At 60.2% G+C, this 41,870-nt stretch carries 38 protein-coding genes (1 of these 38 only partly in view); 17 read left to right on the plus strand and 21 right to left on the minus strand.

The annotated features are described in order from the left end of the window. Positions 1-895: the 5' portion of a type IV-A pilus assembly ATPase PilB gene (gene pilB / locus EIY71_RS06920; protein WP_085747736.1), read on the minus strand. It extends 806 nt beyond the left edge of the window; the window shows 895 of its 1,701 coding nt (coding positions 1-895); the start codon lies at positions 893-895; the stop codon falls past the left edge of the window. A 226-nt stretch (positions 896-1,121) separates the two neighbouring features. Here pilB and EIY71_RS06925 point away from each other — a divergent pair, with 226 nt between their 5' ends. Both EIY71_RS06925 and EIY71_RS06930 read left to right on the plus strand, forming a co-directional pair. Further along, positions 1,122-1,544, plus strand: coding sequence for a pilin (locus EIY71_RS06925; protein WP_085747737.1), 423 nt, complete (start codon positions 1,122-1,124; stop codon positions 1,542-1,544). Between the two features lie 297 nt (positions 1,545-1,841). After that, the gene (locus EIY71_RS06930) at positions 1,842-2,198 is read left to right on the plus strand and encodes a BON domain-containing protein (RefSeq protein ID WP_011335977.1); all 357 of its coding nucleotides are present in this window, start codon (positions 1,842-1,844) and stop codon (positions 2,196-2,198) included. 167 nt (positions 2,199-2,365) lie between these two features. Here EIY71_RS06930 and EIY71_RS06935 read toward each other — a convergent pair whose 3' ends face one another. The 14 genes from EIY71_RS06935 to dksA form a co-directional block, all read right to left on the minus strand. After that, complete coding sequence (locus EIY71_RS06935; protein WP_085747738.1) at positions 2,366-2,662, minus strand: DUF2845 domain-containing protein; 297 nt, start codon at positions 2,660-2,662, stop codon at positions 2,366-2,368. Further along, a complete protein-coding gene (locus EIY71_RS06940) occupies positions 2,662-5,613 on the minus strand; it encodes a DUF748 domain-containing protein (protein WP_134021072.1) in 2,952 nt (983 codons plus the stop codon). The genes EIY71_RS06935 and EIY71_RS06940 overlap by 1 nt, the downstream gene beginning before the upstream one ends. 133 nt (positions 5,614-5,746) lie before the next feature. After that, positions 5,747-6,763, minus strand: coding sequence for a class I SAM-dependent rRNA methyltransferase (locus tag EIY71_RS06945; RefSeq protein WP_134021074.1), 1,017 nt, complete (start codon positions 6,761-6,763; stop codon positions 5,747-5,749). A gap of 145 nt (positions 6,764-6,908) precedes the next feature. Beyond that, entirely contained in the window at positions 6,909-8,846 is a 1,938-nt protein-coding gene (gene acs / locus EIY71_RS06950; RefSeq protein WP_134021077.1) for an acetate--CoA ligase, read from the minus strand. Positions 8,847-8,960: 114 nt separating this feature from the next. After that, the gene (pgi, locus tag EIY71_RS06955; protein ID WP_007959603.1) at positions 8,961-10,625 is read right to left on the minus strand and encodes a glucose-6-phosphate isomerase; all 1,665 of its coding nucleotides are present in this window, start codon (positions 10,623-10,625) and stop codon (positions 8,961-8,963) included. Between the two features lie 349 nt (positions 10,626-10,974). Continuing rightward, a complete protein-coding gene (panC, locus tag EIY71_RS06960; protein ID WP_085747743.1) occupies positions 10,975-11,835 on the minus strand; it encodes a pantoate--beta-alanine ligase in 861 nt (286 codons plus the stop codon). Beyond that, positions 11,832-12,632 carry a 3-methyl-2-oxobutanoate hydroxymethyltransferase gene (gene panB, locus EIY71_RS06965; RefSeq protein WP_102718631.1) on the minus strand — a complete coding sequence of 267 codons (801 nt, stop codon included), beginning with the start codon at positions 12,630-12,632 and terminating at the stop codon, positions 11,832-11,834. The genes panC and panB overlap by 4 nt, the downstream gene beginning before the upstream one ends. Before the next feature lie 320 nt (positions 12,633-12,952). Beyond that, positions 12,953-13,438: a 2-amino-4-hydroxy-6-hydroxymethyldihydropteridine diphosphokinase gene (folK, locus tag EIY71_RS06970; protein WP_102686300.1), complete on the minus strand. Its 486-nt coding sequence runs from the start codon at positions 13,436-13,438 to the stop codon at positions 12,953-12,955. Positions 13,439-13,441: 3 nt separating this feature from the next. Next, positions 13,442-14,842 carry a polynucleotide adenylyltransferase PcnB gene (locus EIY71_RS06975; protein WP_007959609.1) on the minus strand — a complete coding sequence of 467 codons (1,401 nt, stop codon included), beginning with the start codon at positions 14,840-14,842 and terminating at the stop codon, positions 13,442-13,444. Between the two features lie 734 nt (positions 14,843-15,576). Next, on the minus strand, positions 15,577-17,013 hold the full coding sequence (locus EIY71_RS06980) for a sigma-54 dependent transcriptional regulator (protein WP_085747746.1): 1,437 nt from the start codon (positions 17,011-17,013) through the stop codon (positions 15,577-15,579). Positions 17,014-17,035: 22 nt separating this feature from the next. Next, positions 17,036-19,990: a sensor histidine kinase gene (locus EIY71_RS06985; protein WP_007959612.1), complete on the minus strand. Its 2,955-nt coding sequence runs from the start codon at positions 19,988-19,990 to the stop codon at positions 17,036-17,038. Beyond that, the gene (locus EIY71_RS06990; RefSeq protein WP_003176118.1) at positions 19,974-20,150 is read right to left on the minus strand and encodes a hypothetical protein; all 177 of its coding nucleotides are present in this window, start codon (positions 20,148-20,150) and stop codon (positions 19,974-19,976) included. The genes EIY71_RS06985 and EIY71_RS06990 overlap by 17 nt, the downstream gene beginning before the upstream one ends. Positions 20,151-20,227: 77 nt before the next feature. Beyond that, on the minus strand, positions 20,228-21,124 hold the full coding sequence (gene gluQRS / locus EIY71_RS06995) for a tRNA glutamyl-Q(34) synthetase GluQRS (protein WP_085747747.1): 897 nt from the start codon (positions 21,122-21,124) through the stop codon (positions 20,228-20,230). 83 nt (positions 21,125-21,207) lie between these two features. Continuing rightward, on the minus strand, positions 21,208-21,651 hold the full coding sequence (gene dksA, locus EIY71_RS07000) for an RNA polymerase-binding protein DksA (protein WP_039771633.1): 444 nt from the start codon (positions 21,649-21,651) through the stop codon (positions 21,208-21,210). 334 nt (positions 21,652-21,985) lie between these two features. Here dksA and EIY71_RS07005 point away from each other — a divergent pair, with 334 nt between their 5' ends. After that, positions 21,986-23,158, plus strand: a complete 1,173-nt coding sequence (locus tag EIY71_RS07005; protein ID WP_085747748.1) for a pyridoxal phosphate-dependent aminotransferase — start codon at positions 21,986-21,988, stop codon at positions 23,156-23,158. Next, a complete protein-coding gene (gene sfsA / locus EIY71_RS07010; protein WP_102686298.1) occupies positions 23,158-23,871 on the plus strand; it encodes a DNA/RNA nuclease SfsA in 714 nt (237 codons plus the stop codon). The genes EIY71_RS07005 and sfsA overlap by 1 nt, the downstream gene beginning before the upstream one ends. On the opposite strand, the gene EIY71_RS07015 is transcribed toward sfsA, so the two are convergent. Continuing rightward, on the minus strand, positions 23,868-24,185 hold the full coding sequence (locus EIY71_RS07015) for a Rieske (2Fe-2S) protein (protein WP_085747750.1): 318 nt from the start codon (positions 24,183-24,185) through the stop codon (positions 23,868-23,870). The genes sfsA and EIY71_RS07015 overlap by 4 nt on opposite strands. A 162-nt stretch (positions 24,186-24,347) precedes the next feature. On the opposite strand from EIY71_RS07015, the gene EIY71_RS07020 reads away from it, so the two are divergent. Genes EIY71_RS07020 through EIY71_RS07035 form a run of 4 tightly spaced genes read left to right on the plus strand, consistent with a single transcriptional unit; the run spans position 24,348 to position 27,894 of the window. After that, a complete protein-coding gene (locus EIY71_RS07020) occupies positions 24,348-25,220 on the plus strand; it encodes a hemin ABC transporter substrate-binding protein (protein WP_134021080.1) in 873 nt (290 codons plus the stop codon). A gap of 50 nt (positions 25,221-25,270) precedes the next feature. Continuing rightward, a complete protein-coding gene (locus tag EIY71_RS07025) occupies positions 25,271-26,254 on the plus strand; it encodes an iron ABC transporter permease (protein ID WP_178083780.1) in 984 nt (327 codons plus the stop codon). Further along, complete coding sequence (locus tag EIY71_RS07030; RefSeq protein WP_134021086.1) at positions 26,254-27,021, plus strand: heme ABC transporter ATP-binding protein; 768 nt, start codon at positions 26,254-26,256, stop codon at positions 27,019-27,021. The genes EIY71_RS07025 and EIY71_RS07030 overlap by 1 nt, the downstream gene beginning before the upstream one ends. Before the next feature lie 21 nt (positions 27,022-27,042). Further along, positions 27,043-27,894, plus strand: a complete 852-nt coding sequence (locus EIY71_RS07035; protein ID WP_134021089.1) for a ChaN family lipoprotein — start codon at positions 27,043-27,045, stop codon at positions 27,892-27,894. A gap of 226 nt (positions 27,895-28,120) precedes the next feature. Here EIY71_RS07035 and EIY71_RS07040 read toward each other — a convergent pair whose 3' ends face one another. The 4 genes from EIY71_RS07040 to EIY71_RS07055 all read right to left on the minus strand — a co-directional run bounded on the left by EIY71_RS07040 (position 28,121) and on the right by EIY71_RS07055 (position 31,404). After that, positions 28,121-28,903: a Crp/Fnr family transcriptional regulator gene (locus EIY71_RS07040; RefSeq protein WP_134021092.1), complete on the minus strand. Its 783-nt coding sequence runs from the start codon at positions 28,901-28,903 to the stop codon at positions 28,121-28,123. A 15-nt stretch (positions 28,904-28,918) separates the two neighbouring features. Continuing rightward, positions 28,919-29,191 carry a TfoX/Sxy family protein gene (locus EIY71_RS07045; protein ID WP_003228231.1) on the minus strand — a complete coding sequence of 91 codons (273 nt, stop codon included), beginning with the start codon at positions 29,189-29,191 and terminating at the stop codon, positions 28,919-28,921. Positions 29,192-29,411: 220 nt separating this feature from the next. Beyond that, positions 29,412-29,756 carry a pentapeptide repeat-containing protein gene (locus tag EIY71_RS07050; RefSeq protein WP_007959639.1) on the minus strand — a complete coding sequence of 115 codons (345 nt, stop codon included), beginning with the start codon at positions 29,754-29,756 and terminating at the stop codon, positions 29,412-29,414. Between the two features lie 91 nt (positions 29,757-29,847). Continuing rightward, positions 29,848-31,404, minus strand: a complete 1,557-nt coding sequence (locus EIY71_RS07055) for a bifunctional aminoglycoside phosphotransferase/ATP-binding protein (protein WP_134021095.1) — start codon at positions 31,402-31,404, stop codon at positions 29,848-29,850. Positions 31,405-31,522: 118 nt separating this feature from the next. On the opposite strand from EIY71_RS07055, the gene mrcB reads away from it, so the two are divergent. Genes mrcB through EIY71_RS07070 form a run of 3 tightly spaced genes read left to right on the plus strand, consistent with a single transcriptional unit; the run spans position 31,523 to position 34,945 of the window. Further along, positions 31,523-33,847, plus strand: coding sequence for a penicillin-binding protein 1B (mrcB, locus tag EIY71_RS07060; protein WP_134021098.1), 2,325 nt, complete (start codon positions 31,523-31,525; stop codon positions 33,845-33,847). 16 nt (positions 33,848-33,863) lie between these two features. After that, on the plus strand, positions 33,864-34,610 hold the full coding sequence (locus EIY71_RS07065; RefSeq protein ID WP_134021101.1) for a hypothetical protein: 747 nt from the start codon (positions 33,864-33,866) through the stop codon (positions 34,608-34,610). Then, a complete protein-coding gene (locus EIY71_RS07070; RefSeq protein WP_064599443.1) occupies positions 34,610-34,945 on the plus strand; it encodes a YqcC family protein in 336 nt (111 codons plus the stop codon). Before EIY71_RS07065 ends, EIY71_RS07070 begins: the two co-directional genes overlap by 1 nt. Before the next feature lie 18 nt (positions 34,946-34,963). Here the strand turns inward: EIY71_RS07070 and EIY71_RS07075 are convergent, their stop codons facing one another. Beyond that, a complete protein-coding gene (locus tag EIY71_RS07075; protein WP_085747757.1) occupies positions 34,964-35,380 on the minus strand; it encodes a DUF4124 domain-containing protein in 417 nt (138 codons plus the stop codon). Between the two features lie 400 nt (positions 35,381-35,780). Here EIY71_RS07075 and EIY71_RS07080 point away from each other — a divergent pair, with 400 nt between their 5' ends. The 6 genes from EIY71_RS07080 to msrQ all read left to right on the plus strand — a co-directional run bounded on the left by EIY71_RS07080 (position 35,781) and on the right by msrQ (position 41,769). Further along, on the plus strand, positions 35,781-37,505 hold the full coding sequence (locus EIY71_RS07080) for an acetolactate synthase 3 large subunit (RefSeq protein ID WP_129972828.1): 1,725 nt from the start codon (positions 35,781-35,783) through the stop codon (positions 37,503-37,505). A 2-nt stretch (positions 37,506-37,507) separates the two neighbouring features. Continuing rightward, positions 37,508-37,999: an acetolactate synthase small subunit gene (gene ilvN / locus EIY71_RS07085; RefSeq protein ID WP_003176102.1), complete on the plus strand. Its 492-nt coding sequence runs from the start codon at positions 37,508-37,510 to the stop codon at positions 37,997-37,999. 48 nt (positions 38,000-38,047) lie between these two features. After that, positions 38,048-39,064 carry a ketol-acid reductoisomerase gene (gene ilvC / locus EIY71_RS07090; RefSeq protein WP_007959661.1) on the plus strand — a complete coding sequence of 339 codons (1,017 nt, stop codon included), beginning with the start codon at positions 38,048-38,050 and terminating at the stop codon, positions 39,062-39,064. 148 nt (positions 39,065-39,212) lie between these two features. Continuing rightward, positions 39,213-40,070, plus strand: a complete 858-nt coding sequence (gene pssA, locus EIY71_RS07095) for a CDP-diacylglycerol--serine O-phosphatidyltransferase (protein WP_039771608.1) — start codon at positions 39,213-39,215, stop codon at positions 40,068-40,070. Between the two features lie 62 nt (positions 40,071-40,132). Further along, positions 40,133-41,146, plus strand: a complete 1,014-nt coding sequence (gene msrP / locus EIY71_RS07100; RefSeq protein ID WP_134021104.1) for a protein-methionine-sulfoxide reductase catalytic subunit MsrP — start codon at positions 40,133-40,135, stop codon at positions 41,144-41,146. Further along, positions 41,146-41,769: a protein-methionine-sulfoxide reductase heme-binding subunit MsrQ gene (gene msrQ, locus EIY71_RS07105; RefSeq protein WP_007959665.1), complete on the plus strand. Its 624-nt coding sequence runs from the start codon at positions 41,146-41,148 to the stop codon at positions 41,767-41,769. Before msrP ends, msrQ begins: the two co-directional genes overlap by 1 nt. Positions 41,770-41,870: the final 101 nt, after the last annotated feature.

Below are 41,870 nucleotides of genomic sequence, written 5' to 3' on the forward strand. Positions count from 1 at the left end.
CGATGCCGATCTGGGCGCTGGAGGGGTCGAGGATCCGCATCACCACTTTCTCGCCCCAGAGCGTGGGCAGGGTGTTGACCCGAAAATCGATCGACTTGCTCTTCGACAGACGCATCTTGATCCGCCCGTCCTGGGGTTTGCGCCGTTCTGAAATGTCGAGGCTGGCCATGACCTTCAGGCGCGCGGCAATGCGCCCGGCGAGCTGAATCGGCGGCTTGGCCACCTCCCGCAGAATGCCGTCGGTGCGCACCCGCACCCGGTAGTTCTTTTCGTAAGGCTCGAAGTGCAGGTCGGACGAGCCGCTCTTGATCGCGTCCAGCAGCATCTTGTGCACGAAGCGCACCACCGGAGCGTCGTCGGCGTCGATTCCGCCGAGGGTGTCCTGTCTGCTGTCGTCGGCCGACTCGATGTCCAGCCCGTCGAGGTCGACATCGGCCATCTCCTCCAGGCCGGTGGCGTGGGTGTCGAAGAATTTTTCAATGGCGTCGGTGAGTTTGTCGTCTTCGACCAGAATGGCTTCGGTGCTCAGCCCGGTGCTGAACTGAATGTCATTGATCGCCTGGTGATTGCTCGGGTCGGAAATCCCCACGAACAGTTTGTTGCCGCGCCGCCAGAGGGGCAGGGCGTGGTGCTGGCGCACCAGTTTTTCACTGACCAGGCCCTTGGGCTGGGTTTCCTTGTCGAGACAGTTGAGGTCGAGAAATGCCATGCCGAAATGCTCCGAGGCTATTTCGGCGACCTGCCAGCTCTTCACCAGTTTGTTCTGCACCAGGTAACTGACCAGCGACAGGCGATTGCGCTGCGCCTGCTGCCAGGCCTGCTGGGCACTCTTTTCCGTGAGCAATTCGGCCTGGACCAGTTGTTTGGCCAGACCGCTCAGAGCGATGTCATTCATGGGGTTTCCACGTGCTTGCCGTTCATGACTTATAGCCTAGTCAAGTGACAGCGCCAAACACCCGGGGTGCAGGTGACAAAAAGTGTCAGATAGTGCGGTTACGGGCTGTAGGAATCGGCACGATGTCCGGTTCACGCCCAGCAGGCCGGGGCTGCGAGCGCTTGGCACGGGCTGTGCTGATTCCTGTTCAGATCATGAGATTCCGACTCATGCATGGAGCGTGTCTATGAAGAAACAACAAGGTTTCACTCTGATCGAGCTGCTGATCGTTGTGGCGATCATCGGTATTCTCGCGACTGTGGCGCTGCCGCAGTACTCCAAATATCAGGCGCGGTCGAAGGTGACGGCGGGGCTGGCCGAAATCTCGGCGATGAAAGTGCCGTTCGAAGACATCATCAATCAAGGGACGAACCCCACGCTGGCTGCCGTTAAAGGCGATGCGGGCACTACCACCTCCAACTGTGCACTGACCGCCTCGGGGACAGCTGCAGATGGAGCGGGCACCATCGTTTGTACGCTGGCCAATGCGCCGGCACCGGTGGTGGGCAAAACCATCACGCTCACACGAACCGCTGCCAACGGCTGGTCGTGTGCAACGACCGTTGCGCCGGACTACTCCCCTAAAGGCTGTACAGCAAGCGGTACCTGATCCATTTGGAAGTCCGAACGATGCCCCGCTCTGCGGGGCATTTTCGTTATGTCGACTACCTGGCAAAAGCTTCAATAATTTCAGTGCTTTAGGAACTTTTCGAAAAGCCGCAACTTGCATGTAAATATTTCACCGGTCATGCAATTTGCATGATTCCGAAAATATTCATAGTTTTTAAGTTGTTGATTTATAAGGGATTATTAAGATTTTAAAAGTTGGCACAACGTTCGCAATATCTACGGTAACCCTGCTGACAAGACACGCAGCAGACTTTCCAGAAAAACAGGAGTTACTCGTATGAAGAAGTTCGCTATCACTGCCGCTGCTGCTACCGCGCTGACCCTGACCATGGCTTCCGGTGCATTTGCTCAATCGACCCAGACCACTCAGGCTCCAATGACTTTGGCTGCCGGTGAAGTCACCAAGGCTAAAGAAGCTACTTCCGATACCTGGATCACTACCAAAGTCAAAAGCGACCTGGTAACCGAAAAAGGCATTCCTGGTACCGACATCAAAGTCGAAACCAACAAAGGTGTGGTTTCCCTGTCTTCTGACGTCGCTATCACCGAGGCTCAGAAAACCACCGCAGTGAACATCACCAAGAAAATCAAAGGCGTGAAAGCGGTCTCCGCTGACGGCCTGAAAGCCGAGTAAGGCAAGACTTCTCGCCTGAACCGGGAGAAGACGCGACAGGCGGGCCGAGCAATACGTCTGCCGCACTTTAGAGTTCATGCGACCGGCCACACGGAATGTGGCCATTACAGGCCCCGGCACATGTGTCGGGGCCTGTTCTATTCAGGGGCCGGAAAAGGCGGGGAAGGTCAATTCCCGCGTTTGCTGTTGATCTGCTTCAGGCGATTGCCTTCAAAGCGCAGGTATTGATACATGCCGTTGCTCGGGCCGTAGGTCCATTCCTCGACCTGAAACTCTTCACGACGGTTGGCGCTGCGTTTGTAACCGAGCAGATCGCGACCAACCGGCTCACCACATTTTTGCAGCACCTCGCTGGCGCGGTCGCCAAGGCTGACGAGTTGGCTGCCGCAGCGCAGGGTATCGGACGCCGCAGCCTGGCTGGCGATCAATGCCAGCCCCATTGCAGTCAGCCAGTTTCGGTTCATCACTCGGCATCCAGATGCATTTGCGTCACCACTCGCCCGTCGCTCTCCGCTTCGCCGAGATTGGCGTCGATGAAGTACACGCGATCGTCGGCCAGTTGGCCTTTATCCACCAGGTAGTCCTTGATGCTGCTTGCACGGTCCTGACCGAGCTGGCGCAACAGCACGTCGCTGGAGCTCCAGAACTTGATCACGTCGGCACGCATTTTCGCCGTGCGTTCTTCCTTGCCCAGATCCTTCCATTCGGCCGGTGGCTGGGTTTTCAGACGGGTGCGATAGATGCCCTCAAGCAGCGGGCCTTTTTCGTTATCCGGTACCTGAATCAGCGAAGCCTGAGCCGGCACCTTGTCGCCCCGGCGCTGGAGCATCTTGTAGTAGTTGTACTGGTATTCACGTTCCAGGCGCTGTTCTGCGAGCAACGGACCGTCGCTGCTTTTTGCCGCGGTGCCTTCGATTTCCAGGCGCAGGGCCGGACGCTCCTTCAGCGCTTGCGACAGCTTCACCAGCGCCGCTTCGGCGTCCTTGCTCAGGTCGCTGGATCCCGGTGCGAAGGACACGGTGCCGAGGTCTTCCGAGCTGCCACCGCTGACCAGTCCGCCGATCAGCTTGAACGGTGCGGCGGCGGCCTTGACGATCAGGTTGCGCAGGGTCTGCCAGACAATCGGCATCACGCTGAATTGGGGGTTGTTCAGGTCGCCGGTGACCGGCAACTCAATGGAAATCTTGCCGTCGACGTCCTTGAGCAGGGCGATCGCCAGTTTCAGTGGCAGGCTCACGGCATCCGGGCTGTCGACTTTCTCACCCAGTTGCAGTTGCTCGACCACCACTTTGTTCTCGGCCTTGAGCTGGCCTTTGATGATGAGGTAATGCAGGTCGAGGTTGAGCCGGCCCTTGCGGATCCGGTAGCCCGCGAACTTGCCGGAGTAGGGCGTCAGGGTGGTCAGCTCGACGCGTTTGAAACTGGTGGCGATGTCGAGACTGGCCATCGGGTCGAACGGGTTGACCGCGCCCTTGATGGTCACCGGCGCATAGCGGTCGACCTTGCCCTTGATGTCGACGCTGGCCGGTTTCGCCTGACGGCTGTCGATGGTGCCGATCTGGCCGTTGAGCTGCTGGATCGCGGTGGCAAAGTTGGGGGTCAGGCTGAAGTCGGCGAAGTTGGCCGAGCCGTCGTTGATCGCGATGCCGCCGATGTGAATACCCAGCGGTTTGTCATTGCTCGCCGGTTTCGCCGCGGCGGTCTTCGCCCCGGAATCGGCCGGCTGCGGAATGAGCAGGTCGTCGATGTTGGTGGTGCGATCATCGTTGATCATGAACCGCGCATACGGCTGGAACAGGTTGACCCTGTCGATCGACAGGCTGTCGCCGTGCTGATAGTTCAGGCCTTCGACCACCACCTGCTGCCATTTGAGAAAGTCGCGGGTTTTCAGGGTGTCGAGGGTGTGCAACTGATCGACCTGAGCACGACCGGTGACGCTGAGGGCCAGCGGGTCAGTGCTTTTCAGGTTCACTTTCAGGTCGCTGCCGAGCATGCCGCTGCGCAGTTCGAGACGAATGAACGGGTTGATGTAGGACTGCGCGACCCGCAGGTCGATGTCCTGGGTTTTCACGTTGAGCTGCGCGCTGACCGGGGCCAGATTGACCACGCCGTCGGCGCTGATCTTGCCTTGCTTGCCCAGACCGGTATCGAGTTTGAGGTTGAAAGGCGAGCCGTTGAGGCTGTCGAAGTTTTGCAGATCGACGTTCAGCGGGGTGACGTCCAGGGTGACTTCCGGCTTCGCCGAACGGTCGGCCAGATGCACTTTGTAGTCACGCAGTTGCACGTCCTTGATCAACACTTGCCACGGTTTGCTCGGCGCGGTCGGTTCAGGTTTCGGCGAGTCGGCGGCCGCCGGGGTGCTTTTCGGCTCCGCTGCAGCTTTGGCAGCGGGTTTCGATGGCTGGCTGGCGAACAGTTTTTGCCAGTCCAGTTTGCCGTCCGCTTCCAGCGCCGCCCAGGTTTCCAGTTTCTGACTGCGGATCTTGCCGACCACCACTTGCTGTTTGGCCAGGTCCACCGTGGTGTCGCTGACGTCGAGACGCTCGAGTTTCGCCAGCTGACGTCCGTCCGGCGCCTTGATCGCGAACGGCGCGATGTTGACCGCGACGTTGCTCAGCAGCAGTTCGGTTTCCTTGGACAGGTTGAGCTTGTAGTCGGTGCTCAAGCTGACGACACCCTCTTCCAGCACCAGTGGCACGGCGTCGCGCACGTAAGGCCAGAAGGCTTTCATCTTGCCATCGGTGATCTTGAGGGTGCCTTCGGAGGCGATCGGGATCAGGCTGAAGTTGCCTTTCCAGTCGATCTGCCCACCGGCCGGGCCGATCGCGACGAGGGTCATGTCGGCGTTGTCTTCGGGCAGGGTGCTGAGGTTTTTCAGCTCGAAGTCGAGCTTGTCGTAGAGAAATTCGATCAGCTCGCTGGGCCGCGCATCCACAAAATGCAGGTTGCCGCCGGCCAGCTGGATCCGGTCGATGCGCAGCGGAAACGGTTTGGCGTCGGGATCGGCCGGGGTGGGCTCGCTGGCCGGGAGCTTGAACAGACCGAGAAGATTGAGCTGACCGTCTTTGGCGAACAGGATCTCGGTTTTGGATTTTTCCAGTTCGATGTCGGACAGATGTAGGGCTTTGGTCCACAGACTGTCGAGTTGCAGGTTGGCGTACAGACGTTCGAAGCCGACCTGTTCCTTGCCCGGCTCGCCGATCACCAGGCCCCACAGTGTGAGTTCAAGGCTGAACGGGTTGAGTTCGATGCGCTGCAGATGCGCCGGCACCATGGCGTAGTTGGCCAGTTGCTGATTCACCACCCTGAGCGCAATGCCCGGCAAAATCAGGAACCCCAGCAGGCTGTAGAGGGCCAGGGCAGTCAACAGGGCGCCAATCGCGCGAATCAATCCTTTGGGCATGTGCGGCTTCATCTGTCTGAATCGGAGTGCCTTGGAGTATGGCACGCGATTCCGGTTCCGAAGTACATCGCACGAGACAGGATTGTTCAGATTTGTCTGCAATTTCTGTAGGAGCTTCCGAAGGCTGCTCCTGCATGGGTAAAGATCAGAGCTGCAGAATCAGTGTCTTCAACGGCGGTTGTTGATCCATCGACGGGAAGTCCCGGCCCGGAGTCATCACGCTCCATTCACGCACCGGCCGCCCGGCTTTTTCGGCGCAGCGCAGCACTTGTTCGCGCCAGTCGTCCATGCTGACTTTCGCCAGATTGTTGCAGCAGATCAGCACACCATTCTCGGCGGTGGTCAGCAGGGCTGGCTTGAGCAGGCTTTGATAATCACGCAGCAGGTCGACGGTGCCGAACGCGCTCTTGGCCCACGCGGGCGGGTCGAGGAGCACCAGATCGTACTGGCGCTGTTCCAAGCGTTGATAGCTCGGCAGTTTCTGCCCGCGACGCTGACTGATCGGCAGGCCGGCGAGTTGGCGGATCGCCGGGAAGTAGTCGGACTGGATGAATTCCATGGTCGGCAGTTGCGGATTGAGCTGACCGTTCTCGCGCCCCACCGCCAGATTGCCCTCGGCGAAATCCAGGTTGCACACCTCACGTGCACCGCCAGCTGCTGCGCTGAGGCCGACGCCGCAGGTGTAGGCAAACAGGTTGAGCACGCTTTTGCCCTTGGCGTGATCCTTGACCCAGCCGCGGGTGTTGCGCAGGTCGAGGAACAGCAGCGGATCCTGTCCGGCATGGCGTCCGCGCACACGATAATTCAGGCCCCATTCGTGGCCGACCAGATCGGCCAGCGCGGCGTCGTCGGCGCGGTAGACGCTGTCTTCACGGTCGATTCGCGAGTTGCCATGGGAGCGGTCGTTGTAGACCAACAGGGTTTCAAGGCCCAGGGTCTGGTTGACCATGGCGTGCAGTTGCAGCAGGTCTTCGCGTGCCAGGGTCTGGTGGAAACTTTGCACCATCAGTTGCGGGCCGTAGCGGTCGATGGTCAGGCCGCCGGCACCCTCCTGGCTGCCGTGGAACAGCCGATAGCAGTCGGTGCCCTGGCGGTGCAGCTCGGCGAGCAGATCCTGGCGTTGATCGAGGGCGGCGCGCAGCGCCAGGTTCAAGGAAGACATGCGGGCGCCTTGCTGGAGGGAATCGGGGCGCGGGAGTTTAGCAGTTTGGCAGGCAATCGAGGGGTTCCCATCGCGAGCAGGCTCGCTCCCACAGACGATCATAAGTCCTTGTGGGAGCGAGCCTGCTCGCGATGCTTTTGCGGCCTTACTGGTTCAGGCGTTTATCGATCAAGCCCTGCACCACGCTCGGATCCGCCAGAGTCGAAGTGTCGCCAAGGCTGTCGAGTTCGTTGCAGGCGATCTTGCGCAGGATCCGCCGCATGATCTTGCCCGAGCGGGTCTTCGGCAGGGCCGGGGCCCACTGGATCAGGTCCGGTTTGGCGAAGCTGCCGATTTCCTTGCTGACGTGGGCCAGCAGTTCTTTCTTCAGCTCATCGTTGGGTTCGGTGCCATTCATCGGTGTGACGAACGCATAAATCCCCTGACCTTTGACGTCGTGGGGATAACCGACCACGGCGGCCTCTGCAATGCTGTCGTGCAGCACCAACGCACTTTCCACCTCGGCGGTACCGATGCGATGGCCGGAGACATTGATCACGTCATCGATGCGCCCGGTGATCCAGTAATCGCCGTCCTCGTCGCGGCGGGCGCCGTCGCCGGTGAAGTAGTAACCGGGATAGGGCTTGAAGTAGGTGTCGACCATGCGCTGCGGATCGCCGTAGACGCTGCGAATCTGCGCCGGCCAGCTCGACTTGATCGCCAGCACGCCACTGCCGGCGCCCTTGATCTCCTTGCCGTGCTCATCGAGCAGCACCGGTTGCACGCCGAACATCGGCTGGGTGGCGCAGCCCGGTTTGATCCGCTGGGCGCTGACCAGCGGGCTGAGCATGATGCCGCCGGTTTCGGTCTGCCACCACGTATCGACAATCGGGCAGCGCTGTTCGCCTACGACGTTGAAATACCATTCCCACGCTTCCGGGTTGATCGGCTCACCGACACTGCCGAGCAATCTGAGGCTTTGTCGCGACGTTTCCTGCAAGGGCCCGGCGCCTTCACGCATCAATGCGCGCAGGGCGGTGGGGGCGGTGTAGAAGATGTTGACCTTGTGTTTGTCGATCACCTGCCAGAACCGCGAAGTACTCGGGTAGCTCGGCACGCCTTCGAAGATCAGTGTGGTGGCGCCGTTGGCCAGCGGGCCGTAGACGATATAGCTGTGGCCGGTAACCCAGCCGACGTCGGCGGTGCACCAGAACACTTCGCCGTCGCGGTAGTCGAGCACGTACTTGAAGGTCATCGCCGCTTGCAGCAGGTAACCGCCGGTGGTGTGCAGCACGCCTTTGGGTTTGCCGGTGCTGCCGGAGGTGTAGAGGATGAACAGCGGGTCTTCGGCGTCCATCGGTTCCGGCGGGCATTCGTCGCTGACGTCGCGCACGGCCCGGTGATACCAGAGGTCGCGGCCTTCGACCCAGTCGACTTTGTTCTGGGTGCGCTCGACCACCACGACGGTGCTGACATTCGGGCAACTCTGCAGAGCCTTGTCGACGTTCTGTTTCAGCGGCACGAATTTGCCACCGCGCACGCCCTCGTCGGCGGTGATCACCGTGCGGCAGTCGGCGTCGAGAATGCGGTCGCGCAATGAGTCCGGGGAGAACCCGCCAAACACCACCGAATGAATCGCGCCGATCCGCGCGCAGGCGAGCATGGCGTAGGCCGCTTCGGGGATCATCGGCATGTAGATGCACACCCGGTCGCCTTTTTTCACGCCACGGCTTTTCAGCACGTTGGCCAGGCGGCAGACGTGGTGATGGAGTTTGCTGTAGGTGATTTGCGTCGATTCGGCAGGGTCGTCGCCTTCCCAGAGGATGGCAGTCTGATCGCCGCGCTTTTCCAGATGGCGGTCGATGCAGTTGTAGCTGACGTTCAGCTTGCCACCGGCAAACCAGGCGGCTTGGCCGGTCTTCAGGTCATAGCGCTGGACGGTCTGCCACGGCGTGCTCCAGTCGAGGAAGCGGGTGGCCTGTTCGGCCCAGAAGGTGCTGGGGTGTTCAATGGATTCGCGGTACAGGCGCTGGTAGTCGTCCTGACTCAACTGTGCAGCCCGGCGGACGGCATCGGCTTTGGGGAACGTGCTGATATCGAACATGACGGTTCCTTATTCTTGTTGTGCGACAAGGATAAAGATGCGCCGAGAGCGGTGAGGGTTCAATACCTGTGAACAAACACCCCCTCATGGCGAGGGGGTGTGTTCAGGGCGGGATCAGCCGCGGTGACGGCCGCGGAAGTAGTTGATCAGGCCTTGGGTGGACGGGTCCTCAGCGGCGGTTTCTTCGCTGCCGACCAGGCGATTGTAGACGCCTTTGCCCAGTTCCTTGCCCAGCTCCACGCCCCACTGGTCGAAGGCGTTGATGCCCCAGACCACGCTTTGCACGAAGACTTTGTGTTCGTACATCGCCACCAGTGCGCCGAGACGACGCGGGCTGATGCGCTCGACCACCAGGGTGTTGCTCGGACGGTTGCCCGGGATCACCTTGTGTGGTGCGAGTTTCTGCACCTGGTCTTCGCTCATGCCCTTGTCGCGCAGTTCCGCTTCGGCTTCCGGCAGGGTCTTGCCGAGCATCAGCGCCTGGCTCTGCGACAGGCAGTTGGCGTACAGCCACTGATGGTGGTCGGAGACCGGGTTGAAGCTGACGATCGGCACGATGAAGTCGGCCGGGATCAGTTGGGTCCCTTGGTGCAGCAACTGGTGATAAGCGTGCTGACCGTTGCAACCGACGCCGCCCCAGATCACCGGGCCAGTGTCGGTCGACACCGGGGTGCCGTCCTGACGCACGCTCTTGCCGTTGGATTCCATGTCCAGCTGTTGCAAGTGCTTGGTGATGTTACGCAGGTAGTGGTCGTACGGCAGGATCGCGTGGCTTTGCGCGCCCCAGAAGTTGCCGTACCACACGCCGAGCAGGGCCAGCAGCACCGGCATGTTCTGTTCGAACGGCGCGCTCTGGAAATGCTGGTCCATGGTGTAGGCACCGGACAGCAGTTCCTTGAAGTTGGACATGCCGATGGCCAGCGCGATTGGCAGGCCGATGGCGGACCACAGCGAGTAACGACCGCCGACCCAGTCCCACATCGGGAAGATGTTTTCTTCGCGGATACCGAAGGCCACGGCGGCGGCATTGTTGCTCGATACGGCGATGAAGTGGCGATACAGCTCGGCTTCTGAACCACCCTGGGCCAGGTACCAGGCGCGTGCGGCCTGGGCATTTTTCAGGGTTTCTAGGGTGTTGAACGATTTCGACGAAACGATGAACAGCGTGGTCTCGGCGCGCAGTTTTTGCGTCAGCTCGTGGAACTCGCTGCCGTCGATGTTCGCCAGGTAATGGCAACGCACGCCTTTCTGGGCGTAGGACAGCAGGGCTTCGGAGACCAGCTCGGGGCCGAGGAACGAGCCGCCGATGCCGATGTTCACCACGTCGGTGATCGGCTTCTCGGTGTAACCGCGCCACAGACCGTCGTGGATGCGGCCCACGAGATCGGTGATCTGGTTCAGCACCTTGTGTACTTCAGGCATCACGTTGACACCGTTGACCGACAGCTTGTCGCCGACAGGGCGACGCAGGGCGGTGTGCAGCGCCGGGCGGCCTTCGGAGGAGTTGACGATTTCGCCGTCGAACAGCGCCTTGATCGCGCCCTTGAGATCGACTTCGTTGGCCAGACCCACCAGCAGGTTGCGGGTCTCGGCGTTGATCAGATTCTTCGAATAGTCGAGAAACAGTCCGCAGCTGCTGAGGGTGAACTGATTGAAGCGCTGCGGATCGGCGTTGAAGGCTTCGCGCATGCTGAAATCCTGCATGGCTTGGCGGTGATCTTTCAACGCTTGCCAGGCAGGCAGAGCGGTAACGTCATGAGGAGTGCGGTAGTACGCCATCGCTGCGGTTTTCCTTTTTACTTGAACGGCCTTTTGAACTCTGAAAAGACCTCCCCGCCATGTTTGGGCGAGGGGGCAACTGCGTCGACACGATTACTTTGGCGCAGGGCGAATACAGTAAACCCAGCGCCGCGATCTGTCTTGGCTTTGTCTGACCTGTTTTCGGTACTTTTTTAACATTGATAACAGACGGGGCCGACAGACGGCGAGTAATGCGAGCAAGTCCCTGCTTATCGCGTGGCGTCGAACGGCAGGAAGTTTGCCCGATGGGCAGGTGCTCAGCAATACGGTCTGGAAGTGCGTGCAAACGCTGTGGGAGCGGGGTTGCTCCCACAGCGTTTGCCGGTGTTCAGGCGGGGGTATCGAGATTCAGGTGCAGGTTGTCGATCAACCGGGTGGTGCCGAGGAAAGCCGCGACCAGAATCACCAGATCACGATCGTCCGCCGTTGCCGGGCGCAGGGTCAGGGCGTGGCGGATCTCCAGATAATCCGGGCGCAGGCCGGCGGCTTCCAGTTGCTGGCGTTGCGCCTGGATCAGGGCAGGGAAGTCGCGTTCACCTTGCTTGATCGACTCGGCAATGCTGCTCAGGGTGCGATAGACCACCGGCGCCACAGCGCGCTGTTCTTCACTGAGGAAACCGTTGCGCGACGACAGCGCCAGACCGTCGGCGGCGCGTACGGTCGGCTCGCCAATGATCTGGATCGGCATGTTCAGGTCATGCACCAGCGCGCGGATTACCGCCAGTTGCTGGAAGTCTTTCTGGCCGAAGATCGCCAGGTCCGGCTGGACCATGTTGAACAGCTTGCTGACCACCGTCGCCACGCCTTCGAAGTGCCCCGGACGGCTGGCGCCGCACAGGCCTTCGGACAGTTGCGGCACGCTGACCCGGGTCTGCCCGGCCATGCCGTCGGGGTACATTTCCTCGACGGTCGGGGCGAACAGCAGATCGCAGCCGGCTTCCAGCAGTTTTTCCTGATCCGCCGCCAAGGTGCGCGGGTATTTGTCGAGGTCTTCGCCGGCGCCGAACTGCAGCGGGTTGACGAAAATGCTCGCGACCACGAAGTCCACGCGCTGGGTGGCCTTGGTGATCAGGGCAATGTGGCCGCTGTGCAGGTTGCCCATGGTCGGCACGAAGCCGATGCGCTTGCCTTCACTGCGGGCGCGCGCCACGGCGGCGCGCAGTTCACGTACGGTTTTGACGGTGTTCATGCAGAGAATCCGTGTTCGATCCCGGGGAAAGTGGTGGCTTTGACTTCACTGACGTAAGCCTTCAGCGCGGACTGGATGCTGTCCTGACCCTGCATGAAGTTCTTCACGAATTTCGGCACACGGCCGCTGATCGACAGGCCGAGCATGTCGTGCAGCACCAAGACCTGACCGTCGGTATTCGAACCGGCGCCAATGCCAATCACCGGGATTTTCACGGCCTGGCTGATTTCAGCCGCCAGTTCGCTCGGCACGCATTCGAGCAGCAGCATGGCTGCACCGGCCTGTTCCAGCGAGATCGCGTCGGCGCGCATCTGGCGTGCCTGGTTCTCGTTGCGACCTTGCACTTTATAACCACCGAGAATGTTCACGGCTTGCGGGGTCAGGCCCATGTGGGCGCAGACCGGCACACCGCGTTCGGCCAGCAGGCGGATCGAATCCGCCAGCCACAAGGCGCCTTCGACCTTGACCATGTGCGCGCCGGCCTGCATCAGCAGGGCGCTGTTGGTCATGGTTTGCTCGAGGGTGGCGTTGGCCATGAACGGCAGGTCGGCCAGGATCAAGGCATCAGAGTTGCCGCGTTTGACGCTGGCAACGTGGTAGGCCATTTCTGCGGTGGTCACGGGCAGGGTGCTGTCGTGACCCTGCAGGACCATGCCGAGGGAGTCGCCCACCAGCAGCACTTCGACACCGGCCTCGTTGCAGGCGTGGGCGAAGGTCGCGTCATAGCAGGTCAGCATGGTGATCTTTTCACCTTTCTGCTTGAGGCTCTGGAGCGTGGTCAGGGTGATGGCTGGCATGTAAGAAATCCTCGTTCAGGCGCTTTGGAAACTACTGCGAGTAACGCGCGTGATTCGTCATCTATTCAGGCGCACGCTCTTTTGTCGTGCTTATAAGGCCTGGATTGCGCCCTTGTATGCCGGGTTGGCGGCAGCGGGACGCCTATAGTCGTGATGAGGCCTCAGGAAGTCAATTGCATGTGTTACCGCATTGTTACGAGGGGAGTGTTACCGGCGTTACTGATGCGATTCAGCGGGCCGGCGGGCCTGATCTGCGGGGTTTTTGTCCTACAAGAACGCAAAATGCGGGAGCCGGTTGCCTCCCGCATCAGCGGTTTGTGTCAGGCGTGGGAGAGGCGTTCGAGGCCGACGAACGGGCAGGCTGCGAGAAGATCGGCAAGGGTGCGGCCATCAGCCAGACGCAGATCTTCGGGCGCCAGTTCGGCCAGGGGATAGAGAACGAACGCGCGTTCCTGCATGTGGTAATGCGGGACTTTCAGGCGCGGCTCGTCGATCAGGCGATCACCGAACAGCAGAATGTCCAGATCCAGCGTGCGTGGGCCCCAGCGCTCAAGGCGTTCGCGGCCCTGATCGTTTTCGATCGCCTGCAAGGCATCGAGCAGATCAAGCGGGGCGAGCGCGCTGTCGAGCGCGGCAACCGCGTTGGTGTAACGCGGTTGGCCCGGCAGCAGCGAGTCGCTTTGGTAGAAGGCAGATACGCCGACCAGTTCGGTCTCGGGCAATTGCCCCAGCGCGTCGACCGCGCTGCGCAGTTGTTCGGCCGGGTCAGCCAGGTTGCTGCCCATGCCGATGTAGATGCGTTCCATGCCTTATTCGCCCGTGGCGCTCGGTGCGCCGGCGCGTTTGCGTTTGGAGCCGCTGCTGCGGCGACGCTTGCGCGGTGCGCCACTGGCGTCATCACCCTTGCCACTGAGGTCGCGGATCATGTCGCGACGTTCGCTGTCGTTGGCGTCCTGATAATCGGTCCACCATTCACCCAGGCCATCGGTCTGCTCGCCAGCGCTTTCACGCAGCAGGAGGAAGTCGTAGCCGGCGCGGAAGCGCGGATTGTCCAGCAGCAGGTCGGCGCGTTTGCCGCTGCGGCGTGGCAGGCGTTCCTGCATGTCCCAGATCTCGCGGATCGGCATGGTGAAGCGTTTTGGAATCGCGATGCGCTGGCACTGTTCGGCGATCAGTTCGTGAGCGCCTTCCTGCATGGCTGGAATTGGCGGCATGCCGCGCTCTTGCAGACGTAGCACTCGGGCCGGCAGGGCAGGCCACAGCAGGGCAGCAAACAGGAACGCCGGGGTTACCGGTTTGTTCTGCTTGATCCGCAGGTCGGTGTTGGTCAGTGCTTCGCTGATCAGCGTGTGGGTATATTCCGGGTTGTGTTCCAGCGCATCGGCACTGGCCGGGAACAGCGGCGCGAACAGTTGCAGGTCGACCAGCATCTCGAACGTGATCGCGCCATGACCGGAGAGGAACAGCTTGAGCACTTCCTCGAACAGGCGGGCCGACGGAATCTCGCGCAGCATCGGCGCCAGTTCGCGAATCGGCTGGACGGTGTGCTTCTCGATACCGAAATTGAGCTTGGCGGCGAAACGCACGGCCCGCAGCATCCGCACCGGGTCTTCCTGGTAGCGTTGCTTCGGGTCGCCGATCAGACGGATCAGGTGATTGCGGATGTCGTGTACGCCGTTGGCGTAGTCGAGGATGCGCTCGCTGACCGGATCGTAATACAGGGCGTTGATGGTGAAGTCGCGGCGTTGCGCGTCTTCTTCCAGGGTGCCGTAAACGTTGTCACGCAGAATACGCCCGCTCTCGTTGCGCGAAGACTGGTTGCTGTCTTCGTCGTCTTCGTTTTGCGGGTGATTGGCGCGGAAGGTCGCGACTTCAATGATTTCGCGACCGAAATGGATGTGTACCAGCTTGAACCGGCGGCCGATGATCCGCGCATTGCGGAATTCGGCGCGAACCTGCTCGGGGGTGGCGCTGGTGGCGACGTCGAAGTCTTTGGGCGTGATGCCCAGCAGCATGTCTCGCACGCAACCGCCAACCAGGTAGGCCTGGTAGCCGGCGCCCTGCAGACGTTCGACGATGTTGACCGCGTAACGGCTGAATTGCGCCTTCTGCAGCGAGTGTTGGCCGCTGTTGAGGACTTCAGGCGTGCTACGGATGTGTTGCGTACGACGCAGGGGAGTTCGGAATGACTGGAACAGCTTCTTCAGCATGGGATGCACTGTTTGAAGGAATGTTCGGCCATACCAGAGAATGACCGCATGATGGGCCGGGATTCTAGCATTTAGTCGAGGGATGGTGTAGGACGCTGCCGTTTTGCGCTGCAAGCCGCAGGCTAGAGGGGGTGGAGATGCGTCAGAAGGGGGGATTTTCCAGAAAGGAGAAACTACAAGGGGAGCCGAAGCTCCCCAAGAAGTAGTTGCGTGCTCTTTTTATTATTGATTCGGGCTTCTTGTTTTTGTTGAGTGCCCTCGCCATGAAGCTTTTCCTTCATGACCCTCCCAATCGGGAGCCAAGAGCAAACGGATTGCTTTGGTCGCTGTGTTGCAGTGATCTTGCGATCCAACCAGTACAGGCTCTGTCTTAAGACAGTTTTTGTTGTTCTCGGCCTGGTCGTGGGGATAGCCCCAAATACAACGCCTCTCCAAAAGAATCAGTTAGCTGCGCCTCTCGCCGTCTTGTTTTTATTGTGCGTGAGTCGATTCGTCTTATTTTTATTGTCTTGTGCATTGCTTGTTATTGTTCTTGTACCAAACATATAGCAGGTGCCGTGCCAACTTTTGCGAAACCCAATAAAACAAGGGGTTAGGTCGATATAACCGTTTTCGCAGGGCGAAAAAAAGCCGGGGTTTCGTTACCGATAACCCCGGCTTCTGTTACGTGAAAAGACTGAGGTAACAGTTTTTTCACCTCTTCAACGGTAACCCGCACACTCGACAGGTAACGTTCAGCTCTCGCTGGCGACCCCGGTCTTGCGCCGTGGAATGCCCAGACGCTGACGGCGTTCCCACAGGCATTTGCGGCTGACGCCCAGTTTGCGCGCCAGTTCGGTCTCGGTCATGTGGTCCTGATGCTCGAGTACGAAATGCTGGAAGTAGTCTTCCAGTGACAGGTCTTCGGTCGGCTCGTGGCTGCTGTTGCTGGCGTTACCGGCCGTTTGCGCCGGCAGGCCGATGAATTCGTCGTCCTCCAGATCGCCCAGCTCGATGTCGATACCCAGCAGGTCGGCAGAGATTTCCGGGCTTTCGCTCAGAATCACCGCGCGCTCGACGGCGTTTTCCAGCTCCCGCACGTTACCCGGCCAGGAATAGTGCCGGATCGCCTGTTCGGCATCGGCGGCAAATTTCAGGTCGGTGCGGTTGATGCGGGCGCTCTGACGAGCGAGAAACGCATTGGCGATTTCGTTGACGTCGGCGCCACGCTCGCGCAGGGCCGGCAGTTTCAATGCGATCACGTGGAGGCGGTAGTACAAGTCTTCACGGAACTGGCCGATTTTCGCCAGGCTCTTGAGGTCCCGGTGGGTCGCGGCGATCAACCGGACATCGACTTTCTGCGACTGCACCGAGCCAACCCGGCGAATCTCGCCTTCCTGCAATACGCGCAGCAAACGAGCCTGGGCTTCGAGTGGCAGTTCGCCGATCTCGTCGAGGAACAGCGTGCCGCCGTCCGCCGCTTCCACCAGACCGGCGCGACCGGCGCTGGCGCCAGTGAACGCACCTTTCTCGTGGCCGAACAGTTCGGACTCGATCAGGCTTTCCGGGATGGCGGCGCAGTTCACCGAGATCATCGGCGCCTTGGCGCGTTTCGACAGGTTGTGCAGGGCGCGGGCCACCAGTTCTTTACCGGTACCGGACTCGCCCTGGATCAGCACGTTGGAATCGGTCGGGGCGACTTTACGGATCTTGCCGTAAAGATCCTGCATCGGCGGACACGAGCCGATGATGCCGATTTCGCCATTGCTGTTATCGATCGCGGATTTGCCGCTGCCATTGGCCGATTTGGCGGGAGCTGCTTCGCCGACGGCAGGCGCCGACTGGCGATCGCGCAGGATCCGCGCGACAGCCTGAAGCATTTCATCGTGGTCGAAAGGCTTGGCGATGTAATCCACCGCGCCCATCTTCATCGAGTCGACCGCCGAGCGCAGGCTGGCGTAGCTGGTCATGATCAGCACCGGTGTGCCCTGGCCGAGCTTGATCAGCTCGGTACCCGGAGCGCCCGGCAGACGCAGGTCGCTGACGATCAGATCGAATGTGGGAATACTGAAGCGTTCTTGTGCTTCCTGCACTGAACCGGCTTCGCTGACCTGGTACTGGTTGCGTTCCAGCAGGCGGCGCAAGGCGGAGCGGATAATGGTTTCGTCTTCGACGATCAAAATGTGCGGCATTGATTCGATACTCTCGACGGTCTCAGTTCACAGCGGACGTCGCTTCGACATGGCGCGGCAATGTCACCCGGATACGGGTGCCGCGCTGGCTCTGAACATCAGCCGGGCTGTCGATGGTGATTTGTCCATAATGCTCTTCAACGATGGAATAGACCAGTGCAAGGCCCAGACCGGTGCCTTCGCCAGGATCCTTGGTGGTGAAGAAGGGTTCGAACAATCGGTCCATGATGCTCGACGGAATACCGCTGCCTTCGTCTTCGACGATCAGATCGACCGTGTGTTCGCCGGCTTCGCTCTTGACCCGCACCGCACTGCCGGCAGGCGAGGCGTCACGGGCGTTGGAGAGCAGATTGATCAAAACCTGGGCGAGCCGCTGCGGGTCGCCTTCGACCCAGTGATCGGGATCGCACAGGTTATAGAACTGGACTTCGAAATTGCGCCGGTTCAGGGCCAGCAGGCCGATGGCGTCCTGGGCCACTTCCGCCAGACAGACGGGCTCGTCGCTGTGCTGATGGCTGCCGGCGTGGGCGAAGCTCATCAACGACTGGACGATGCGTGACACGCGTTTGGTCTGTTCGAGGATCTGGCCGCTGATTTCCGTCAGCTCACCGTCCTCTTCGCGCTCTTCGCGCAGGTTTTGCGCGAGGCAGGCGATGCCGGTGATCGGGTTGCCGATTTCGTGGGCCACACCCGCTGCAAGTCGACCGATGCTGGCCAGACGCTCGGAATGCACCAGTTTGTCTTCGAGCATCTGGGTTTCGGTCAGGTCTTCCACCAGCAGCACTAGGCCGCTGTTGCCCGGTGCCAGCGGCTCGTCGATCGCCGCTTTGTGCAGGTTCAGCCAGCGGGTCTGGCCGTCGAGGGCCAGATGCTGTTTGTGCAAGTGTTCGTCGGGCAGGTGGATGAAGCCTTGCAGCAGATCTTTCCACGGATTGGCGATGGTGCTCAGGCGCGAGCCGACCACCCGTTGCGCGGCAATCCCGGTCAGTTCTTCCATGGCCTTGTTCCACATCAGGATCTCCTGATCCTTGGCCAGCGAGCAGACGCCCATCGGCAGTTCCTGCAGGGTCTGGCGGTGGTAACGGCGCAGGGCATCGAGTTCGGCGGCCAGCCCGGTCAGACGCGAGTGGTAATCCTCGAGGCGGCTTTCGATGAAATGGATGTCTTCGGTAACGTAGTTTTCGCCGCCAGCCTTGTACGGCAGGAAGGTTTCCACCATGTCCTGGGCGACGCTCGGGCCCATCAGGCCGGAGAGGTTGGCTTCGATCCGGTCGCGCAGGCGGCGCAAGGCATAAGGGCGGCGCTCGTCGAATGGCAGATAAAGGTCGCGCAGGGCCTGTTCGACTTCTTTCTGCGCAGCCTTGGCGCCCAGCGGTTTAGCCAGCTGCGTGGCGAATTCCTGCGGCGAGGCTGCGTGCAATTCGCGGCGCTGCGGGCGACGTACGTTGTCCACAGCGCAGGCTTCGGCGGCGCTGGCCTCTTCGGGGCTGGCATTGGTGAACAGCGAAATCAGCGTGAACATCAGGACGTTGGCCGCCAGCGAGGCGATGGCCGCCATGTGCCAACTGGTGTCGTCCAGCACGTAGATCATGTTCAGCAGCGGAATATAGAAACCCTGCAGATTGCCGACCAGCGGCAACAGCATGGTCACGACCCACACCACAATCCCTGCCAGCAGACCGGCGATGAACCCCCGACGATTGGCGGTCGGCCAGTACAGCACCGACAGCACACCTGGCAGGAATTGCAGGGTCGCAACGAAAGCGACGATGCCGAGGTTGGCCAGATCCTGCTCGGCGCCGAGCATCAGATAGAAGCAAAAGCCGGCCATGATGATTGCGACGATCAGCGCCCGGCGGGTCCATTTCAACCAGCGATAGATATTGCCCTCGGCCGGTGGCTGATAGAGCGGCAGCACCAGATGGTTCAGGGCCATGCCCGACAGCGCCAGCGTGGTGACGATGATCAGACCGCTGGCCGCCGACAGACCACCGACATACGCCAGCAACGCCAGCGACTTGCTGTTGGCGGCGATGCCGATGCCGAGGGTGAAGTATTCCGGATTGGTGGTGGCGCCGAGTTTCAGGCCGGCCCAGAGAATCAGCGGCACAGCCAGGCTCATCAACAGCAGGAACAGCGGCAGGCCCCAGCTCGCGCTGACCAGCGAGCGCGGGTTGAGGTTTTCGGTGAAGGTCATGTGATACATGTGCGGCATCACGATCGCCGAGGCGAAAAACACCAGCAGCAACGTGCGCCACGGGCCTTCCTGCAACGGGGTGTGCAGGGCGGCGAGGGCGGTCTGGTTCTGCAGCAGCCACAGTTCAAGTTGCTGCGGGCCGTCGAACACGCCGTATAGCGCGTAGAGGCCGACGCCGCCGAGGGCTGCCAGTTTGATCACCGATTCGAAGGCAATCGCGAATACCAGCCCTTCGTGCTTTTCACGGGTGGCGATATGACGGGAACCGAAGAAGATCGTGAACAGAATGATCAGCGCACAGAACGCCAGGGCCACGCGATTCTGCACCGGTTCGCCGGTGAGGATGCCGATGGAATCGGCCACGGCCTGGATCTGCAACGCCAGCAGCGGCAATACGCCGATCAGCATGAAAATCGTGGTCAGCGCACCGGCCCAGGTGCTGCGAAAGCGGAAGGCGAACAGGTCCGCCAGCGACGACAGTTGATAAGTGCGGGTGATCTTGAGGATCGGATACAGCAGCACCGGCGCCAGCAGAAACGCGCCGGAGACCCCGAGATAACTGGACAGAAAACCATAGCCGTACTGATAGGCCAGACCGACCGTGCCATAGAACGCCCACGCACTGGCGTAGACCCCCAGCGACAGGGTGTAGGTCAACGGATGGCGAATGATCGCCCGCGGGATCATGCCCCGTTCACTGATCCACGCCACACCGAACAACGCGGCCAGGTAGGCGGCGCTGATCAGCAGCATCTGGGTCAGGCTAAAGCTCATCGGCATCTTTTTGGCTCTGCAGGATGAAGGTCACGACAATCAGGATCAGCCAGAGCAGATAAGGGCGATACCAGGCGCCCGTAGCGTCGATCCACCAATCCATGATGGCGGGAGAAAACAGGTAGATCCCCACGACCAGAAGCAGGACCAAGCGATAGATGTACATCCCGGCCTCTCTTTTTTATGCGCGTGCCCGAAAACGTGCGGCGATGGTAACGGATGGGCGCGCCACTGCAAGTGTCGTCACAGCAGTTGCGCTTCGGGCAGGGTCAGTGTGCGCGGGATTTTCAAGGCATCCCAGTGGACGCTGCCCCAGTTCAACAGTTCTTGCGGCGTGGCGTGGGCCAGTTCGGGCCCCGGGTCTTGCCCCAGTGCGCGCAGGGCCCGCAGCAACAATGGCGTGGCCTGATCGGCTTCCAGTGGTGGCGAGCGATAGGACTTGCCGAGCTTGTTGCCGTCCGGCTGGGTAATCAGTGGCAGATGCAGATAGCGCGGTTGGCGCAGGCCCAGCAATTCCTGCAGGTAGAGCTGGCGCGGTGTGGAGTCGAGCAGATCGGCACCGCGCACGATGTCGGTGATGCCCTGCCAGGCGTCGTCCAGAACCACCGCCAGTTGGTAGGCGTAGAGGCCGTCGCGGCGGCGGATCACGAAATCTCCCACGTCACGGCCCAGATGCTGGCGGTATTCGCCCTGCACCCGGTCGATGAAGTGGTATTCCAACTCCGGCACGCGCAGGCGAATCGCCGCGTCTTCCTGGCCATGGCCGGCATTGCGGCACAGTCCCGGATAAATGCCGTGGTATGGCTCCAATTGTTTGCGCGAGCAGGTGCAGGCGTAGGCGAGGCCGTGATTGAACAGGCTGTCGAGCACTTGCGCGTAGGCCTCGTGCCGATCGCTCTGGCGAACCATCTCGCCGTCCCATTCGAAGCCATAGCTTTCCAGCGCCTTGAGAATCGCCGCTTGCGCGCCCGGCTCTTCCCGGGGCGGATCGAGATCCTCCATGCGCACCAGCCAGCGACCGCCCACCGAGCGTGCGTCCAGATAAGAGGCCAGGGCGGCAACCAGCGAACCGAAGTGCAGGTGCCCGCTGGGGGTCGGGGCAAAGCGGCCAATATAGGCGGGGGAGGTGTTGGCAGTCATGAGGGCGATGTTACTTGAGAGTCAAAAAACGGCAGAAACAAAAACGGAGCGTTCGCACGCTCCGTTTTTCGTTCAGGCCGGGATTATTTGCCGACCTGCTTTTCCTTGATTTCCGCCAGGTTCTTGCAGTCGACACACATGTCGGCTGTCGGACGGGCCTCGAGGCGCTTGACGCCGATCTCGATACCGCAGGAATCACACCAGCCGTACTCTTCGTCTTCGATCAACTGCAGGGTCTTGTCGATCTTCTTGATCAGTTTGCGCTCGCGGTCGCGGGCGCGCAGCTCGAGGGCGAACTCTTCTTCCTGACTGGCACGGTCGGCCGGATCAGGAAAGTTGGCCGCTTCGTCTTTCATGTGATCAACAGTGCGGTCGACTTCCTGCATCAAGTCGAGTTTCCACTTGGTCAGGATCTTGGTGAAATGCGCACGCATAGGCGCGCCCATGTACTCTTCGCCCTCTTTAGGGACGTAAGGTTCGAAACCGCTGAGTGTCTGACTTGCCTGTTGCTTTGCTTGGGTGGGCATGAAATGGACCGCCTCTACTCTTGTAATCCATTGCGCAGGATTGCTCCATCACCGACACCTGCCGGCCCTGCGGCTGCAAGCGGGCGAACTTACCAGATCAATTCGACCCGCGCTACTCCCGGATGTCGAGCGCGTGGCCGAGGGGACTTGCAAATGTTTGCCAAGCCATGTCCGGCGGTGCTGCAAACCTGCTCAATCACTGATTTTAGTCAATCCTGGAGCGTACGCGCGGGTCGTTACAGTCCAGTGTTCTTGTGGCTGTGACCGCTGCGGGTTCTCGCTCGTTCCGGCAGATGGGTAGAATCGTTTCTTTTCCCTCGTTGAAGGAAGGCCAATGGCTCAGCCCTACAGTGCGCGCAGTCGTGCGATCGAACCGTTCCATGTGATGGCGTTGCTGGCGCGGGCCAATGAATTGCAGGCCGCCGGCCACGACGTGATCCACCTGGAAATCGGCGAACCGGATTTCACCACCGCCGAGCCGATCATCCGCGCCGGCCAGCAAGCCCTGACAGCGGGGAAGACCCGCTACACCGCGGCCCGTGGCATTCCCGAGCTGCGCGAGGCGATTTCCGGTTTCTATCAAACGCGCTACGGCCTGAACATCGATCCTCGACGGATTCTCATCACGCCCGGCGGTTCCGGGGCGTTGCTGCTGGCCAGCGCGTTGCTGGTGGATCCGGGCAAGCACTGGCTGCTGGCCGACCCCGGCTATCCTTGCAACCGGCATTTTCTGCGACTGGTCGAAGGCGCGGCGCAGCTTGTGCCGGTGGGCCCGGACGTTCGCTATCAACTGACGCCGGACCTGGTGGCGCGCCACTGGGATCACGACAGCGTCGGTGCGTTGGTCGCCTCGCCGGCCAACCCGACCGGTACGATTCTGACCCGTGATGAACTGGCCGGTTTATCCACAGCCATCAAGGCGCGACACGGGCATCTGGTGGTGGACGAGATCTATCACGGCCTGACTTACGGCACCGACGCGGCCAGTGTGCTGGAGGTCGATGACAGCGCATTTGTCCTAAACAGTTTCTCCAAATATTTCGGCATGACCGGTTGGCGTCTCGGCTGGCTGGTGGCGCCGGATGCGGCGGTCAGTGAACTGGAAAAACTCGCGCAGAACCTCTACATCAGCGCGCCAAGCATGGCCCAGCATGCGGCGCTCGCCTGTTTCGAGCCGGACACCATCGCGATTCTCGAAGAGCGCCGCGCCGAATTCGGCCGTCGCCGTGACTTCCTGCTGCCGGCATTGCGGGAGCTGGGCTTCGACATTGCCGTAGAGCCGGAAGGCGCGTTCTATTTGTATGCCGATATCAGCCAGTTCGGCGGCGATGCCTTCGCGTTCTGCCGGCATTTCCTCGAAACCGAGCATGTAGCCTTCACGCCGGGGCTGGATTTCGGTCGCTATCAGGCCGGTCATCATGTGCGCTTTGCTTACACGCAAAACCTCCCACGCCTACAGGAAGCGGTAGAGCGTATCGCCCGTGGCTTGAAGAGCTGGCAAGGCTGATGCGCTTTCATCCTCCGCTCGAAGAAGGCCGGTTGATCCGGCGTTACAAGCGTTTTCTCGCCGATATCGAAACCGTTGGCGGCGAGTTGCTGACCATTCATTGCCCGAACACCGGCTCGATGCTCAATTGCCAGGTCGAGGGCGGGCAGGTCTGGTTCAGTCGCTCCACAGATCCGAAACGCAAACTGCCCGGTACTTGGGAAGTCGGTGAAACCCCGCAGGGCCGGCTGTTTTGCGTGAACACCGGACGCGCCAACGCACTGGTCGAAGATGCCTTGCAGGCCGGTGTCATCAGCGAATTGAGCGGGTTTACCGGGCTCAAACGTGAGGTGGCGTACGGGCAGGAAAAGAGCCGGATCGATTTTCGCCTCGACTACCCGACGGGCCCGGCGTATGTGGAAGTGAAAAGTGTCACGCTGGGTTTCGACGGCACGGCGGTCGCGGCATTTCCCGATGCAGTGACCGATCGCGGCGCCAAGCATTTGCGTGAGCTGGCGCATCTGGCCAGGGACGGGATTCGCGCGGTCCAGTTGTACTGCGTCAATCTCTCCGGCATTGAAGCAGTGCGTCCGGCCGAGGAAATCGACTCGGCCTACGCCGCTGCGCTGCGCGAGGCGGTGGCGTGCGGGGTCGAAGTCCTGGCGTACGGCGTGCGTTTGAGCCATGAAGAGATGGTGATCGACCGGCGCCTGGACGTGCTGCTCAACGGTTAAACATCGATCCACAGCCCTTGCGCGTCTTCACGGCAAGGGATGGCCGTCAGCGATTGCCCGGCGCACGGGCCGGCGACGCATTCACCGTCTTCGATCAGAAACAGTGCGCCGTGGGTGGCGCACTGGATCAGGCTGTTGCTTGGGTCGAGAAACTGGTCGGGCTGCCATTCCAGTCCGACGCCCCGATGCGGGCAGCGATTGAGGTAGACATAAGCCTGCCCCGCGCGGCGCACGGCGAACAGTTTTTTCCCGTCGATATCGAAACCGCGACTGCCGTCCTCAACCAGATCGGCACCCGCGCAAAGAAACTTCATGGCTATCCTCAAATGTCGGCTCGTGTCCGGATATGTCCGAGCTTGACGTTCAAATGCAAACAATTATCAAATGGCCGCCTTCACCCGTGGCGAGGTGACCGCTGCCGAGGATACTTGGCCTGCCGTCCCGATGTCCGGGAAAACATTTCAAGGAAGCTGTCTATGCGCCTGAGTACCCGCGTTGCCGTGCTGTGTGTCGGACTTTTGGTCAGCCACCAGGCTGCAGCGGCCGAGTTGCCGCAACGTTGGGTCAGCGCCGGCGGCGCGTTGTCGGAGTGGGTGAGTGCGCTGGGTGGCGAGGCCAAACTGGTAGGCGTCGACACCACCAGCCAGCATCCCGAGTCTCTCAAGTCGCTGCCGAGCATCGGCTATCAGCGCAGCCTGTCGGCCGAAGGCATTCTCAGCCTGCGCCCGGACATCCTGATCGGCACCGAAGAAATGGGCCCGCCGCCAGTGATTTCGCAAGTTCGCAGTGCCAAGGTGCAGGTGGAACTGTTCTCGGCTCAGCCGGATCTGCCGACATTGGAAAAAAACGTTACCCATCTGGGACGGTTGCTGGGCGCTGAAAGCCAGGCCGTGCAGCTGCTGCAACGTTATCAACAGCAACTTGATGCGCAAAAGGCGCGTGTGGCGCAAGCGCAGACTAAACAGAAAGCGCCGGGCGTGCTGTTGCTGCTTGGACATGCCGGCGGCAAACCGCTGATCGCCGGCAAGGACACCGCCGCCGACTGGCTGCTGCAGCAGGCGGGCGGGCATAACCTTGCGACCCACACCGGTTACAAACCGTTTTCCGTGGAATCCCTGGCCAGTCTCGATCCTGAAGTGCTGGTGTTCGCTGACCGTGCGCTAACTGGTGAGGCGGCGAAAGCGGCTCTATTTAAGGAAAACCCGATCCTCAATTCCAGCCGTGCGGCCAAGACCGGACGTGTGCTGGAGCTGGACCCGACGCTGCTGGTGGGCGGGCTCGGGCCGCGTTTGCCGGCAGCGCTGAAGGCCCTGTCTGACGGTTTCTACCCGGCCAAGAGCGGCCAATGACCACGCTGGTCAAACCCCGTGGCTTGTTTATCGGCCTGATCCTGCTCTGCCTGCTGGCGATCTGGCTTTCGCTGGCGCTGGGGCCGGTCAGTCTGCCGTTGTTCGACACCTTGCGCGCAGCGTTGCGCATGATCGGTGTGCCGCTGGCGCCGGACGGGCTGGAACAGGCTGAACTGATTCTCGGGCAGATTCGTCTGCCGCGTACGTTGCTCGGGCTGGCAGTTGGCGGTGTGCTGGCGTTGTCCGGGGTGGCGATGCAGGGGCTGTTTCGCAATCCGCTGGCCGATCCAGGGTTGGTGGGCGTCTCGAGCGGCGCGGCGTTGGGCGCGGCGATCGCGATTGTCGGTGGCTCGTTTTTTGGCGGACTGCCCGAGTGGTTCGGGCCTTACCTGCTGTCGGTGTGTGCGTTTCTCGGTGGTTTGGGTGTGACGGCGCTGGTTTATCGGCTCGGCCGCCGCAATGGGCAGACCAATGTCGCGACCATGTTGCTGGCGGGTATCGCTCTGACGGCGTTGGCCAGCTCGGCGGTGGGACTGTTTACCTATCTGGCTGATGACGCGACATTGCGCACGTTGACGTTCTGGAACCTGGGCAGCCTTAACGGCGCGAGCTATGCGCGGTTGTGGCCGCTGCTGATCATCACCGCCGGTGTTGCACTGTGGCTTCCACGTCGGGCAAAGGCGCTCAATGCGTTGCTGCTCGGCGAATCGGAAGCCGGGCATCTGGGAATCGATGTAGAACGGCTCAAGCGCGAGCTGGTGTTCTGCACGGCGCTGGGTGTCGGTGCAGCGGTGGCAGCGGCGGGCATGATCGGCTTTGTCGGGCTGGTGGTGCCGCATCTCGTGCGCTTGCTCGCGGGGCCGGATCACCGGGTGTTACTGCCCGCATCGGTGCTGGCCGGTGCGAGTCTGTTGCTGCTGGCGGATCTGGTGGCGCGGCTGGCGCTGGCACCGGCGGAGCTGCCGATCGGCATCGTCACCGCGTTCATCGGTGCGCCGTTCTTTCTTTATCTGTTGCTGCGAGGGCGTGCCTGATGTTGCGTGCGCACAACCTGCACATCCGCCGTGGCCGCAAGACCGTTTTGGCCGACATCAGCCTGCAACTCGAACCGGGCGAAGTGCTGGGTGTACTGGGGCCGAATGGCGCCGGCAAGAGCACTTTGCTCGGCGCGTTGTGCGGTGAGCTGAGCGCACACGAAGGGGAAGTGCTGCTGGACGGTGAGGCACTGAGCCATTGGGGCGGCACTCAGCGCGCTCAGCGGCTGGCGGTGTTGCCACAGGTGTCGACCCTGGATTTTGCCTTTCGTGTTGAAGAAGTGGTCGGCATGGGGCGTCTGCCTTATCAGAGCGGGCGGGTGCGCGATGACGAGATCGTCGCTGCCGCGTTATTGGCGGCCGATGCCGGGCATCTTAGTGGCCGCAGTTATCTGGCGCTGTCCGGCGGCGAGCGTCAGCGGGTGCATCTGGCGCGGGTGCTGGCGCAACTCTGGCCGGGTCAGGCGGGGCAGACGTTGCTGCTCGATGAGCCGACCTCAATGCTCGATCCGTTGCATCAACATACGACGCTGCAAGCGGTGCGCGAGTTTGCCGATCGTGGCGCGGCGGTGCTGGTGATCCTGCATGATCTGAATCTGGCGGCGCGCTATTGTGATCGCATCCTGCTGCTGGAGGGCGGGCGCCCGGTGGCGCTGGATACGCCGCAACAGGTGTTGCGCCCGGAATCGCTGAAGGCGGTTTTCGGTCTGGAAGTGCTGGTGCAGCCGCACCCGGAGCGCGGGCATCCGCTGATCATCGCCCGCTGATTTCGTCATCGAGGTGAGTGTATGCGCGGGATTCTGCTGTTGGCGGTGTTGTGGCTTGCAGGTTGCCAGCATGTTGCGGCGCCGCCGGTCGTGGGCGAGATCCGTGATCTGCGCAGCGGCGAGCGTCTGACGGCGCAGCAATTACTGACGCAATTGAGCGAGCCATCGCGGCTCATCATTGGCGAGCAGCATGACAACGCCGATCACCATGCCCTTCAATTGTGGTTGTTGCAGAACCTCGAACGAACGCGACCCCAAGGCAGTCTCCTGTTGGAAATGCTGACGCCCGATCAACAGTCGCGCGTCGATGACGTGCGCCATGCCGCAACGCCACCCACTGATCTTCCTGCAGCATTGGCCTGGCAGGACGGTTGGGACTGGAATCTCTACGGACCGATTGTTCGGTTTGCCCTGACACAATCCTGGCCAGTGCTGGCGGCCAATCTCGATAACATCGAAATTCGTGCGTTCTATCGTGATCCTCCGGTTTTGAGCGGTGAGCGCAGCAACGCCAAATCTGTGAAAGAGACGCTGTTGGAGCAGATCGGCGATTCTCACTGCGGCTTGCTGCCGTCATCGCAAATGCCGGCGATGCTGGCCGTTCAGCAACAACGGGATCGGCGCATGGCCTCGCGTTTGTTGGCGGCGCCCGCGCCTGCGTTGTTATTGGCGGGTGCGTATCACGCGCGCAAGGATGTGGGGGTGCCGTTGCATGCGCTGGATCTGGGCGCGCCCGAAGCGCCGACGGTGCTGATGCTGGCGGAGCAAGGCAACCAGATCACGGCGGCGATGGCTGATTATGTCTGGTACACACCGGCCACGCCGAAACAGGATTATTGCGCCGAGATGCGTAAACAGTTCAGTAAGAAATGACTTTTCCACAGGCAAAAAAAGACCCGGTAAAAACCGGGTCAAATAACCGTGATTAGCCTGATGAGGAGATAATCTGAGAGTCCGAACCAAGGGCTTTTCAGAATATCGACTGATCTCGCGACCAGTTGTGATAATCATAGCGATTCTCATTACCAAGTCAACTGCTGTTTTTTCATTTCTGTCGTTTCGTCCCGGCAATGGCGTAAACGCCCCGTGAATACGGGCGTCAGGTCTGGGCTGTGAGTTGCTTGTTGAGCTGGTCGATACGCCGCGCCATGCTTTCGATCAGGCTGTGGGCGATTTTCGGATTGGTGCGGGTCATGCTCAGAAACTGATCGCCGGGAATCAGCATTACCGTGCTTGCCTCCCGGGCTATGACCGTCGCGTTGCGCGGCTCGCCCGTGAACACAGCCATTGCACCGAATATTTCATCCTTGGGCACGTCGCCTACCTTGTGCCCGTTAACAAACGCTTCGGCGTGTCCTTCGATAATCACGAACACATGGTCGGCGTCATCGCCCTCACGAATCAGAACGTCTCCGGCTTCAACCCGCTTGAAACCATTGGTGCTGCGAAACTCGCGCGGCTTGAACTCGGCAACGGCGTGGGCCAGCAGCGCCATTTGACCGAGCAGGTAGCGCAGAAACTGCTCCGAGCGCGATGGTTCGCCATACACATGTTGAAACAAATCACTTCGGCGATAGGGCAGTAATGTCAACGGGTTGTCTGAGTACAGCGTGCAATCCGCCCATTCCGGCCCTTGTTGCAGTCCGATCAAATCTCCCTCGTGCCAGTAGAACAAGCCTCGACCGCTGACTCGGCCGGTGATGACACCTTGCGTGAGCAAGAACAACTGATCGTCCGGCAAGGGTGCCAACAGATCATCCGTTGCTTCCAGTTCCAGCGCTGGCCCGCACGGCGCCAGGCCCTCAAGCCATTGCGCAGGCAAGCACTGCAAGTGGTTGATCAATGCATCGGCCTGGGCCGATTGTTCCCCGAGCAGGTACATGACGGTCGGTACCCGTTAGTTCTTGTGGCGAGAGGAAATGGCTTCCAGCTGCTTGTTCAGCGCGTCCTTGCGTTCGGCGGGAATGTCGTTCCAGTGCACGTCCATCAGCGCCCCTTCGATCGCGTACAACAACACCTTCGACGCCCGAAACCCGCGAGTGCGCACGGCCCGGTAGGCATCCACCGCACCGAGGCGACGCAAGTCCGAGGCGCTATGGATGCCCACGGCATGCAGCCATTGCGCCGACGTCTTGCCAAGATTCTTCAGGTGTTGCAGTTCATCATTCATCAAGCCTCCTTGCGACGGCCGAATGGTGCGTGGGCGAGCTTCTCAGGAGTGTAGCCATCAGTAGGAAAAGCGTGGTTGTTTGGTCGGATTCGACGCAAACGCTTCTAAGAAACGTCAGCTTCCGCTGATGAATCAGGATGGGGAGGGCGAGGGAGAATTACCAATAGCACGCAGTCCAGCGCAAAGCGGGGGCGCTGGACGAGTTTGGGTGGTGCGAGGCTCAGCGGGTGCGATAACGCAGGCGCGTACCGAAATTCATCGACATCAGGATTTCGTCGGCACTCAGCTCCGGCGGGAAGTAGGCCCCGGAAATCTGCGCATGAGCCAGGCTCGCGCCTTCCAGCGAGGCGTTGCGAAAGTCGATGCCGCGCAGGTCGGCGGAACGGAAGTAGGCGTCCCGGAAATCCACGCCATCGGCGTTCAGTTCACGCAGGTCCAGGCCGCGAAAATCACCACCAACCATGTCGATCGGACCGTCTTTCGGGCGTTCATTGTTGAAACCTGTGATGTCGTCTTTGTGCAGCAAGGCATAAAGCGGGGTGTCGAGTAGTTTTGGCTGGCTCATGTCAAATCACCTGTTGGTTTTATGACGCCAGTATAGTGCCACTATTTGACGGCCGTGAAGCAAGCGAGGGCTTCACGGCCGAAATAGTTTCTTACAGGCCGGGCAGGCGCTGGCGAATCTGCGCCACGACGGTGTCCAGGGTCCCGGATTCATTGGTCTGCACGCGTTTGCTGCGCAGGATTTCTTCCGGGGTCAGGGCTTCGCGGTTGGCTTGTTGAGCTTCGATCACGGCGAGGGTCGCGTCGGACGGATCCTTTTTGTCTGCCTGACGAATCGCCAGCCAGCTCTCGATCACGGCCTGCGGAGCATTGCAGTCGAGAATCAGGAAAGGCGCGCCAGTGGCTTCGGCGACCTTGGCGGCGTTGTCGCGTTGTTCGCGCTTGAGGTAAGTGGCGTCGATCACCACCGGGAAACCGGCGTGCAGGATCACTTCGGCGATTTCATGCAGGCGAGCATAGGTAGCGGTGCTGGCATCGGCGCTGTAGATTCCGGCCTGAACATCATTGGCAACGGTTTGCTCACCGAACAGACGTTTGCGCTCGACATCGGAACGCAGGCGGATCGCGCCCAGCGCTTCGACCAGACGCATGGCCACGTGGCTTTTGCCTACAGCGGACACGCCGTGGGTAATCGCCATGAAGCGCGAAGGAATGGTGCTGTAGCTTTCCGCCAGGTTGGCGTAGTTGCGGTACTGGCGCAGGGTGGTGGCACGCTGCACCGGAGTGGCATCGGCCGGCATGCTGAACAGTGCGACTTTCGCACGTACCAAGGCGCGGTAAGCCTTGTAGAAGTTCAGTACTTCCAGGCCTTGGTAGTCGCCGGTCAGTTCCAGGTACTGGCTGATGAAGCGACGGGCCAGGGATTTCAGGCCACGGTCTTCCAGGTCCATTGCCAGGAAGCCGGTGTCGGCCCAGACGTCGGTGAAACGGAACGGTTCGTTGAATTCGATGCAGTCGAAGATCACGACTTTGCCGTCGATCAGCGTGGCGTTGCCCAGGTGAATGTCACCGTGGCATTCGCGAGTGAAGCCGTCCGCCTTGCGCTGGGCGAACAGCGGTTTCAGGCGATCGAAGCTGCTTTCGGCCCACGCTTGCAGGGCGTCGAGTTGCAGAAGATCGTTCTTGTCGCTGAGGAATGGCAGGATCTGTTCGAAATTCTGGCGCACCGGCGCCATTACGCTTTCAGGCGTGCCGGCATCGTGTTCCGCCGGGACTTTCGGCGCGTTGAGGTGGAAGCGGGCGATCTGTTCGGCCATTGCGTCGACGTGCGCGGTGGTCAGCTCGCCGTTGGCTTGCAGGGTGCTGAGCAGGCCGCTCTGCGGGAACTGGCGCATTTTCAGCAAGTATTCGATGGCCGGGCCTTCGCCGCCCAGTTGCGGAGCTTCCGCACTGCCGGTTACGGGAATCACTTCCAGATACAAATCTTCGGTCAGGCGCTGGTTCAGGCGCAGCTCTTCACCGCAGAAGTGTTCACGGGAATCAAGGCCGGTGAAATCGAGGAAGCCGAAATTCACCGGCTTCTTCACTTTATAAGCGTAGGGACCGGTGAGCAGTACCCACGAGATATGGGTTTCGATGACCTGGAACCCTTCGACAGGATGCGGGTAGAGGGCCGGGTTTTGCAGGGCAGCGATCAGGGACTGGCTCACGGACGATCCTTCAGAGACTGGGAGAAATTCAAGGCGCTCATTATGGCCGCTCGCCAGCCCGACGCAAACCTCGGAGCGCTCCTGTTGAGTATGAATAAAGTGCGTATAATCCGCCGCCATGACTCGTACTCGATCCCCCCGTACCCCTAAAAAACCAGCTTCCCGGGGCCTGCGCCCATGGTTGGGCTGGGCCCTTAAACTCAGTCTGGTCGGCCTTGTGGTGCTGGCCGGCTTCGCCGTTTACCTCGATGCCGTGGTGCAGGAGAAGTTCTCCGGCAAGCGCTGGACCATCCCGGCCAAGGTTTACGCGCGCCCGCTCGAGCTGTTCGTCGGACAAAAGCTGAGCAAGGACGATTTCCTCACCGAACTCGATGCCCTGGGCTATCGCCGCGAAGCCGTGAGCAACGGTCCCGGCGCGGCGGCGGTCAATGGCAATACGGTTGATCTGAATACCCGTGGCTTCCAGTTCTATGAAGGCCTCGAGAAACCGCAGCCGGTGCGCGTGCGTTTCTCCGGCGATTACGTGGCCGAACTCTCGGCGACCAACGGTTCGAAGCTCTCCGTGGTACGCCTGGAGCCGCTGATGATCGGCGGTATCTACCCGAAAAACCTCGAAGACCGGATTCTGATCAAGCTCGATCAGGTGCCGCCGTATCTGCTGGAAACCCTGGTCGCCGTGGAAGACCGGGATTTCTACAGCCACTGGGGCGTGTCGCCGAAATCGATCGCCCGTGCAGTCTGGGTCAACACCTCGGGCGGCAAGATGACTCAGGGCGGCAGTACGCTGACCCAGCAACTGGTCAAAAACTTCTACCTCACCAATGAACGCAGTCTGACCCGCAAGCTCACCGAAGCGATGATGGCGATGCTGCTCGAGCTGCATTACGACAAAAAGGAAATCCTTGAGGCTTACCTCAACGAAGTCTTTGTCGGTCAGGACGGTCAGCGTGCAGTGCACGGTTTCGGTCTGGCCAGCCAGTTCTTCTTCGCTCAGCCTTTGTCCGAGTTGAAACTGCATCAGGTCGCGCTGTTGGTCGGGATGGTCAAAGGCCCGTCCTATTACAACCCGCGCCGCAACCCGGAGCGTGCGCTGGAACGACGCAATCTGGTGCTCGACGTGCTGGAGCAGCAGGGCGTCGCTTCTGCCGAACAAGTCGCCGCCGCGAAGAAAATGCCGTTGGGCGTGACCACACGCGGCAAGCTGGCCGACAGCTCGTTCCCGGGCTTCATCGATCTGGTCAAACGCCAGTTGCGTGAAGACTATCGCGACGAAGACTTGACCGAAGAAGGCCTGCGGATCTTCACCAGTTTCGATCCGATCCTGCAGATGAAAGCCGAAGCGTCGGTCAACGACACCTTCAAGCGTCTGTCCGGCCGTAAAGGTTCCGACGACGTGGAAGCGGCGATGGTCGTAACCAACCCGGAAACCGGTGAGGTCCAGGCCATGATCGGCAGCCGTCAGGCGAGTTTTGCCGGGTTCAACCGGGCGCTGGATGCGGTGCGGCCGATCGGCTCGCTGATCAAACCGGCGGTTTATCTGACGGCACTGGAGAAACCAAGCCAGTACACGCTGACCAGTTGGCTGTCGGACGACCCGCTTTCGATCAAAGGCGCAGACGGACAGGTCTGGAAACCGCAGAACTATGATCGTCGCTCCCACGGCACAGTGTTCCTATATCAGGGGCTGGCGCATTCCTACAACCTCTCGACCTCGCGTCTCGGTCTGGCGGTCGGTGTTCCGAATGTCCTCAAGACGCTCGCGCGACTGGGCGTAACCCGCGAGTTTCCGGCGTTCCCGTCGATGCTGCTCGGTGCTGGCGGCATGACCCCGATCGAAGTCGCGACCATGTACCAGACCCTGGCCAACGGTGGCTTCAACACGCCGATGCGCGGGATTCGTAGCGTGCTGACTGCCGACGGCGAGCCGCTCAAGCGTTATCCGTTCCAGATCGAGCAGCGTTTCGATCCGGCCTCGATCTACCTGATCCAGAACGCCATGCAGCGGGTCATGCGTGAAGGTACCGGCAGTTCGGTTTATAACGTGTTGCCAAGAACCCTGACACTGGCGGGCAAGACCGGTACCAGTAACGATTCGCGCGACAGCTGGTTCGCCGGTTTCAGCCAGGATCTGCTGGCGGTGGTCTGGCTCGGCCGTGACGACAACGGCAAGACGCCGTTCACTGGGGCCACAGGTGCGTTGCAGGTCTGGACCAGTTTCATGCGCAAGGCCGATCCGCTGCCGCTGGACATGCCGCAGCCGGATAACGTGGTGCAGGCCTGGGTCGATTCGCGTACCGGCCAGGGCTCCGATGCCAGCTGTCCGGGCGCCGTGCAGATGCCGTATATTCGCGGCAGCGAACCGCCACCCGGCGCCTCCTGCGCGGGCGAAAGCCCGGCCTCGGGCGAGTCGGTGATGGATTGGGTCAAGGGCTGGATGAATTAAGCAAAGAGGGTTTCAAGTGAACAAGTGGTTGATTCCAGCGGTGACCGCCGTGGCTTTGCTCAGCGGCTGCTCCACCGTACAGCGTGGTTCGATCCCGGTTGTGGATTCCGGCACCGCCGTGTCCAACAGCGAGCGTATTTCGGCCAATGGCGGTTTCCGTCAAACGACGGTGAAACGTCCTGCACAAGCCCAGACTCAGGCGATCCCGCAAGGCGATACCGGTGTGGTAGTGATGGTGCCGGGCGGCGCAGCGGCTTCGGCGCCGATCAGCACTTCGCCGATCGTTCCGGGCCCGGCGTCTGGCGGCATCACTTCAGGGCCGTATAACCCTTCGCCGGTCGAGTCGGCGCCGATCAGCTCCGGCAGCTACAGCATGCCTTCGACGCCGAGCGGCATTCCTTCGGCCAGCAGCGGTGGCGGTCTGTCTGCTGATGAGCAGTTGGACGGGCCGGTTCTCGCCCTGTTGACCACTGCGCAACAACAGCAGGCCGGTGGCGACCTCAACGGCGCGTCTTCCAGTCTGGAGCGCGCCCAGCGTGTAGCGCCACGCGAGCCGCAAGTGCTTTACCGTCTGGCGCAGGTGCGCATGGCCCAGGGCGATGCGCCGCAAGCCGAGCAGACCGCTCGCCGTGCGTTGACCATGGCCAATGGTCGTCCGGACTTGCAGGCCAGTCTGTGGGAATTGATCGCTCAGGCACGTGAGAAGCAAGGTGATTCCGCCGGCGCCACTCTGGCCCGTCAGAAGGCCAAGGTTTCGCTGTGATGGACAGTCGTTTCTCCAAAGTCGCCGATCAACTGCTGTTGATCGAGCGTGAACTGCGCGCCCAGGGCTGGTGGGATGACGTCCAGCCCTCGGTCGAAGCCCTGAGCAGTGTCGAGCCGTTTTCGGTCGACACCCTCGATTTCGAGCAGTGGCTGCAATGGATCTTCCTGCCGCGGATGAAGATGATCCTCGAACAGGATCTGCCATTGCCCAATGCCTCGGGCATTCAGGAAATGGCCGAGATGGTTTTTGCCCAGCGCAATCTGCAGGGCAAGGATCGGCAGCTTCAGGTATTGCTCAAAGAGTTCGACCTGCTGATCACCGCTTCGCGCTGAACCGAAAACTGCCAGTGGTTACTGGCAGTTTTCCGCAATCTGTTTTTGTGCCTCCGCAGTACGTTGCTGGCGCTGTTCGTCGCTCAGCCGCCGCAATTCTCCCTCCACTTCCTCCCTCAAGCGCGGATTGTTCTGCAGTTGCGCGAGATTCGTGCGTGCCTGTTCGCAAAATGCCTTGAGCTGATTCTGTTGCTCGGCCACTTGCTTCTTGACCTTGTCATCGATGGCTTTCTGATCGCCCAGCGCGCCGCTGCCAGGTAATGCGGCAGGTATTGGTGCGGGAGATGAGGGCGTCTTCACGGCGGTGGATGACTGCCCTTGTGGTGGCTGTTGATCAAAATGGGTGACGCCTTGGGCATCGACCCATTTGTAGATCTGACCGGCCATACACCAGGGGCTGGCGCCGATTAGCAGAGTTAAGAGAAGCGTTCGCATGCTGATTCCTTGGCAAAACTGCGCAATTGAAGCTAACAGAGTAGCGGTTTCCAGGTTTTTTCTTGCGTTCTCATGTGCTTACCCACAATTAAGCACATAGACGGCTTGACTTGGAGAGGGCGAAACAGAAGAATCCAAAGTCCGCTGTACAGGGACTGCCAGAAGCAGACCCTCTCGGCAGATCATGAGGCGCATATCCGCGTCGACCTGTTACACCCGCAACGCGTTACCTCGCGCTGGGTGGGAAAGGCCCGCAACACTTGGGACGATCCCAATACTTGCTCAGTCAGTGCTGACGTAGTCGGCGACCACCGTCGCTCATGCTCTGCCGAGAAGTAAACCTATTAAGACCCGTTCGCTTTTTTGTGGACGGTATTCTGGCGTTTTAGAGGTGAACAACGTGGAGCTTTTATCTGGCGGTGAGATGCTCGTCCGCTTTTTGCGTGACGAAGGCGTCAAATATATCTACGGGTACCCGGGTGGTGCTCTCCTTCATGTTTACGATGCCCTGTTCAAAGAACCGGAAGTGACCCACATCCTGGTTCGTCACGAACAAGCGGCTACCCATATGGCTGACGGCTACGCCCGTGCCACCGGTAAAGCCGGCGTGGTATTGGTGACTTCCGGTCCAGGCGCCACAAACGCCATCACCGGTATCGCCACTGCCTATATGGACTCGATTCCAATGGTGATCATTTCCGGTCAGGTGCCAAGCACCATGGTCGGCACCGACGCGTTCCAGGAAACCGACATGATCGGTATCTCCCGGCCGATCGTGAAGCACAGCTTCATGATCAAGCACGCTTCGGAAATCCCGGAAGTCATGAAGAAGGCCTTCTACCTGGCGCAATCCGGTCGTCCGGGCCCGGTCGTGGTCGATATCCCGAAAGACATGACCAACCCGGCCGAGAAGTTCGAATACATCTTCCCGAAGAAAGCCAAACTGCGTTCCTACAGCCCGGCCGTTCGCGGTCACTCCGGGCAAATCCGCAAGGCGGCAGAAATGCTCCTGGCGGCCAAGCGTCCCGTGCTGTACTCCGGCGGTGGCGTAATCCTCGGCAACGGCTCCGCGCCGCTGACCGAGCTGGCGCAAATGCTCAACCTGCCCGTTACCAACACCTTGATGGGCCTGGGTGGCTACCCTGGCACTGACCGTCAGTTCATCGGCATGCTCGGCATGCACGGCAGCTACACCGCGAACCTGGCGATGCACCATGCCGACGTGATCCTGGCGGTCGGCGCGCGTTTCGACGATCGAGTGATCAACGGCGCGCCGAAGTTCTGCCCGAACGCCAAGATCATTCACATCGACATCGACCCGGCTTCGATTTCCAAGACCATCAAGGCCGACGTGCCAATCGTTGGTCCGGTGGAGAGCGTCCTGACCGAAATGGTCGCGATCCTCAAGGAAATCGGCGAAACCCCGAACAAGGAAGCCGTTGCCAGCTGGTGGAAGCAGATTGATGAATGGCGCGGTGATCGCGGCCTGTTCCCTTACGACAAGGGCGACGGCAGCAAGATCAAGCCGCAGACCGTGATCGAAACCCTGTGCGAAGTGACCAAGGGCGACGCCTTTGTGACCTCCGACGTGGGCCAGCATCAGATGTTTGCTGCGCAGTACTACAAGTTCAACAAGCCGAACCGCTGGATCAACTCCGGTGGCCTGGGCACGATGGGCTTCGGTCTGCCGGCCGCGATGGGTATCGCGCTGAGCTTCCCTGACACCGATGTTGCGTGTGTCACCGGTGAAGGCAGTATCCAGATGAACATCCAGGAATTGTCGACCTGCCTGCAATACGGTTTGCCGGTCAAGATCGTCATTCTGAACAACGGTGTTCTGGGCATGGTTCGTCAGTGGCAGGACATGAGTTACGGCAGCCGTCACTCGCACTCCTACATGGAATCCTTGCCTGATTTCGTCAAGCTGGCTGAAGCCTATGGCCACGTCGGCGTGCGCATCACCGAATCGAAAGATTTGAAGTCGAAGATGGAAGAGGCGTTCGCCATGAAAGATCGCCTGGTGGTGATCGACATTTCGGTCGACACCAGCGAGCACGTCTATCCGATGCAGATCAAAGACGGCTCCATGCGCGATATGTGGCTGAGCAAGACGGAGCGTACCTAATCATGCGGCACATTATTTCCTTGCTTCTGGAAAACGAACCCGGTGCTTTGTCTCGCGTAGTCGGCCTGTTCTCGCAGCGCAACTACAACATCGAAAGCCTGACCGTGGCGCCAACCGAAGACCCGACCCTGTCGCGTCTGACGCTGACCACAGTCGGCCACGATGAAGTCATCGAGCAGATCACCAAAAACCTGAACAAGCTGATCGAGGTGGTCAAGCTGGTGGACCTGTCGGAAAGTGCTCACATCGAGCGCGAACTGATGCTGGTCAAGGTCAAGGCCACTGGCGCCCAGCGCGCCGAGATCAAACGCACCACCGATATTTACCGTGGACAGATCGTCGACGTCAGCGCCAGCGTGTATACCGTTCAACTGACCGGTACCAGCGACAAGCTCGACAGCTTCATTCAGTCCATCGGCACCGCATCGATTCTGGAGACCGTCCGCAGTGGCGTCACCGGTATTGCCCGCGGCGACAAAGTACTCAGCATCTAAACCAAATTAGCGAATGGCCTGAACGGCCTGGATATAAAGGGGAAATTCATGAAAGTTTTCTACGATAAAGACTGCGACCTGTCGATCATCCAGGGCAAGAAAGTTGCCATCATCGGTTACGGCTCCCAGGGCCACGCCCAGGCGTGCAACCTGAAAGATTCCGGTGTCGACGTTACCGTCGGTCTGCGTAAAGGTTCGGCTACCGTTGCCAAGGCTGAAGCCCATGGCCTGAAAGTGACTGACGTGGCTGCCGCTGTTGCCGGTGCCGACCTGGTCATGATCCTGACCCCGGACGAGTTCCAGTCCCAGCTGTACAAGAACGAAATCGAGCCGAACATCAAGAAAGGCGCCACCCTGGCCTTCTCCCACGGCTTCGCGATTCACTACAACCAGGTTGTTCCGCGTGCCGACCTCGACGTGATCATGATCGCGCCGAAAGCCCCGGGCCACACCGTACGTTCCGAGTTCGTGAAAGGCGGCGGTATCCCTGACCTGATCGCGATCTACCAGGACGCCTCGGGCAATGCCAAGAACGTTGCACTGTCCTACGCCGCCGGCGTGGGTGGCGGTCGTACCGGCATCATCGAAACCACCTTCAAGGACGAGACCGAAACCGATCTGTTCGGCGAACAAGCCGTTCTGTGCGGCGGTACCGTTGAGCTGGTAAAAGCCGGTTTCGAAACCCTGGTTGAAGCTGGCTACGCGCCGGAAATGGCCTACTTCGAGTGCCTGCACGAACTGAAACTGATCGTTGACCTCATGTACGAAGGCGGTATCGCCAACATGAACTACTCGATCTCCAACAACGCTGAGTACGGCGAGTACGTGACCGGTCCGGAAGTGATCAACGCCGAATCCCGTCAGGCCATGCGCAACGCCCTGAAACGTATTCAGGACGGCGAATACGCCAAAATGTTCATCAGCGAAGGCGCAACCGGCTACCCTTCGATGACCGCCAAGCGTCGTAACAACGCCGCTCACGGTATCGAAATCATCGGCGAGCAACTGCGCTCCATGATGCCGTGGATCGGTGCCAACAAGATCGTCGACAAAGCCAAAAACTAAGTCGTCGAACCTTGTATGAAAAAAACGCGGCCTCGGCCGCGTTTTTTCGTATGGGCGGGCGGTTCTGGTATAAAGCTGCATCGTTTGTGGCCGAACCGTCGTCCCAGACACCTGTCGAAAATGTCCAATCCGTTGCAAGGTACTGTCCATGAGCGAACGTCCCGAAGAGCCGAACCAGGCTTCCGACGCCGAAAGCCTGCTGCCCATCGATGAGCACATCGAAGAAGGGCATGACGCAGAAGGTCGTAAAGTCCGGCATCGTGGTATCTATCTTCTGCCGAATCTGTTCACCACTGCGAATCTGTTCGCGGGGTTCTATTCCATCATCAACTCGATGAGTGCCCAGGCTGCCTTGAGTGCCGGGGACGCGGCGAATGCGAGCAAGTATTTCGCCTTTGCCGCCATCGCGATTTTCGTCGCCATGGTGCTCGACGGCCTTGATGGTCGCGTGGCACGCATGACCAATACCCAAAGTGCGTTCGGTGCCGAGTACGACTCGTTGTCGGACATGGTTGCCTTCGGTGTCGCGCCGGCGCTTCTGGCTTTCGGCTGGGCACTGGGTGACATGGGCAAGGTCGGCTGGATGGTTGCCTTCATCTATGTGGCGGGTGCGGCGTTGCGTCTGGCGCGTTTCAACACTCAGGTGGGGACCGCCGACAAGCGCTACTTCATCGGTCTTGCCAGCCCGGCTGCTGCCGGCGTTGTTGCGGGGATTGTCTGGGCGTTCAGCGATTACGGGATCCAGGGTTCGAAGATGTCGTTCCTGGTCGCGCTGATGGTAGCGGCCGCCGGCATGCTGATGGTCAGTAACATCAAATACAACAGCTTCAAGGAGCTGGATCTGAAGGGGCGCGTGCCTTTCGTGGCGATTCTGGCGGTGGTGCTGGTGTTTGCCGTGGTGTTCAGCGATCCGCCTCGCATTCTGCTGCTGGTGTTCCTCGCTTATGCCGCGTCGGGCCCGGTGCAGTATCTGTTGCATCTTCGTCGTCACAAACACGCCGAGTGATGTAATTTCCCTCATACTCCGCAGTCTATGGTGCATCTGTCCTCCAAAGCTGCGGAGTTGCCATGCTGATCAAAGTCCCCAAAGCGTCCGACTGCCATGAGTCGGACGTCACGCCTGAATCCATTTATCTCTCTCGCCGTCAATTGCTCGGAGCAACCGCGGCCGGTTTGGCCATGAGCACTTTGCCGCGCTGGGCCAGTGCCGAAGAGGCTGCCCGCTATGCCGATGTCGAAGCCGGAAAGGCGCCCACCTGGTTTGCCGAGAAACTGCCTTCTGTCAAATGGGGTGCGGTGAACGTCAAGGATGATGCGATCACACCTTTCAAAGACGCGACCCATTACAACAACTTCTATGAGTTCGGTACTGACAAAGGTGACCCGGCAGCCAATGCCGGTTCGCTGAAAACCGAACCGTGGAGTGTTGTCGTGGACGGGGAGGTGGGTAAACCGGGGCGTTATGCTCTGGAAGACTTCATGAAGCCTTACCAGCTGGAAGAGCGTATTTATCGCCTGCGCTGTGTCGAGGCGTGGTCGATGGTGATTCCCTGGATCGGTTTTCCCATTTCGGCACTGTTGAAGCAGGTAGAACCTACTTCGAATGCCAAATACATTCGCTTCGAAACCTTACAGGATCCGAAGAGCATGCCGGGACAGCGTTCGGGATTTGCCCTGATCGACTGGCCCTATGTAGAAGGCTTGCGTCTGGATGAGGCGATGAATCCCTTGGCGATTCTGGCGGTGGGTATGTATGGCCGCGAATTGCCAAACCAGAACGGTGCGCCGTTGCGTCTGGTGGTGCCTTGGAAGTACGGATTCAAGAGCGTCAAATCCATCGTGCGGATCAGTCTGGTCAGCGAGCAGCCGAAGACGACGTGGCAGAGCATTGCGGCGGATGAGTACGGGTTCTATGCGAATGTGAACCCTACTGTCGACCACCCACGTTGGACTCAGGCTCGGGAGCGGCGACTGCCTAACAGTCTGTTCAAGCCGAATGTGCGTGATACGCAGATGTTCAACGGCTACTCGGATGAGGTCGCTTCTTTATATACAGGGCTGGATCTGCGGAAGAACTACTGATGCGATATCCGATCTGGCGTGTAGGCGTTTTCCTGGCTGCGGCGATCTGGCCGCTGTTGTGGTTCTATCAGGCTTTTGCGGATCTGCTTGGGCCAGATCCGGGGAAGGTTCTGGTTGATCGGCTGGGGCTTGGGACATTGGTATTGCTGTTGATCACCCTGAGTATGACGCCGCTGCAGAAACTTACGGGGTGGGCCGGGTGGATTGCTGTGCGCCGTCAGTTGGGGCTCTGGTGTTTTGCCTATGTGGTTCTGCATCTTTGCAGCTATATGGCGTTCATTCTCGGTTTCGACTGGTCGCAACTGGGTGTCGAGCTGCGCAAGCGTCCTTACATCATTGTGGGTGCTCTGGGTTTTCTGGGGTTGTTGGCATTGGCGATTACCTCCAACCGATACAGTCAGCGTCGTTTAGGTACCCGCTGGAAGAAATTGCACCGGCTGGTGTATGTGATTCTCGGGTTGGGATTGCTGCATATGTTGTGGATTGTCCGTGCTGATCTTAAGGAGTGGGCAATCTATGCCTTTATAGGTGTTTTCCTTTTGGCGTTGCGTATTCCTCCTTTGACCCGCCGGATCCCGCGTTTGATGGGTAAAAAGCAGGTTTTTCAGGAAAAGCGAAATTAAGGGTTGACGGGAGATTCTGAGTCTCTATAATTCGCCCCACTTCCGGCGCAGTCGAAACGGAAAACTCCTTGAGATTCAATGAGTTAAGTAGGTTTCGAAAG

It is taken from the genome of Pseudomonas sp. CH235 (assembly GCF_004368175.1).
Taxonomy (GTDB): domain Bacteria; phylum Pseudomonadota; class Gammaproteobacteria; order Pseudomonadales; family Pseudomonadaceae; genus Aquipseudomonas; species Aquipseudomonas paraglycinae.

Coding starts and splice junctions, on each gene's coding strand:
- EIY71_RS06925 (WP_085747737.1), top strand. CDS start 1,122: ATGAAGAAACAACAAGGTTTCACTCTGATCGAGCTGCTGATCGTTGTG.
- EIY71_RS06930 (WP_011335977.1), top strand. CDS start 1,842: ATGAAGAAGTTCGCTATCACTGCCGCTGCTGCTACCGCGCTGACCCTG.
- EIY71_RS06935 (WP_085747738.1), bottom strand. CDS start 2,662: ATGAACCGAAACTGGCTGACTGCAATGGGGCTGGCATTGATCGCCAGC.
- EIY71_RS06940 (WP_134021072.1), bottom strand. CDS start 5,613: ATGAAGCCGCACATGCCCAAAGGATTGATTCGCGCGATTGGCGCCCTG.
- EIY71_RS06945 (WP_134021074.1), bottom strand. CDS start 6,763: ATGTCTTCCTTGAACCTGGCGCTGCGCGCCGCCCTCGATCAACGCCAG.
- acs (WP_134021077.1), bottom strand. CDS start 8,846: ATGTTCGATATCAGCACGTTCCCCAAAGCCGATGCCGTCCGCCGGGCT.
- pgi (WP_007959603.1), bottom strand. CDS start 10,625: ATGGCGTACTACCGCACTCCTCATGACGTTACCGCTCTGCCTGCCTGG.
- panC (WP_085747743.1), bottom strand. CDS start 11,835: ATGAACACCGTCAAAACCGTACGTGAACTGCGCGCCGCCGTGGCGCGC.
- panB (WP_102718631.1), bottom strand. CDS start 12,632: ATGCCAGCCATCACCCTGACCACGCTCCAGAGCCTCAAGCAGAAAGGT.
- folK (WP_102686300.1), bottom strand. CDS start 13,438: ATGGAACGCATCTACATCGGCATGGGCAGCAACCTGGCTGACCCGGCC.
- EIY71_RS06975 (WP_007959609.1), bottom strand. CDS start 14,842: ATGCTGAAGAAGCTGTTCCAGTCATTCCGAACTCCCCTGCGTCGTACG.
- EIY71_RS06980 (WP_085747746.1), bottom strand. CDS start 17,013: ATGCCGCACATTTTGATCGTCGAAGACGAAACCATTATCCGCTCCGCC.
- EIY71_RS06985 (WP_007959612.1), bottom strand. CDS start 19,990: ATGCCGATGAGCTTTAGCCTGACCCAGATGCTGCTGATCAGCGCCGCC.
- EIY71_RS06990 (WP_003176118.1), bottom strand. CDS start 20,150: ATGTACATCTATCGCTTGGTCCTGCTTCTGGTCGTGGGGATCTACCTG.
- gluQRS (WP_085747747.1), bottom strand. CDS start 21,124: ATGACTGCCAACACCTCCCCCGCCTATATTGGCCGCTTTGCCCCGACC.
- dksA (WP_039771633.1), bottom strand. CDS start 21,651: ATGCCCACCCAAGCAAAGCAACAGGCAAGTCAGACACTCAGCGGTTTC.
- EIY71_RS07005 (WP_085747748.1), top strand. CDS start 21,986: ATGGCTCAGCCCTACAGTGCGCGCAGTCGTGCGATCGAACCGTTCCAT.
- sfsA (WP_102686298.1), top strand. CDS start 23,158: ATGCGCTTTCATCCTCCGCTCGAAGAAGGCCGGTTGATCCGGCGTTAC.
- EIY71_RS07015 (WP_085747750.1), bottom strand. CDS start 24,185: ATGAAGTTTCTTTGCGCGGGTGCCGATCTGGTTGAGGACGGCAGTCGC.
- EIY71_RS07020 (WP_134021080.1), top strand. CDS start 24,348: ATGCGCCTGAGTACCCGCGTTGCCGTGCTGTGTGTCGGACTTTTGGTC.
- EIY71_RS07030 (WP_134021086.1), top strand. CDS start 26,254: ATGTTGCGTGCGCACAACCTGCACATCCGCCGTGGCCGCAAGACCGTT.
- EIY71_RS07035 (WP_134021089.1), top strand. CDS start 27,043: ATGCGCGGGATTCTGCTGTTGGCGGTGTTGTGGCTTGCAGGTTGCCAG.
- EIY71_RS07040 (WP_134021092.1), bottom strand. CDS start 28,903: ATGTACCTGCTCGGGGAACAATCGGCCCAGGCCGATGCATTGATCAAC.
- EIY71_RS07045 (WP_003228231.1), bottom strand. CDS start 29,191: ATGAATGATGAACTGCAACACCTGAAGAATCTTGGCAAGACGTCGGCG.
- EIY71_RS07050 (WP_007959639.1), bottom strand. CDS start 29,756: ATGAGCCAGCCAAAACTACTCGACACCCCGCTTTATGCCTTGCTGCAC.
- mrcB (WP_134021098.1), top strand. CDS start 31,523: ATGACTCGTACTCGATCCCCCCGTACCCCTAAAAAACCAGCTTCCCGG.
- EIY71_RS07070 (WP_064599443.1), top strand. CDS start 34,610: ATGGACAGTCGTTTCTCCAAAGTCGCCGATCAACTGCTGTTGATCGAG.
- EIY71_RS07075 (WP_085747757.1), bottom strand. CDS start 35,380: ATGCGAACGCTTCTCTTAACTCTGCTAATCGGCGCCAGCCCCTGGTGT.
- ilvN (WP_003176102.1), top strand. CDS start 37,508: ATGCGGCACATTATTTCCTTGCTTCTGGAAAACGAACCCGGTGCTTTG.
- ilvC (WP_007959661.1), top strand. CDS start 38,048: ATGAAAGTTTTCTACGATAAAGACTGCGACCTGTCGATCATCCAGGGC.
- pssA (WP_039771608.1), top strand. CDS start 39,213: ATGAGCGAACGTCCCGAAGAGCCGAACCAGGCTTCCGACGCCGAAAGC.
- msrP (WP_134021104.1), top strand. CDS start 40,133: ATGCTGATCAAAGTCCCCAAAGCGTCCGACTGCCATGAGTCGGACGTC.
- msrQ (WP_007959665.1), top strand. CDS start 41,146: ATGCGATATCCGATCTGGCGTGTAGGCGTTTTCCTGGCTGCGGCGATC.